This is a genomic window from Mesorhizobium sp. WSM4983, assembly GCF_029625765.1.
Taxonomy (GTDB): domain Bacteria; phylum Pseudomonadota; class Alphaproteobacteria; order Rhizobiales; family Rhizobiaceae; genus Mesorhizobium.
Map to the genome: position 1 here is coordinate 1 of NZ_JARTVM010000013.1, position 57,298 is coordinate 57,298.

Below are 57,298 nucleotides of genomic sequence, written 5' to 3' on the forward strand. Positions count from 1 at the left end.
CGGCAAGGTCGGGCTGATCACGCTGAACCGGCCGAAGGCGCTCAATGCCCTGAATTCGCAGGTGCTGGCCGAGATCGGGGCGGCGGTGAACACGTGCGGCGCCGATGCCGGCAGCGGCGTGGCGCTCGAACGGCGCGACCACCACCTCGTCGCGGCCTATCCTGACGATCTCGCCGCGGCGCGTGCCGGTCTTGCCGCGCTGCTCGACGATGTCGCCGAGCCTGGCAATCTCCGAAAGGCCGCGCACCTTGTAGTGAGTGGGCGAGATCTCGACGACGCGGCCGCCGCGGCTGAGCAGCGTTTCCGGGTTGTCGAACCGCCGCCAGATGCGTTCGAGCGCGGCCAGCCGATCCGTGGGACCGGCGTCTGCAAGCTTCTCAGGCGCGCGGAGCAGGGACGAGCCGTTCGCCATCCCGTTACTTGTCGCCGAGCGTCTTGATCGCATCGTCGGTGGACGAAGCACTCTGCCGGATCAGCGCAGCCGTATTCTCGAAGGCGCGCTGCACCTGGATCAGCCGGGTCATCTCCAGCACCGGATTGACGTTGGATTCCTCGAGAAACCCTTGAGCTACGCCGACATCGGAGCGGTCGGTGACCGGTTCCGGGGTCCGCGCGGGAACGATGCCCGAATTGCCGTAGCGGACGAAATTGGCGCCGGGGTCGAAATCGTAGAGGCCGATGGCGCCGACGAGCTGGTCGTTTTGGCGTAGCGAGCCATCGGCGCCGGCCTTGGGCGGACCGTTGCGCGGATCGAGCTGGATCGGCGCGCCGCCGCTGTCCAGCACCGGATAGCCTTCGATCGACATCAGCTCGCCGTTCTCGTTCATGGAGAAACGGCCGTCGCGGGTCATCACCGTGCCGGCCGGCGTCTCGATGGCGAACCAGGCGTCGCCTTGGATGGCGAAATCGAAAGGATTGCCGGTTTCGGTCAGCGAGCCGTGCGCGCTGGAAAGATAGGTCTTGCCGGAGGATGCGAAGGATACCGACTTCGGCCCGGTGCCGGAGACCACGTCCTCGAATTTCACGCCGGTGGCGCGAAAGCCGATGGTCGAAGCGTTGGCGACATTGTCGGCGATGGTGTCGAGACGGCGTTCGAGCGCAATCTGCGAAGATAGGGCGACGTAGAGACTGTCCTGCATGGTGTTCTCAGAACTTCAGCTTCTGCATGGCCATCATCAGATCGGTCGAGATGCCGACCGTGGTCGGCTGCGCGAACAGCACGCTGACCGAGGTCACGGCAGTGGTCGTCGGGTTGTTGATCTCCCACAGGCTGGTGAAGCGGGTAAGGAAGGTGTTCAGCTTGTCGGGATCCTTGAAGTCGGCGATATCGAGCTTCTGCTCGAACATCTGCGCCTGCTTGTCGATGTCGGCCGACGCGATGGAGTCGGGCAGGCCGAGAGCCGTGCGCACCACGCTCGAAAGGGCCGTGTCGGCGAGCACGTCATACCAGCTGTTGATGTCAGGCGCCTTACGCTGGAAATAGAGCGCCAGCCGCACGCCCTGATTGGTCTCGCCGGCATTCTCCTCCAGCGTCTGGCGCATGTATTTGTCGACCGCGCCTTGCTGGGCGGAAGGATAGAGCGTGGCGGTCGAGCCGTAAGCCGCAAAGTTGAACGCTTTGACGAAGTCGGCGTAACGTTTGTCGCTCAGCTTGTTGGCGAAGCTGTCGGAGTCGGACACGCCTTCCTTGAGCGCCTTGACCATGAAGGCCTTGGCATAGGCCATGTCTTCCAGCCCGTACGCCTTCATCGCGTAGTTGAACAGCCGAGTGTTGTTGACGAAATCGTCGATGCTTTTGACGTTGCCGATATTGGCCAAATAGTAGTCGGTGTCACGCTTCACGACGGGCTGCAACTCGACCTGGTCGATTGCCTTTGGGATGTCCTTGGCGATGAGCTGATAGCTCGTATAGGTGTTCAACATCTGCGCCTCCGGCCGAAGCTTTCCGGTGACGATAGCGATGCTTCCTTGTGCGAGGCTGAATCGGTTCCGCATCGCGATTCAAGCCTCACACAAGGCACGAGGACTATCCCTGATCCCCGACGTGACATGCGGAAGGACCTGTCGTGGGTATTCTGATCGGACTTGTGGTGACGCTTGGCTGCGTGCTCGGTGGCTTCATGGCCATGGGTGGGCATCTGCATGTGCTGATCCAGCCTTGGGAAGCGGTGGTCATCTGCGGCGCAGCGCTCGGCACTTTCCTTGTCGCCAACCCGATGAAGACGGTCAAGGACACCGGCAAGGGCATTCTCGAGGCCTTCAAGCAGGCCGTGCCGAAGGAGCGCGACTATCTCGAAACGCTTGGCGTCCTGCACAGCCTGATGCGCGAGTTGCGATCGAAGTCGCGCAGCGAGGTCGAGGCGCATATCGACAATCCGGAAGAGTCGGCGATCTTCCAGGCGTTCCCGACGGTGCTCAAGAACCACGACCTGACGCATTTCATCTGCGACTATTGCCGCATCATCATCATCGGCAATGCGCGCTCGCACGAGATCGAGGCGCTGATGGATGAGGAGATCCAGACGATCCGCACCGACAAGCTGAAGGCCTATCACGCGATGGTCGCGGTCGGCGACGGCCTGCCGGCGCTCGGCATCGTCGCGGCCGTGCTCGGCGTGGTGAAGGCGATGGGCGCGCTCGACCAATCGCCGGAAATTCTCGGCGGGCTGATTGGTGCTGCGCTCGTCGGAACCTTCCTCGGCATCTTCCTGTCCTATGCCGTGGTCGGTCCGGTCGCCACCAAGATCAAGACGGTGCGCGAGAAGAAGAACCGCCTGTACATCATCGTCAAGCAGACGCTGCTCGCTTACATGAACGGCGCCTTGCCGCAGGTCGCGATCGAGTTCGGCCGCAAGACCATTTCGTCCTATGAGCGTCCTACTATCGATGCGGTCGAGCAGAGCACGATGAATACCGGCACCGCCGAGAAGAAGGCGGCCTGAGCATGCAGAACTTCAGCCGGGGCCGTTTGGCGTCATGACCAGTCCGGCAAGTCCGTCGCAAACCCGGGCTCTCATCATCGAGCGTCTCGTCGGCGACAGCGGCGAGGCCGCGCAGGTGATCGGCGTCGGCCGCGGCATGGCCGAGCGCTCGCTGCCGCTGCTGCAGAAAGCACTTTCCGCAGAGCTGGGCGCGCCGGTCACCGTCGACCTGCAGGCGGTCGAAGTGGGACGTGTCCCCGATGCGCGTATGCGCGCCGGCGAAACCTTCGCCATGACTATCGTTCCTTCGCCGACCTCGGCCGACGCCATGACGCTCGTCATGGACGCGCCGGCGATCGCCGTCATGGTCCAGGCGCTGTTCGGCGGCGATCCGGACCAGCCGGTGGCGCCGATCGAGCGCGACCTGTCACAGATCGAGACCGACGTCGCCACCACCGTCTTCCAAGAGGTCGCGATGGCGCTGAACGGATCGGGCCGGCGTTCTCTCGAGCTGCGCCAGCCTGTCCCGAGGGCGATGTCCGGCAACGAGGCGAAACGGCGCGTGCTACGCGACGGGGCGGCGGTTCGCATCATCTATGGCATCTCGACGCCGACCGACACCGGCACGGTGACGGTGATGATCCCGCAGCGAATCCTTTTGGCGACCCGCGGCGCCACCGCCGATCACGGCGGCGACCAGACGACGGAATTCGACTGGCGAGCCCGCTTTTCGGAGGAAGTGATGCGCTCGGCCGTGCGGCTCGAGGCCACCATGCCGCTCGCCCGGCTGTCGCTTGGCGATCTCGCCGCCTTCCAGCCCGGACAGGTGATCGAGTTCGAGGAAGATGCGCAGCTGCAGGCAAAGCTCAGCGCGCGCGACAAGACGCTGTTTGTCTGCGAGTTCGGCAAGCTCGGACAGAACTACACGGTCCGCATCCGGCATCCTCACGATGGCGGGCAGGATTTCGTCGACGGATTGGTGCCGGGCTGAGGCCTGGCTTGGGATTATTGGAGACGAGGCATGGCGAAGACCAAGGTGGAAGCCGAACCCGAAGCCGACCAGCCGGACGAGCAGCTCGACCGCGCCATCGAGGAATTGCGCGGCGTGCTGCGGGAGGAGGAGAACCGCCCCGACGCTGCCCTGCAGGCCGGCGCCAATTCCTCGATCATCATGACGATTCCGGTCGATGTGCAGATCATTCTGGGCAGCACCGAAATGTCGGTGTCGGAGCTGATGGCGCTGCAGAAGGGCTCGACGGTAGCGCTCAACCGCCGCATAGGCGAGCCGGTCGACGTGGTGGTCAACGGCCGCAGAATCGCGCGTGGCGAGATCACGGTGCTGGAACACGATCCGACGCGCTTCGGCATCAGGCTTACCGAAATCAACGCTGCTACCAAGAGCGCCTGAGCATGGACGGCGAGAGCATTCACCGGCAGCGGAGCCATGCCCAATGACGTCGTTGACGCTGACGCGCCCGCAAAAGGCCGCCGCCATCCTGGTGGCGATGGGCAAGCCCTCGGCCAGCCGGCTGCTCAAATTCTTCAAGCAGGAGGAGCTGAAGGCGTTGATCGAGGGCGCGCGGCTGCTGCGCACCATTCCGCAAACCGACCTGGAGCGCATCGTTGCGGAATTCGAGGCCGAGTTCACCGAGGGCGCAGGCCTGCTCGACTCGGCGGACCGGATGGACACGATCCTCAACGAATCGCTGTCGCCGGAGGAAATGAGCGCCATCATGGGCGAGAAGAAGTTCGAGCCCGCTCTTGAGGGGCCGCCGCCGATCTGGCCGGATCTGGAAAAGCTCGAGCCGACGCGCCTGGGCACCTTCCTCGCCGGCGAACACCCGCAAACGTCCGCCATGGTGCTGTCGAAGCTTGCGCCGCAGACCGCGGCCAATGTGCTGCTGACGATGGAAAAGCCGATACGCAGCCAGATCATCAAGCGTATGGTGACGATGGCCAACATTCCGGATGCGGCAGCCAGGATCGTCGAGAACCAGTTGCGCGCCAGCGTGCTTTCGCAAAAAGCGACCAGGGACACCTCGGTCGGCCAGGAGCGCGTCGCCAGCGTTCTCAACGAGATGGCCAAGCCCGAGCTCGACGAACTCATGCAGGACCTGGAGGACGCCGGCACGCCGGATCTGGCCGGGGTCAGGTCGCGGCTGTTTGCCTTCGACGACTTGCCGCTGCTCGCCCAGAAGGCGCGCGTGCTTCTGTTCGACGGACTGTCGACGGAGCTCGTCACACTGGCTTTGCGCGGCGCGCCGGCGGAGCTTACCGAATCCGTGCTGTCGGCGATCGGCGCTCGCTCGCGCCGCATGATCGAATCCGAGCTCGGACAGGGATCGGAAGGTATCGCGCTGGCCGACATCATGGCGGCGCGAAAGACGATCGCCGTGGCGACCATTCGTCTCTCGCGGCAGGGAGCGTTCGAGCTTCCCTCGATGCAGACCGCCGCCGAAGCCGCCTGACGATAGCGATGCGGTCAGGGCACCATGGCTGAGGCGGTCGACAAGGATTCCAAAACCGAGGAAGCCACAGAAAAGAAGATCCGCGACACGATCGAGCAGGGCAAGCTGCCTCACTCGCGCGAGACGGCGATCTTCGCTTCCTTCCTCGCCATACTGGTGTTCAGCGTCTTTTACGCCAAGGAGGCCATCGTCAATCTCGGCATGTTCCTCGCCATGTTCCTGGAAAAGCCGGAAGCCTGGCCGATGGACACCGAGACCGACGTCATCGAGCTCTACAAGACCGTGCTGTTCGAAATCGGCCGCGCTGTCGTCAGCCTGCTGGTGCTACTGGTGGTCGCCGGCGTCGGCGCTTCGGTGTTCCAGAACATCCCGCGATTCGTCGGCGAACGGATCCGGCCGCAGCTGTCGCGCATTTCGATCGCCAAGGGCTGGAGCCGCCTGTTCGGCGTGCAGGGCTTTGTCGAATTCGCCAAGTCGCTGGCCAAGCTTGCCTTCGCCATCGCCGTGCTCGCCTTCACGCTGTCGGAAGATCACCGCAGGCTGCTCGCCGGCATGATCACCAACCCGGTGTCGTTCGGTATGGTCATCCGCGGCATCTTCGTCGACATATTGGTGGCGATCGTCTTCGTCATGGGGGCGGTCGCGGTCGCCGACATCGTCTGGTCTCGCTTCCACTGGCGGCGTGACCTGCGCATGACCAAGCAGGAAGTGAAAGACGAGCTGAAGCAGTCGGAAGGCGATCCGATCGTGAAGTCGCGCCTGCGCTCGCTGGCGCGTGACCGGGCGCGGCGGCGCATGATGACGGCGGTGCCGCGCGCGACGCTCGTCATCGCCAATCCGACCCACTATTCCATCGCGCTGAAATATGTGCGCGAAGAGGACTCCGCTCCGCTGGTGCTCGCCAAGGGCCAGGATCTGGTGGCGCTGAAAATCCGCGAGATCGCGAGAGAGAACAACATCCCGATCTTCGAGGATGTGGCGCTTGCCCGCTCCATGTACAAGCAAGTTTCAGTTGATAGCGTGATCCCGTCGCAATTCTACCAGGCCGTCGCCGAATTGGTGCGGATCGTCTACTCGAAGAAGGCCGAGCGAAAAGTAACCCAATGATCGGACGCTGTTTCTATCCATGAACCGGCAACCACACGCCAATTCACGCGAGCAGATCGTCGCCAATGCCATCCAGGACGTGGTGGGCGAGCTGCGCCTGATCGAGGTCGTGGACTATATCGCCTTTATCCGGCTGGAGCATTTCGCCTGCCTGTCGGACCTGGTGGACTCGGCTGCGGAGCTCTATTTCCAGCCGGGCACGCTCAGGCTCGGTCATGGCGGCGAAGCGCATGTCGACTGGAGCGGCAGCCCGCGCATCGTGCTCGATCTCGAGCTTCGGCCGCGCGGCGTAACCGTCTATTTCCAGCTGATGCTGACCGGGCAGGGCACGTCCGTGATCGTCAATTACGTCTCTTTCGAGAAGCCGGGCGAGACGCCGGAGCACAACACCGCCCTGCTCGAGGACGCGATCGACGAGGCGCGCATCCGGAGGACCGAGCCGCTCGCTTTTCCCTGACGATGTTTCAGGTCTCGGCGCCTGGCCTGGGCGAGCTATTCGATCAGGCCAAGGCGCAGCGCCTTCGCGACCGCCTGGTTGCGGTTGACAGCGTTGAGCTTCTGCGTCGACTGGGTGAGATACTGGTTGGCGGTGTGCACCGACAGTTTCAGGAGCTTCGCGATCTCCTCGCTGGTGTTGCCGTTGGCGGTCAGCTTCAGGCATTCGAGTTCGCGCTTGGAAATGGCGCGCGTCCTGCCGGTTTCGCTTGGACGGATGCGGGCGACCGACGCGAACAGGGCAAAGCAGCGCGCGTGGATTTCACATAGCGTGTCGTCCGAAAGGGTCATATCCGGCCCCAGGAAGACGACCAGCCCGCACTGGCCGCGCTCCGCATGCACCGGAAAGGCGATGCCGTCGGTGCCGGGCGCGAGCGGCGCGGTCGGTTCGGACCATGCCAGGCTCTCCAACCTCTGCTGCGAAACGGCCATGCCGCTGTCGGCCCACCAGCGCGGCGTCGTCGAGATGCGGCTGTGGCGCACCATTTCCTCGCCGCTGGCGCCCGAGATGAATTTGGTGGTGAGGCCGGTCGACGGATAATCCGAATCGAAGCAGGCGACGAGGCGCGCTCGCTCCAGCGAGGGGCTGACGAAGAACAGTCCGAAACCAGAAGCGTTGATATCGACCGCGATCCAGCGGCAGCGGCGCACGGCGTCCGGAATGGTCACCGCGTGATGCGTCTCCGATCCGAGCGAGAAGGCGCCGAACGGATTGCGCTGCTCGTTGAAAAGGGCGGCAGCGGCCTCTTTGATCTGTGCGTGCTTCAAATGATGCCGCTCCTGATAGCGGTCGCAATCGCCATCGCGCGGTTCGAAGCCGCGAATTTCTGGATGGCATGCGTGATGTAGCTGTTGACGGTGTTCGACGAGACGCCAAGGATGAGGGCCACCTCGTCGGTGGTCTTGCCCTCCGATACCCAGAACAGGCATTCGCGCTCGCGGTCCGACAGCGGATCCTGCATGGATGCCGCGGCGATCAATTGCGGGATGCTGGATAACGCGTAGCAGCATTTCAGCTGCGCCTTCATCAAGGCCGTAAGGTCGATCTTGGCGGGCTCGGCGGCGGAAAACAGCACGAAAAGGCGCTGGCGGCCGACATTCAACCTCAGCGAATAGATCTCGGCGTGGCCGAGCACATCGAGCAGCCGCGCTTCCTCGCCGCTCAGTAGCGCGCCGGCGTCGGGCGCATGCGCCGCGACCAATGGCTTGGGGCGCACGCCCGGCGCTGCCGTCAGCGGGCCGAGCGCGAGATTGGCAATCAGCCGCTTGCCGATCAACTCGATGGCGTCGAAAATCCAGTTCGACGACACGATACGCGCGTCGTTTCGATCCTGATCGTGCACCATGGCGACCAACATATAGCTGTCGGCGCCGATATCGGCTGAAAGCTGCATGAAGAAACTGGTGAGATCGCCGCGCGACGCCAGGCGCGAGCCTGAAGCGTCGGAATGAAGAAGCGCGGCGGGACTGCTCATTTTGATATTCTGACCGGAATCGATCCTTGCGCCCGGTGCTGGCATTGGCCAGCGCTCGGACCCGAAACGCGTCACGTTTACGAAGACACACCCACGGGCGCGCACAGCGCCCAACCGAGCCGAATCCTTACAGGGAACGCGAAGCCGTCCGCGTCTGGTACCGGCAGGACGCCGGAACTTGAGACTTTGGGTGGTCGCCGCGCCCCCCGTGGACCGGCTGATTCGGGTCTAATCTACCCGCAGATGAATCCGACATCAAACGCGATTTGACAAAATCGAATCCGCTGGACTCGTGTTGCGACTCAGCTGCTGCTCATCGCGTTACTTGGGGGTGGCTTCAGAGCTGCATCGAGCCGATGATTTCCCGGTGAAATCGAAAAAATAACGCTCCGTTGCAGGCGGAAGCGCGTCCTTTCAATCAGATATGGCTCAGCGGTCCTCGAAGCCGGTCAGCACGCCGACGGCGTTGATGCCGATTTCCTCAACCGCGTAGCCGCCTTCCATGACGAACAGCGTCGGCAGGCCGAGCTTGGCGATGCGGCGGCCGATCTTGGGATAGTCTTCGCTCTTCAGCTTGAACTGGCTGATCGGATCCTTCTCGAAGGTGTCGACGCCGAGCGAGACCACGACCACGTCCGGCGCATAGGCGGCAAGCTTGGCACAGGCGTCTTCCAGCGCTGCGTTCCAGCCGTCCCAGTTGGTGCCGAAGGGCATCGGGTAGTTGACGTTGAAGCCTTCGCCTTCATCCTCGCCGCGCTCGTCGGCATGGCCGAGGAAGAAGGGGTACTCGACCATCGGATCGCCATGCAGGTTGAGCACCTGGACGTCGCCGCGGCGATAGAAAATCTCCTGCGTGCCATTGCCGTGGTGGTAATCGACATCGAGGACCGAGACACGGCTTGCGCCCTGGTCGCGGAACCATTGCGCGACGACGGCGGCGTTGTTGATGAAGCAGTAGCCGCCCATGAAGGCAGCGCCGGCGTGGTGGCCGGGCGGGCGGCAGAGCGCGAAGGCGGTCCGCTCGCCGCCCTTGACCAGGGCGGCCGCCGTCAGCGCGACGTCATAGGATGACTTGATCGCCTTCCATGTGCCTTCGACGAAAGTGGCGCCGGCATCGAAGGAATAGTAGCCGAGCAGGGCGTCGATGCGCTTCGGCGGGACATCGCCGCGCAGGCCGCGCGTCGGCCAGGTGAAGCCCATCGCCGAGCCCTTGAAGCCGGCGGCGACCCATTCCGGCCAAACCGTCGGCAGGAAATCGATGTAGTGCGCTTCATGCACGCGCTTGGCGGCGGCAAGGTCGTGCTCGACCGGCCCGATGATCGGCCCCAGCTTCTCGCTTTCCACCCTTGCCTTGATGAATTCGGCCCGCGAGGGCTTCTCGAAACCCGGCACGATCGCCGAGGTGACCAATTCCATCTGGCCGGCGTGACCGGCGTGAAGCGGTGAAAAAACTGTCTTCATTTTGGGAGTTGGCTCGCTGTTCGAGTTCTGGTTACGGGGCCTCAAACAGCTTTGTGGCAGAGAGTTCCGGCGCCGCCAAGGGGCATTTCAGTTTGTCGTTCGGGCCAGCATGGACGGCTTGCCAGACGCCAATACTCTGCTAGCCTAGGCACAAATGGGAGAAAATGATGCCGCAAACGGCCGATCTTATCGTCGAGAACGCCAGCATATTGACGATGGATCCGGATACCCCCGCCGCCCAGGCCATTGCCATCAAAGGTGATAAGATAATTGCGATCGCAGATCGCGATAGCGTCCGCGACTGCAAAGGCCCTGCCACTCGTGTCGTCGATGCTCAGGGCGGCTCCGTCCTGCCGGGCTTCATCGAAGCGCACATGCATTTGTTCGGCGGCGCGGCCGAGCTCGACAATCTGCATCTGGCAGGCGTGCAGGGCTTCGACGCGCTTCGCGACGCGATCCGGGGCTTTGCGGCGAAGCGTCCGAAAGCCGGGCTGCTGCTCGGCGCCGGTGTAGACTATGCGATCCTGCCCGAGCCGGTGACCCGCCATCACCTCGACCGTATCATTCCCGACCGGCCCTTCGCCATGTCGGCCTCCGACCACCACACGATGTGGGCAAACACCAAGGCGCTGGAAGAGGCCGGCGTGCTGCATGGCAAGCAGGTGGGACCAGGCAACGAAATCGTCATGGGCGCGGACGGACTTGCCGCCGGCGAGTTGCGCGAAGGCGAGGCGTTCGGTCCCGTGCTCGACCATTTCGGCGCGAACCGGACACGGCTCGGCCTCGAAGGTGCGGAGCCGGATCCCTATCCGTCGGCAGCGGAGCTTGCCGCCGACGGCGATCTCATGCACCGCGGGCTCGAGTGGTGCGCAAAGCACGGCATCACTTCGATCCAGAACATGGACGGCAACCTCTACCAGCTCGAGCTGCTCGCCGGGCTGCAAGAGGAAGGACGGCTCATCTGCCGCACCAAGATCCCGTTCCACTTCAAGAATTTCATGAAGCTGGACATGCTGGAAAAGGCCTCGCGCATGGCGGCGGCGTACAATTCCGAGTGGCTGTCGTCCGGCATGGTCAAGGTCTTCTACGACGGGGTGCTGGATTCCTGGACCGCGGTGATGGTCGACGATTATGCCGACCGTCCGGGCTGGCGCGGCGAGCCGCTTTTTTCCCCCGAGCATTTCGCCGAGGTTGCGGTCGAAGCCGACAGGCGCGGCCTGCAGATCGCCGTTCATTCGATCGGAGACGGAGCGGTGCGCGCCGTGCTCGACGGTTACCAGGCGGCAGCGAAGAAAAACGGCAGGCGCGACAGCCGGCACCGCATCGAGCACATCGAAGTGATCACCCCGTCCGATGTGCCGCGTTTCGCCGAGCTCGGCGTGCTCGCCTCGATGCAGCCGCCGCATCCGCCGGGCGCGATGAATTTCCCGCTGGAGCCGACGATCTCGCGCATTGGCCATGATAAGTGGCCGCTGAGCTATGCCTGGCGCACCTTGAAGAATGCCGGCGCGCGGGTCGTCTTCGCATCCGACTGGCCGGTCTCGCCGGTTGACCCGATCCTGGGCATCCAGGCGGCGGTCTTGCGCAAACCTTGGGCAGAAGGCCTGCCGGACCAGAGCTTCTCGCTGCATGAAGCGATTGCCGGCTACACGGTCGAAGGCGCCTATGCCGAGTTCATGGAACACCGCAAGGGGCGCCTGAAGCCCGGATACCTCGCCGATATCGTGGTTTTGTCGGCCGATATCGAGAAGACGGCGCCGGAGGCGCTGCACACCGTGCGGCCGGTCACCACCATCTGTGGCGGCAAGATCACTTTCCAAGCTTAGGATTGACTAGGCCTGAGGCTGGCATGGGTATTGCGTTAAAAAAACGAGTAGCAGCTCCGCAGTTGCCAAGCCGGTCGGCTTATGGTGACAATCAAACAGGAACGCACCTGCCGCCAAGAGCAGGCTCTCTCAATGGGGTAATCGTGCCGGAACAACCGGGTAAGAACGCGATCGAAGTTCGCGGCGTACGAAAAGTATTTGGAACCGGTGAAAACCAGGTAGCCGCTCTCGACACGGTGTCCGTCTCGATCCGCGAGAACGAGTTTTTCACGCTGCTCGGCCCGTCCGGATGCGGAAAGACGACGCTTTTGAGACTGATTGCCGGCTTCGATTTCCCAAGCGCCGGCGAAATCATGCTGCACGGCCAGGACATCGCGCCGCTGCCGCCGTTCAAGCGACCCGTCAACACCGTCTTCCAGAGCTACGCGCTCTTCCCGCACATGACGGTGGCGCAGAACATCGGCTTCGGTCTGGAGATGCTCGGCAAGCCCAAGGGCGAAATCGAGGCACGGGTCGCTCAGATGCTGAAACTGGTCAAGATGGAGGCGCTCAAGGCGCGCCGCACCAGCCAGATCTCGGGCGGCCAGCAGCAGCGCGTGGCGCTCGCCCGGGCGCTCGCGCCACAGCCGAAGGTGCTCTTGCTCGACGAGCCGCTCTCGGCGCTCGACTACAAGCTGCGCAAGGAGATGCAGATCGAACTGAAGCGGCTGCAGCACGAGACCGGCATCACCTTCATCTTCGTCACCCACGACCAGGAAGAAGCGCTGACCATGTCAGACCGGATCGCGGTGATGTCGGCCGGCAAGATCCTCCAGGTCGGCACGCCGCGCGACATCTACGACAAGCCGGCGGAACGCTTCGTCGCCGACTTCATCGGCGAGAGCAATTTCCTCAAGGGCGAAGTGAAAAGCGTGGTCGATGGGCGCGCCACCGTCAGGCTCTCGTCCGGCGCGGAAATCCCGGCATCGCTGCCGGAAGGTTTCACGCCGTCGGTTGGCGTTACGCTGGTGGTGCGGCCGGAGCACGCTCAGATCGGTCCGGCGGACGCCAACGCTTCGCTCAGGGGCACGGTCGAGAACGTCGTCTATCTCGGCACTGACACGCATTTCCATCTCAAGCTCGACGACGGCAGTGCCTTTATCGTGCGGCGGCAGAACAGCCGCGGAGGCGGCGAAGCGCTGGCGCCGGGCAGCCGCGCGGGCGTCGCGATTGGCGCGAATGCCGCTCAAGCGCTGAAGGACTAGGGACTTCCATTCATGGCCAACGCCGAGGAAATTGCTCGCGCCGCCGACGCTAGGGACATACGCGACCGCTGGCTGCTCTCGGCGCCGGCGCTCGTCATCATCCTCCTGGCCGCCATCGGGCCGCTTTTCGTCATGTTGGCCTATTCCTTCATGCTGAAGGGCGACTATGGCGACGTGCAGGTCGGCACGTTCTCGCTGGACGGATGGACATCGGTCCTGTTCCAGCGTGACATCTTCGACGACACGCTGGGTCTGGCGGACGCGCATCTGACCATCTTCTGGCGTTCGATAAGCCTTTCGTTCTACACCACCGTGCTGACGTTGCTCTTCGGCTTTCCTACGGCTTATTTCATCGCCACGCGACCGCCGAAGACGCGCGAGGTTTGGGTTTTCCTCGTCACCATTCCGTTCTGGACGAACCTCCTGATCCGCACCTTCGCCATGCAGCAGGTGATCCGCAACGAAGGGCTGGTCAACACGGCCTTGATGGCGCTCGGCATCATCAAGCAACCGCTGCAGATCATGAATACCGACGCCGCCATCCTGCTCGGCATGATCTATATCTACCTCCCTCTGATGGTGCTGCCGATCTACGCCTCGATGGAGAAGCTCGACTTCAGGCTGGTCGAGGCCGGATATGACCTCTACGCGGGTCGCTGGCAGGTCCTGCGCCGCATCATCTTCCCGCTGATCAAGCCCGGCGTCATCGCCGGCTCGATACTGGTCTTCATTCCCTCGCTCGGGGCCTATGTCATTCCGCGGGTGCTGGGCGGCGGCAAGAACATGATGCTCGGCAACCTGATCGAACTGCAGTTCGGCGCGGGTCGTAACTGGCCTCTGGGCGCGGCCATTTCGATTGCGCTCATGGTGCTGGTGATGATCGCGCTCCTGTTCTACGTGCGCAACGCATCCCGTTCGGAGGGTGTCCATGGCTAAGCGTCCGTTCGACATCCAGGCGCAGCCCGGCTTCGGCTTCATGGCGCTTCTGACCTTCTTCGCGCTCTATCTGCCGATCGCGGCGCTCGTCGCCTATTCGTTCAACGCGGCGGATTCGCTTTCGCGCTGGGATGGCGTCTCACTACGCTGGTTTATTTCGGCCTGGCACAATTCGGCCGTGCAGGATGCCTCCGTCCGCTCGCTCGTGCTGGCGGTCTCGGCCGCCGCGCTGTCGACGATCGCCGCCACCATGGCTGCGCTGGCCACGACCCGCACGCGGCCCTATCCCGGCCTCACCTTCAAGTACGCCTTCATCAACCAGCCGCTGATGGTGCCGGAGATAGTCACCGGCGTCGCGCTCCTGATCGTGTTCTCGCGCATCAAGGTCTGGACCGGTTACTCAGGGCTCGGCTACCTGATCGCCGCGCACACCGCCTTCTGCATCCCGTTCGCCTACCTGCCGATCCGGGCGCGGCTGGAGAGCATGGACCTGACGCTAGAGCGCGCAGCCGCTGACCTATACGCCACGCCTTGGAAAGCCTTCCGCTTTGTGACGCTGCCGCTCTTGAGGCCGGCCATCATCGCGGGCTTCATGCTCGCCTTCGTCATTTCGCTGGACGACGTGGTCATCACCGAATTCGTAAAGTCCGGCGGGCAGGATACGCTGCCCACCTACATGCTCGGCCAGTTGCGGCGCGAAACGAGCCCGGAAATCAATGCGATCGCGACGCTATTCCTGGCGCTGTCGGTGGTGCTCGTAACTGCGTTCTACTTCGTCAATCGGCGCAAGCCATGACTAACGATTGCCAAACGGGAGAATAGCAATGAAAAGGAAGATAACGGCCGCTACGGCGGTATTCGCATTGTTCGCTTTTGCGGGCAGTGCGTATGCGGAAGGCGAACTCAACATCTTCAATTGGGGCGACTACACCAGCCCCGAGATGATCAAGAAGTTCGAGGATGCCTACAAGGTCAAGGTGACGATCACCGACTACGACTCCAACGACACCGCGCTAGCAAAGGTACGCGCCGGTGGTCACGGCTTCGACATTGTGGTGCCGTCGGCCAACTACGTGCCGATCTGGGTGAAGGAAGGGCTTCTGCTCGAGGCCCGGCCCGACCAGATGGAGAACTTCAAGAATGTCGACGAGCGCTGGGTGAACGTTCCCTGGGACCCGGGCCGTCACTATACGGTTCCGTGGCAGTGGGGCCTGACCGGTATCGGCGTCAACACAAAGGTCTATAGCGGCGACATCAACACCTCGGCCATCTTCCTCGACCCGCCGAAGGAATTGGTCGGCAAGATCAACGTCGCGCCGGAAATGAACGACGTTCTGTTCGCCACCATCAAGTATCTGGGCGGCGACTGGTGCACGGACGACAAGGAACTGCTCAAGAAAGTGCGCGACAAGCTAGTGGAGGCCAAGCCGAAATGGCTGGCCATGGATTACAGCGTGACCGAGAAGCTACCGGCCGGCGACTACTCGGCCGTGTACTACTGGAACGGCGCCATCATGCGCTCGCGCATCAAGAACCCCGACATCAAGTTCGGCTACCCGAAGGAGGGCTTCCCCTTTTTCATGGATAGTGTTGCCATCCTGAAGGATGCAAAGAATGTCGAGAACGCCAAGTTGTTCATGAACTTCATCATGGATCCCGAGAACGCCGCCATGATCTCCGCCTTCGCCAAATATGCCAATGGTATCAAGGGTTCGAAGGCGTTCATGCCAGCCGACATGAAGGATGCGCCCGAACTGGTGGTACCGCCGGAACTGGAGAAAGCGGGCGAGTTCCTCACCCCCTGCTCGCCCGAGGTGCAGCAAATCTACACGCGCATCTGGACGGACGTTCAGAAATAGCGGCACTCCGCCTTCTTCCCGCGCGAACGGGAAGAAGGCGGAGCCACGCGAAAGGCCCATTCGGGGGCTTATCGCCCGCCGTGCTGACCGCTCCTCATCCAAGTGAGTGGAAGACGGCACGCGGCGATAGGGAAATTCTCATGACATCTTACCGCAACTCCGATCCGCGGCCGCCGATCATGCAGGGCTCGCCGCCGGCCATGGCTCTGCCGAAGCTCGACTGGGATCGGCCACCGTGGAACCGCTGGGCCTTCCAGCACGTGCGTGAGTTTTTGCCGACCGTCGAGGTCTGGCGCGGCCAAGGTCATCGCCGTCGGCTCGATCGCGCCGAGGTCGATCTCGATGACCTGGCGGTGGCGGATAGCGAGGGCCGTCCGACAACGCTCGCAGGCCTGCTCGATGAGACCTACACGGACGGTTTGCTGGTGTTGAAGGACGGCAGGGTCGCCTATGAGCGCTACTTCAACGGCATGGACGAACGCACGCTGCATCTGTCGCAGTCGATGGCAAAGTCGGTCACCGGATCGGTGTTCGGCATCCTGGTCGGGCGCGGCCTGATCGACCCGGCCAGGCTGGTGACGGATTATCTTCCGGAGCTCGGCGAGACCGCCTGGACCGGGGCCACCGTGCAGCAAGTGCTCGACATGACGACCGGCGTGCGCTTCTCGGAAGAGTACACGGATCGCTATTCCGAGATCGGCCAGGTCGATGTCGCCACCGGCTGGAAGCCGATCCCGCCGGGCAGCGATCCTGATTTCCGGTGGCCCGCGCATCTGTTCGAGCTGATCCTGCGGCTGAAGGACAAGGTGCGCGAACATGGCGAGGCCTTCGAGTACCGCTCGATCGAGACCGATGTGCTTGCCTTCATCATGGAGCGGGTGAGCGGCAAGCGCCTGGCGCAGCTGGTCTCGGAAGAACTCTGGCAAAAGCTCGGCGTCGACGAGAGCGCCTGTTTCACAGTCGACAGCGCCGGCTATGCGCTGGCCGATGGCGGCTTCAACGCGACGCTGCGCGATTATGGCCGCTTCGGCCAGCTCATCCTCGACAATGGCGGCGGGGTCATCCCTGCCGAGTGGATCGAGGCGACGCGCAGCGGCAAGCACGGACCGGACTTCAGCCCGAGCCTTCCGGACGGCAGCTACCGCAACCAGTTCTGGATCGAGGATCCATGCTCTCGCGCACTGATGTGCAAGGGCGTGTTCGGCCAGATGATCCATATCAGCTGGGAGCACAGGATGGTCGTCGTGAAGCTTTCGACCTATCCGGATTTCCTCAACGCCGCCTATTCGGTGGCGACGCTTAAGGCCGTGCACGCCATAGCCGCCGCGCTAGGCTGAAAGTGAGAGATAGACGACCGGGAGACAATCGTGACCGGCAATACCGCGTTCGAGACCAGATACGGCTTTGCCCGCAAGGATGTGCGGCTCGACAATTGGCGGCTGAGGCCGTTCAGCCAATGGTCGTTCCAGAATGTCGGCGAACTGGTGCCGAGCGTCCACGTTGCCGCCGCGCCCGGCGGCGAGGAAGAGGTGAAATCGCTCGGCGCGCTGCTCGAGGAGAAAGTGACCTTGGCCGGCGGCGCCGAAACAGTCGAAGCATTCCTGAAGCGCTCCGACACTGACGGGCTGACGATCCTGAAGGGCGGCAGGCTGGTCGGCGATTGGTCGGCGCCGCATATGGCGTTCGGTCAGCGCCACATCATCTTTTCGATCAGCAAGTCGGTGACGGCGAGCCTCGCCGGCATCCTGCAAGGCGAGGGGGTGTTCGACCCGGAAGCGCCGGTGACAGAATACATCCCCGAAGCCAAGGGCTCGGCCTATGGCGATGCGAGCGTGCGCAATGTGCTCGACATGACGGTCAGCCTCGACTTCGAGGAGGCCTATCTCGATCCGGAAAGCGCCTTCGCCCGCTATCGCCGCGCGACACTGTGGAATCCGGGCGGCGGCTCGGAAAGCCTCGCTGCGTTTCTGTTGACGTTGCCGCGCCTCGCCGAGCCGCATGGGCAGACCTACCGTTATCGCTCACCCAATTCGGATATGCTGGGCATCCTGGTGGAGCGGGCATCCGGCAAACGCGTCAGCGACTTGCTCAGCGAGAAACTGTGGCTGCCGCTGGGCGCCGCGAGCGAGATGTCGGTGACGGTCGACATGGAAGGCACGGCGCGTACCGCCGGCGGCATGTCGATGACGCCGCGCGACCTTGCCCGCATCGGCGAGATGATGCGACAGGGCGGCACGGCCAATGGCCGCCGCATCGTGCCGGAGGCCTGGGTGCGCGACACGGTTGCCAGCGGCGGCAGCCATGAAGCGTGGCGGCGCGGTACGATGGTGTTCCTCTTCCCTAAGGGCCGCTACCGCAACAAATGGTACCAGATGGGCACGCCAAGCGGCGCCTTCTGCGGCATCGGCATTCACGGCCAGTGGATCTACGTCAACCCGAGCGACGAGGTGGTCATCGCCAAGATGTCGTCGCAGCCGGAACCGGTCGACGATCAGCTTGATCTCGATGTCGTCGCCTTCTTCGAGGCCCTGAGCCGGATGGTTTGAGCCGTTCGGCTGGTCGTTCCTCGCAGCTCTTTCCTGTGGAGCTTTCCTGTCGGGTGGAGACAGCGCGGTTGGCGCAGCCGTCGTCCCGGCCTATTGTCGCCGCTCTTTTCGGCAGGAACCAGCATGGCATCGGACATCAAGCGCATCGCAGCAATCATCGCGGCCGAGATCGGCTCGCGGCCGGAGCAGGCGGCAGCCGCAATCGGGCTGCTGGACGAGGGCGCAACGGTGCCTTTCGTGGCGCGCTACCGCAAGGAGGTCACCGGCGGCCTCGACGACACGCAGTTGCGCGACCTTTCCGAGCGGCTTGCCTATCTGCGCGAGCTCGATGCGCGCCGCGACACCATCCTCGGCTCGATCCGTGAGCAGGGCAAGCTGACCGAGGACCTCGAGGCAAAAATCGCGGCGGCGACCACCAAGGCCGAGCTCGAAGACATCTACCTGCCATACAAGCCGAAGCGCCGCACCAAGGCCGAGATCGCCAGGGAACGTGGACTGGTGCCGCTGGCCGAGGCGATCCTCGCCGACCGTTCGGCGGTGCCTGCCGAGCTCGCGCTAGCCTATCGCACAGAGGAGGTTCCCGACGCCAAGGCGGCGCTCGAAGGCGCGCGCGACATCCTGTCGGAGCAGTTGGCCGAGAATGCCGATCTGGTCGGCAGGCTGCGCGCCTATATGAAGGAGCGCGCTTTCCTGCGCGCCAGGGTCGTCGACGGCAAGCAGGAGGCGGGCGCGAAATTCTCCGACTATTTCGATCATGTCGAGCGCTGGGCGAACGTGCCCAGCCATCGCGCCTTGGCCATGCTGCGTGGCCGCAACGAAGAGGTGCTGTCGCTCGACCTCGAAATCGATGCCGACGATCAATCGCCGGTGAAACCGGTCGAGCGGATGATCGCCAACGCCTATGCGATTGGTAGCACCCTGCCGGGCGACCGCTGGCTGATGGAAGTGGCCGGCTGGACCTGGCGGATAAAACTATCGCTCCATCTGACGCTTGATTTGATGCGCGACCTGCGCGAGCGGGCCGAGGACGAGGCCATCCATGTCTTTGCCCGCAACCTCAAGGACCTGCTGCTCGCCGCGCCCGCCGGCTCCCGGCCCACGATGGGTCTCGATCCCGGCATCCGCACCGGCGTCAAGGTGGCTGTGGTCGACGGTACCGGCAAGCTGGTGGCGACGACCACCGTCTATCCGTTTCCGCCAAAGAACGATGTGCGCGGCACGCAGGCGGAACTTGCCAGGCTCATTCGCTTCCACAAGGTGGAGCTGATCTCGATCGGCAACGGCACCGGCAGCCGCGAGACCGAGAAGCTAGTGGCCGACATGCTCGCCAGCCTGCCGTCCGACGGCGGGCCGAAGCCGATCAAGGTGATCGTCAGCGAAGCCGGCGCGTCGGTCTATTCAGCCTCGGCGACGGCGGCCGCCGAGTTTCCCGACCTCGACGTGTCGCTGCGCGGCGCGGTGTCGATCGCGAGACGCCTGCAGGACCCGCTCGCCGAGCTGGTCAAGATCGAGCCGAAGTCGATCGGCGTCGGCCAGTATCAGCACGATGTCGACCAGTACCGGCTCGGCCGCTCGCTGGAGGCGGTGGTGGAGGATGCGGTCAATGCCGTCGGCGTCGACCTCAACACGGCATCGGCGCCGCTCTTGGCGCGCGTTTCGGGACTGGGGCCATCGCTTGCCGAAGCGATCGTCGCGCATCGCGACGTCGGCGGTCCGTTCGCTACGCGCCGCGATCTGCTGAACGTGGCGCGGCTTGGACCGCGCGCGTTCGAGCAGTGCGCAGGCTTCCTGCGCATCCCGAACGGCTCCGAGCCGCTCGACGCTTCATCCGTGCATCCGGAAGCCTATGGCGTGGCAAAGAAGATCGTCGCCGCCTGCGGCCGCGACGTGCGCGCGCTGATGGGCGACAGTGCCGCGCTCAAGGCACTCGACCCTCGTGTCTTCGTCGACGAGCGCTTCGGCCTGCCGACGGTACGCGACATCATCGCGGAACTGGAAAAGCCCGGACGCGACCCGCGGCCGGGCTTCAAGACGGCGACCTTTGCCGAAGGCGTCGACGACATCAAGGACCTGAAGCCCGGCATGCTGCTCGAAGGCACGGTCACCAATGTCGCCGCCTTCGGCGCCTTCGTGGACATCGGCGTGCACCAGGACGGGCTGGTGCATGTCTCGCAGCTGGCCGACCGCTTCATCAGGGACGCGCATGAGGTGGTAAAGGCCGGCGATGTCGTGAAAGTTCGGGTGGTCGATGTCGACATCAAGCGCAATCGCATCGGCCTCTCGATGCGCAAGGATGGCGGCCAGGGTGGGGCGCCTCGGGTCGGCCAGCGCGACAGCGGCGGCGGCAAGCCCGTACCGCGCTCGCCGGCGCCGCAGCGCCAGCCTGAAAAGCCGTCACAGGGTGCGTTCGGCGCGGCGCTCGCCGAGGCGATGAAGCGGAAATAGCTACCACGCCAGAACAGCCGGCTCCTTCTCAACCTGGCCCCGCAGCCAGTCGCGAAAGCTGGCAACCGGCGGATGGCCGCGCTTGGCGTGCGGCACGACGAGATAATAGGCACTGCGGCTCTGCATCGGCTTGCCCGGCGCCGGCACCAACTGGCCACGCTGCAATTCTCCGGCAATCAGGATCTGCGGCAGCAGCGCCACGCCGAGCCCCGCCATGCAGGCCTGCGCGACCGTACCGAACTGCTCGAACTGCATGCCGGGGCCGGTCGGCGCGTCGAGCTCCTGATGCTCGAACCATTCGCTCCAGGCGTCGGGACGCGTTGCCATGTGCAGCAACGGCAGGCGGCCGATATCGGCCGGCGTCGCGACCTTCCGCTGCGCCAGGAATTCGGGCGCGGCGACCGGCATCACGGTCTCGCGCATCAAAAGCGTGCAATCAGCGTCCGGCCAATCAGGCATGCCGTGGTGGATTGCGGCGTCGAGCCGCTCACGCGCGAAGTCGAAGCGGCCAATGCGCGTGGCGAAATTGATCGTGATGTCCGGATGACGGGCGACGAAATCTGGAATGAGCGGCATCAGCCAGCGCGTGCCGAAGGTCGGCAGGATGGCAAGGTTGAGAACACCGCTATGCCGATTGCTCATCAATCCAAGCGCCGCATCGCGCAATTGCGCAAGTGCTGAGCGCACCGCGCCGGCATAGATTTCGCCCGCCGTGGACAGCCTGACATTGCGGCTGTCGCGTTCGAAAAGCCGGCGCCCGAACTGCTCTTCCAGCAGATTGATCTGCCGGCTGACGGCACCTTGCGTGAGATCGAGCTCGCGGGCCGCGGCGGTGAAGGAGCCGAGACGCGCCACTGCCTCGAAGGCGGCAAGCGCGCTGATGTTTGGCAAGAGGCGACGCTGGACGTTCATGATCTATTACTATCGCTCATTGATGCTTGATGCAATTTCGTTTGATTTTTTCCAGATGGAGGCGGATAAGCCGGGCCATCCAAGATTTTACCGGGAGACCCACCTCATGGCCGCCGAGAAGAACGCCTTCGTCTGGAACGATCCCTTCCTGATCGAGGACCAGCTTTCCGAAGACGAGCGGATGGTGCGCGACGGCGCAGCGGCGTTCGCCGCCGACAAGCTGGCGCCCCGCATCGAGGAAGCCTATGCCGATGAGAAAACCGATCCCTCGATCTTCCGCGAGATGGGCGAGGCGGGCCTGCTCGGCATCACCATTCCAGAGGAATATGGCGGGCTCGGCGCCAACTACGTCACCTACGGGCTGGTGGCGCGCGAAGTCGAACGCATCGATTCCGGCTACCGCTCGATGATGAGCGTGCAGTCGTCGCTGGTCATGTATCCGATCCATGCCTACGGCTCGGAAGAGCAGCGCAAGAAGTACCTGCCGAAGCTCGCCTCCGGCGAATGGATCGGCTGCTTCGGCCTCACCGAGCCGGATGCCGGCTCCGATCCGGGCGGCATGAAGACACGGGCCGAGAAGACGGCGAACGGCTACAGGCTTTCCGGCTCCAAGATGTGGATTTCCAACGCGCCGATCGCCGACGTCTTCGTCGTCTGGGCAAAGTCGGCCGCGCATGACAACCAGATCCGCGGCTTCGTGCTGGAAAAGGGCCTGAAGGGGCTGTCGGCGCCGAAGATCGGCGGCAAGCTTTCGCTGCGAGCCTCAATCACCGGCGAGGTAGTGATGGAAGGCGTCGAGGTCGGCGAGGAGGCGCTGCTGCCCAATGTCTCGGGCCTGAAGGGACCCTTCGGCTGTCTCAATCGCGCGCGCTACGGCATCTCGTGGGGCGCCATGGGCGCGGCCGAGGATTGCTGGCACCGCGCGCGGCAGTACGGCCTCGACCGCAAGCAGTTCGGCAAGCCGCTCGCCGGCACACAGCTCTTCCAGAAGAAGCTCGCCGACATGCAGACCGAGATCGCGCTCGGCCTGCAGGGTTCGCTGCGCGTCGGCCGGCTGATGGACGAAGGCAAGATGGCGCCGGAGATGATTTCGATCGTCAAGCGCAACAATTGCGGCAAGGCGCTCGACATCGCCCGCCAGGCTCGCGACATGCATGGTGGCAACGGCATCCAGATCGGCTATCACGTGATGCGCCATGCCCAGAACCTGGAGACGGTCAACACCTATGAGGGCACGCATGACGTGCATGCGCTGATACTGGGTAGGGCGCAGACGGGGCTTCAGGCGTTTTTCTAAGCCGGCAACGCTGCTTAAATTAGGTGCAGCGCAACATCTCTGCTTGGAGAATGCCCAGCACTTATGTCAGGGTTCGGCGATTGAAACGCCGTTCCCCGGGGCACAATGGCAATTCTGGCAGCCGTCCACCACCTGACCCATTACAAATACGACCGGCCGGTCGTTCTCGGCCCTCAGGTGATCAGGCTGCAGCCGGCGCCGCATTCGCGCACCAAGGTGCTCAGCCATTCGCTGAAGGTCGAGCCGAAGAACCATTTCGTCAACCTGCAGCAGGACCCGTACGGCAACTTCCTCGCCCGCTTCGTCTTCCCGGAGCCGGTGACGGAACTGAAGATCCAAGTCGATCTCGTCGTAGATATGACGGTCTATAATCCGTTCGATTTCTTCGTCGAGGAATCGGCCGAGAATTTCCCGTTCGAGTACCCGGAAGAGATCAGCCAAGACCTCGCCATATACCGCACGCCCGAGCCGGCCGGCCCATTGCTGTCGGCCTTCCTGAAAACCATCGACCGCAGTCCGACAAACACAGTCAATTTCCTGGTCGGCCTCAACGCGCGGCTGCAGCGCGAGATCGCCTATATCGTGCGCATGGAGACCGGCGTCTATTCGCCGGAGGAGACGCTGGCCGCAGGCAAAGGCTCGTGCCGGGATTCAAGCTGGCTGCTGGTGCAGATGCTGCGCAACCTCGGCATCGCGGTGCGTTTTGTCTCCGGTTACCTGATCCAGTTGAAGCCGGACCTCGTCTCGTTGGACGGACCGCCTGGAACCTCGGTCGATTTCACCGACCTGCACGCCTGGTGCGAAGTCTATATTCCGGGCGCCGGCTGGATCGGTTTCGACCCGACTTCCGGTTTGCTCACCGGCGAAAGCCATGTGCCTCTGGCGGCGACGCCGCACTTCCGCAATGCCGCGCCGATCTCCGGCATGGCGAGCTTCGCCAATGTCGATTTCGGCTTCGACATGCGCGTCCAGCGCATCGCCGAGCATCCGCGCATCACCAAGCCGTTCTCGGATGAAAGCTGGGAGGCGCTCGACGCCTTGGGCAACAAGGTCGACGCGGTTTTGCGGGAACAGGATGTGCGGCTTACCATGGGCGGCGAGCCGACCTTCGTGTCGATCGATGATTTCGAGTCCGCAGAATGGAATACGGCGGCCGTCGGGCCGACCAAGCGCGACAAGGCGGATCAGCTGATCCGCCGGCTGCGCGAGCGCTTCGCGCCGGGCGGTTTCCTCCACTACGGGCAAGGCAAGTGGTATCCGGGCGAGAGCCTGCCGCGCTGGACCTTCTCGCTCTTTTGGCGCACCGATGGCGAGCCGGTCTGGCGCGACCCGTCGCTGATCGCGCGCGAAACGAGCACCGTCTCTGTCGGGCCTGAGCAGGCCGCAAGCTTGCTCACGGCGATCGCCGCCGAGCTCGGCATCGACAAGGCGATGGTCGGCGAGGCCTATGAGGATCCGGCCGAATGGCTGCTCAAGGAAGGCAAGCTGCCGGATAATGTCGACCCGTCCAACTCGAAGCTGGAGGATCCGGAAGAGCGCAGCCGCATGGCACGTGTGTTCGAGCGCGGCCTGACCAAGCCGTCAGGCTATGTGCTGCCGGTGCAGCGCTGGAACAGCCAGGCCGCCGGGCAGCGCTGGCGTTCGGAAAAGTGGAAGACGCGGCGCGGCCGGCTGTTCCTGGTGCCGGGCGATTCCCCGGTCGGTTATCGGCTGCCGCTCGGCGCGCTGCCTTACGTGCCGCCGGCGCAATACCCCTATATCGTGCCGGTCGATCCGTCGCTGCCGCGCGCTACGCTGCCGGCGCGCGACGCTCTCTTGCCGGAACCTGCCCCAGCAGAACTTGAGGGCCCCGACGAAATGGCGCGCCGCCAGCTGGCAGCGTCCTTCACCGCGACAACGGGCCAGCAGGACCGCATCGAGCAGGAGATCACCGAGATCGGCGGTGCGGTGCGCACGGCGCTCACCGTCGAGCCTCGTGACGGGCGGCTCTGCGTGTTCATGCCGCCGGTCGAGGCGCTTGAGGACTATCTTGAGCTGGTGGCGGCGGCCGAGAACGCGGCCAAGGCGATCGGCCTGCCGGTGCATATCGAGGGTTATGGGCCGCCGCACGACCCGCGCCTCAACGTCATCCGCGTGGCGCCCGATCCCGGCGTCATCGAGGTAAACATCCACCCGGCCGCCGACTGGCGGGAATGCGTCGCGACGACCACGGCGATCTATGAGGAAGCCAGGCAGTCGCGGCTCGGCACCGACAAGTTCATGATCGACGGCCGTCACACCGGCACGGGCGGCGGCAATCATGTCGTTGTCGGCGGCGCGACGCCCAACGATAGTCCGTTCCTGCGCCGGCCGGACCTGTTGAAGAGCCTGGTGCTGCAATGGCAGCGGCACCCATCGCTCTCCTATCTGTTTTCCGGCCTGTTCATCGGCCCCACCAGCCAGGCGCCGCGCATCGACGAGGCACGGCATGACTCCCTCTATGAACTCGAGATCGCGCTGGCCCAGGTGCCGCATCCCGACAAGGGCGAGGCGCCGTTGCCGTGGCTGGTCGACCGGCTGTTCCGCAATCTCTTGACCGACGTGACCGGCAACACGCACCGTTCGGAAATCTGCATCGACAAATTGTTCTCGCCGGACGGTCCGACGGGACGGCTCGGTTTGGTCGAGTTCCGCGGCTTCGAAATGCCACCCAATGCCCGGATGTCGCTCGCCCAGCAATTGCTGGTCCGCGCTATCATCGCGCGGGCTTGGAAGAACCCGCTCGACGGCCGCTTCGCGCGCTGGGGCACGTCGCTGCATGACCGTTTCATGCTGCCGCATTATGTCTGGGCGGATTTCCTCGACGTGCTGGAAGATCTGAAGCTCAACGGCTTCGACTTCCGCCCGGAATGGTTCGCAGCCCAACTCGAATTTCGCTTCCCGTTCTGCGGCCAGGTGCAGCATGGCGGCGTCAAGCTGGAGCTCAGGCAGGCGCTGGAGCCTTGGCATGTGATGGGCGAGCAAGGCGCGATCGGCGGCACGGTCCGCTTCGTCGATTCGTCCATCGAGCGGCTGCAGGTGAGGACGCAAGGCCTCAATCCGGAGCGTCACGCGGTCGTCTGCAACGGCCGCATCGTACCGATGAAGGCGACCGACAGCAGAGAGGTCGCGGTGGCAGGCGTGCGCTTCAAGGCTTGGCAGCCGGCCTCCGGCCTGCATCCGGCCCTTCCGGTCAACACGCCGTTGGTGTTCGACATCTACGACCGCTGGTCGGGCCGCTCGTTGGGAGGCTGCGTCTATCATGTCGCGCATCCGGGCGGCCGCAACTACGAGACCTTCCCGGTCAACGGCAACGAGGCGGAGGCGCGGCGGCTGGCCCGCTTCGAGCCGCGCGGCCATACGCCGGGTGCCTATGTGCTGCGTGAAGAACAAGGTTCTGAAGAGTTTCCCATGACCCTTGACCTCAGGCGACCGGCGAGATTCTGATCGAGCATGGCCAAGGGGAATCAGAAACGGGCGGGCGGCAGGCCGCGGGCGCAGAGCCTGTTGGAGCATTACCGGCCGATTGAAGGCGTCGTCGACGAGATGGTCGACGCGTCGGGCAATCCGCGCCCGGCCTGGCAGTCCTTCATCGGAGCGCTGGACGATCTGGGGGCTGAGGCGCTCGGACAGCGCTTTGCCCGCGCCGACCAATATCTGCGCGATGCCGGCGTGTACTACCGCGTCTACGACAAAGCCGGCGCCAACGAGCGCGAATGGCCGCTGGCGCATGTCCCGCTGCTGATCAACGAGAAGGAATGGGCCGAGATCGGCGCCGGCCTCGTCCAGCGCGCCGACCTGTTCGAGACGATGCTGGCCGACATTTACGGGCCGAACCGGCTGATCGAGAAGGGAATCCTGCGGGCGGGGCTGATCGCGGCGAGCCCGGAATATCTGCGCCCGGTGGTCGGCGTCCGTCCGGCCAGCGGCCATTTCCTGCACATGGTCGCCTTCGAGCTCGGCCGCGGCCCCGACGGCCGCTGGTGGGTTCTGGGCGACCGCACGCAAGCGCCGTCGGGCGCCGGCTTTGCGCTGGAGAACCGCGTTGCCACCACGCGCGCCTTGTCTGACATCTATGGCGAGCTGCATGTGCATCGCCTGGCCGGCTTCTTCCGCCGCTTCCGTGATGCGCTGAACGGCATGGCGAAGGATTCCGGCGGCCGCGTCGCCATCCTGACGCCCGGACCGCTCAACGAGACCTATTACGAGCACGCCTATATCGCGCGTTATCTCGGCATTATGCTGCTCGAAGGCGAGGACCTGACGGTGTCCGGCGGCCGGCTGATGGTGCGCACGGTTTCGGGCCTGATGCCGATCGGCGTTTTGTGGCGGCGGCTCGATGCCGCTTTCGCCGATCCGCTGGAGCTCAAACCGGACTCGCAGATCGGCACGCCGGGGCTGGTCGAGGCGATCCGGCGGGGCACCGTCTCGGCCGTCAACGGGCTCGGTTCCGGCTTGGCGGAAACGCGGGCGCTGCTTTCTTTCCTGCCGCGGATCGCGCGGGAATTGCATGGCGAGGAACTCAAGCTGCCGAACATTGCCACCTGGTGGTGCGGACAGCAGGCCGAACGCGACCATGTGCTGGCCAATATCGACCGCATGGTGGTTGGCCCGGCGCTGTCGACACGGCTTGCCTTCGAGGACGATGGCGCGACCAGGCTCGGTTCGGCGCTTTCGGCCGGCGAGCGGGCGGAGCTTATCGCGCGGATCGAAGCCGACGGGGTTGGCTTCGTCGGCCAGGAGGCGGTCACGCTCTCGACTACGCCGGTCTTTGCCGGCGGCCGCTTGGAGCCGCGGCCCGCCAGCCTGCGCGTCTACCTGGCGCGAACACACGAAGGCTGGACGGTGATGCCCGGCGGCTTTGCACGCGTCGGCTTCTCGCTCGACCCGACCGCGATGGCCATGCAGCGCGGCGGTCAGGCGGCGGATGTCTGGGTGGTCAGCGACAGGCCTGTCGAGCGGGAGACGCTGCTGCCGCAGGAGACCGACGGCTTCACCCGCACCATGCCCGGCAGCCTGCCGAGCCGCGCCGCGGAAAACCTGACCTGGCTTGGCCGCTATATCGAGCGCTCGGAAGACACGGTGCGGGTGCTGCGCGCTTATCACGTCAGGCTGGCGGAGACATCCGATCCCGAGATGCCGCTGCTCGCCGACATCAGAGACTATCTCGAACCGTTCGGCATCGAGGTCGAAACCGCGATCCCGCTTGGATTGATCGGCACATTGGACAGCGCCGTCTACAGCGCCGGCCAGATCCGCGACCGCTTCTCGCCGGATGGCTGGCTGGCGCTGAAGGATCTGTCGAAGACCATCCACAAATTCGCGGAGACGGTCGCTCCGGGCGACGACGCGACGCGGGCGATGACCGTGATGCTGCGAAAGCTTGCGGGCTTCTCGGGGCTGCTGCACGAGAACATGTACCGCTTCACCGGTTGGCGCTTCCTGGAGATCGGCCGCCGACTGGAACGTGGCATCCAGATCGCGCGCACGCTAGCCAGGCTGACAAAGGCAGACGCGCCCGACGGCGCACTCGACATGATGCTGGAGATCGGCGACAGCGTCATGACCCACCGCCGGCAATATCCGGTTCAGTCAGGCCGGCGCACGGTTATAGACCTCTTGGCGCTCGATCCGCTCAACCCGCGCTCGATCCTGTTCCAGCTCGAGCGGCTCAAGGCCGAGATCGGCATGCTGCCTTCCGTCGGGGGCGAGGGACATATGTCGCCCGCGGCGAAAGAAATCCTGCAGCTCAACACGGCGCTCGCCGTGATGGAGCCTCAGGACATGACCGCGAAGGTGCTGGACGATCTCGCCATTCAGATCGGCGATCTCTACAACAGTCTCGCCAGGGCCTATTTCGGATAAATGCTCTACGACATCAGGCTCCATCTTCATTACGGCTATGCGGCCGCAGCCGGCGGCGGCAGGCACCAGGTGCGCGTGCTGCCACAGACGATCGCCGGCGTGCAGCGGGTTATCGCCGCCTCGCTGTCGTTCCAGCCGAATCCGGCCGAGCGCGCGGATTTTTCCGATTTCTTCGGCAACAACGTCACTGCGATCGCCGTTCGCGACGCGCATGAGGAGCTCCACGTCAGGATGAGCGCCCGTGTGTCGGTATCGCGGCCGGAAGCCGGCCTCGACGTCTCGCCCGACATTCACGGCTTGAGGGCGGAACTCGACGCGGTGCGTTCGCTGTCCCCCGACGCGCCGCATCACTTCCTCGCCGCCAGCGACCACGCCAGCATCGATCCGGTAATCACGGACTATGCGCGGGAAAGCCTCGCCGGTTCGGCGATCGCCACGGCGGTCGATCTCTGCAATCGGATCCACCGCGATTTCACCTATGACGGCAAGGCAACTACCGTGCAGACGCGCGCCAGCGATGCCTTTGCGCTTCAGCGTGGAGTTTGCCAGGATTTCTCGCACATCATGATCGCCGGGCTGCGCGGGCTTGGCATCCCCGCCGGCTATGTCAGCGGCTTCCTGCGCACGATCCCGCCCAAGGGTAAGCCGAGGCTCGAAGGCGCCGACGCCATGCATGCCTGGGTCAAGGCCTGGTGCGGGCGCGATGCCGGCTGGCAGGAATTCGATCCGACCAACGGCATGCGGGCGAGCAACGACCATATCACGGTGGGATACGGCCGCGACTATTCCGACGTGGCGCCGATTGTCGGCGTCCTGAAAACCACCGGCGAGCAGATCGGCGAGCAGGCGGTCGATGTCATCCCGGTCGCTGCCTGAAGGCGCACGATCGGTGATGCGGCTGCTTCTCAAATCGCGATCCCGCCGCTATCTTGCCGCCGGACCGTGGACCGGCCTGCCGGGCACTTGCGCGGAGTTCAATTGTTGACATCGGTCAGCATCATCATTCCAGCACACAACGCGTCGGCAACCGTTGCAGACACGTTAGCAACCTTGCGCTCGGAAGCCGAGATCATCGGCGAAGTGATACTGGTCGACGATTCCTCGACGGACAACACGGCGGCCGTGGCCGCGGACGCAGCCTCGCGGCTGGCGCTGCCGTTCCGGATCATCCGGTCCAATTGTCGAGACGCGGGCGGCTCCCGCAATCTTGCGCTGGCCGAGGCGCGCTTCCCCTGGATTTACATGATCGACGCCGACGATCTGCATATCGAGGGTGGGTTGCGGACGCTGCTGTCCAAGACCAGGACCAAGCCAGGCGCCGACATGGTGGTCGGCGCCTACCGCCGGCGGACCGATGGCCGGGACCGACAGTTCAAAACGCCGGCCGGCTACATGACTGCCGGGCTCGCCAATGCCTCCGCCTATGTGGAAGGCAGGATACGGTCGATTGCCGTCGGCAGCGCGCTGGTGTCGCGGCATACGGTCGGCGACACGCGCTTCCCGACCGGTCTTGCCTACGACGAGGACACATTGTTCTGGGCGCGGGTTATGAGCAAGGCATCGCTCGCGGTCGTGAGGCAACCGATCATGGTCTACTTCGTATCGTCGGACCGTTCGGATGACCGCTTCGCGATAAAGCCTGCGCGACGCTTCCTCGAATGGCGCCTGGCGTTGCGCGAACTCGCCGACTGCGGCATTGCGAAATCGTCGTTGAAAGCGAGGGAAGGGCTTGTGGCGCTCAAGATCGCCCGCGTACACTACGCTCGCGGCGATCTCGAAACGGCGGCAAAATTCCTGGCGGTTGCCGAAGCGGCGCCCAAGGTTTCCACCGACATCTGGCGCTGCATGCGCTACCGGCTCAAAATCGCGGCGCGGCGCCGGTTCCCGGCCCATCGCGTCCAACTGCAAAGTGCCTGATGGCCGACGGGCCGGAACTTGCAGTCGTGGTGATAGGTTTTCGGGCTCCGACCGATCTGGTCGCGGCGGTCAGGTCGGTGCTCGGCCAGAACATCCCGCTCGAGGTGGTGGTCGTGAATTCCGGCGGCGGGAATGCCCAGGCGCTTCTGGCCAATGCCGGACTCGACGTGCCAGTCATCGAGTGCGAAGAAAGGCTCTTTGCCGGGGCCGCGAGAAATCGCGGCATAGCGGCGACGAAAGCTCCTTTCATCGCCTTTCTCGCGGATGATTGCCTGGCATGCCCGCGATGGGCAGAGGTCCGGCTGCGCCATCACCGGGAAGGCGTCGCGGCCGTGGCAAGCGCCATCGCCAACAGTCATCCGCGCAATCTGGTCGCGTGCGCGGCCCATCTCGTTACCTATATGCGGCGCCTGCCAGGTCTTCCCGCTCATAAGGCACTTCGCTACGGCGTTTCTTTCGACCGAAAATTGTTCGATCGGTATGGCCTGTTCGACGAACAAATGGCGACGGGAGAAGACACGGAATTCCTGGAAAGGCTGCCGAAGGCGGTCGTGCCGCTATGGGAGCCGGCGGTGCTTACCGTCCATCGCAACGAGACACGGCTGATCCGAGTGATTGTCGACCAGTATCTGCGCGGATACCGATATGGGACCTACCTCAAATCCGTTGGACACCGAAAGCCATTGCGGATTTTCAAAGGGGTGTTTCGGGACCGGCGCAATGTCGGCAAGTTCGCAAAAGAAGGCCTGGCCGAAGAGGATAGACGTTTCGCGATGTTATCGCTGCCGATCGTATGGGCGGCATTGTTCGCAAAATCGCTGGGGGCAGCCGTCGGCGTAACGCATGGCGATAGGACAGGCACGCGGCCATGATCACCATGGAGATGAAGCAGCCGCGCCGGCGGCGCGGTCGATGGCTTTGGTCGCGGCAAAGGATCGTCGCCATTTTCAGCTATCGCTACGATGCGCATCTGGTGCCAGACCTCCTCGCCAATCTCGACGCAATCGTCGATGGCTGGATCGCCTATGACGATCGCTCGGCGGATGCGGTCTTCAGCAATGAACCGCAGAGGCGGCGCGCGCTTATTGCCGCGGCCTATGAGGCCGGTGCCGATTGGCTTCTGGCAATCGATCCGGACGAAAGGCTGGAAGATGCCGTGGCAAGCCGGATAGGCCAACTGACCAGCGGGTCCAGGCGCAATGCCTGGGGATTTCGCCTAAGGGAGATGTATACGCCGGCAAGCTATCGCATCGACGGCGTCTGGGGCCAAAAGATGCAGCACAGGCTTTTCCCCGCCTATCACCCGGATCTGAGCCGGTCGCAAGGGCTGCATGAGGCCTGGTTCCCCGAAGATCTGCGCTTCAAGCTTCGGGACAGCGGCCTTAACCTTTATCATTTGAAGATGATCGAGCCGAAACGGCGCGTGGCACGTCGCGACCTCTACAATCATCTCGATCCGGAGCAACGTTTGCAGCAGATCGGCTACGACTATCTGACGGACGAGTCGGGAGCGGTTCTGGAAGCGATACCGGCCGGGCGAGACTACTTTCCCACCCATGTCGACGACGGCAGGCTTTGGATGGCTGAGGTGTCCGCCGACCGGCGGAGCTGAAGGACGCCCTCTGGGGACGGCGGAACCAGCCGCTGTCGCGCGGCTTATCTACGGACCAGTTCCGTGGAGTTACCATGCTGCAACGAGCACAATCGTCCTTCGGCCGCCTGGCGGGTGGTCTGGAAATACAAGGGAACGGCGCGCAGAGTTCCGCCGAGCGCGCCGCGCTCAGCTATGTCAGCGATGCCGATCCGGGCATCCGGCGCCTGAGAAAAGGCAAGGGATTTTCCTATGTCGGCCCGAACGGGAGTGCGGTCACCGCGGCCACCCTTGACCGTATCAAGGCGATCGTCATTCCGCCCGCGTGGACGGATGTATGGATCTCGCCCGACCCGAACGGCCATATCCAGGCGACCGGCCGGGATCAGCGCGGACGCAAGCAGTACCGCTATCATCCGCAGTGGACCGAGGAACGGGACGGCGTCAAATACTCCAGCCTCGTTGCTTTCGCGCAAAGCCTGCCCTCCTTGAGGCGCCAGGTCGATGCCGACCTGCGCCGTCATGGACTTCCGCTGGAGCGCGTTGTCGCCTCTGTCGTCTGGCTGCTCGACAACACCATGATCCGTGTCGGCAATGCCGCCTATGCCCGCGACAACAAGAGTTTCGGCCTGACCACGCTGCGCGACCGCCATGTCGAAATCACCGGTTCCAGCCTGCGCTTCTCCTTCATGGGCAAGTCCGGCAAGGAATGGAAGCTGAAGCTCGTCGACCGACGCATCGCCAAGATCGTGCGCGGCGCGCAGGACCTGCCTGGCCAGAAGCTGTTTCAGTATCTTGATGACGAGGGAACACGCCGGCCGCTGCGGTCGGAGGACGTCAACCGCTATATTCGCGAGGCATCTGGCCCGGAGTTCAGCTCCAAGCATTTTCGCACCTGGGGCGGCACCATCCATGCGGCATCCCTGTTCGCGCAGGCGGAGTTGCCCGAGAGCATCACCCAGAAAAACCGCGTGATGAACAGTGTCGTCGACAAGGTCGCCGAACGACTCGGCAATACGCGAGCCGTCTGCCGCCGGTGCTATATCCATCCGCTCGTATTCGAGGCGTGGGCCGAAGGGAAGCTGCTCGGCGAAATAGCCGAAGCCAACAAACGAAAGCGCCTTATACCGGGCCTCGACGAGGAGGAGACACTGGTGCTGAGATGGCTGCAGGCGCGCGAAGCCTGACCACCAGGAGGATAGCGTAAACCCTCGATAGCCCTACAACTTTTTTGTCGACCTTGTGTCGGGAAGGGTCCTACTGTTGCGTCCTTTGATACGGAAAGGACGCGCCATGCTTTATGCCATCCTCTGCTATGCCTCCGAAGACGTCGTCTGCTCCTGGAGCAAGGAACAGGACGAGGAGGTCATGGCAAAGCTCCTCAACGTACAGGACAAATACGCCAGGGCAGGCCGGCTGGGGCCGGTGGCGCGCCTGCTGCCGACCACAGCCGCGACGACGCTTCGCAAGGTCAAGGGCGAATCGGTGGTGCTCGACGGCCCGTTCGCCGAGACCAAGGAGCAGTTCCTCGGCTTCTACACGCTCGAATGCAATCACCTGGACGAAGCCGTCGAGTTCGCTCGCGAACTCTCCGAGGTCAATCCGAGCGGTGGTTCCTACGAGATCAGGCCGATCTCGGTCTTCAATCCGACAAAGGTTCCCGCATGACCGAGCTTGCCTGGATCAGCAACGCGATCAGCACCGCCCGTCCGCAGGCGATGGGCGCGCTGCTGCGCTATTTCCGCGACCTCGACGCCGCGGAAGAAGCTTTCCAGGATGCATGCCTGAGGGCGCTGAAGAACTGGCCGAAAAACGGGCCGCCGCGCGATCCGGCGGCCTGGCTGATCTTCGTCGGCCGCAACAGCGGCATCGACGCGGTGCGCAAGCGCGCCAAGCAGGCGCCGATGCCGGAAGAGGACCAGATCTCCGATCTCGAGGATGCCGAAGGCGATATGGCCGAGCGGCTGGACGGCGCGCATTATCGCGACGATATCCTGCGGCTCCTGTTCATCTGCTGCCATCCGGACCTGCCGGCGACGCAGCAGATCGCGGTCGCGCTGCGCATCGTCTCCGGCCTGACCGTCAAGCAGATCGCGCGCGCCTTTCTCGTCGGCGAGAGCGCCATGGAGCAGCGCATCACCCGGGCCAAGGCGCGCATCGCCGATGCCGGCGTGCCGTTCGAGACGCCAGGCGCGGTCGAGCGTTCCGAGCGCTTGGCGGCGGTCGCGGCCATGATCTATCTGATCTTCAACGAGGGCTATTCGACCAATGGCGGCGAGGCGCCGGCCCGCGCGCCGCTTTGCGAGGAGGCGATCCGGCTCGCCCGGCTGCTGCTCAGGCTGTTTCAGCAGGAACCGGAGATCATGGGGCTGACGGCGCTGCTGCTTCTCCAGCATGCACGCGCGCCGGCGCGCTTCGACGCGCATGGCGAGATCGTGCTGCTCGAGGATCAGGACCGGTCGCTCTGGAGCCGCAAGATGATCGACGAGGGCCTGGCGCTGGTCGACAAGGCGCTGCGTCATCGCAAGCCTGGCCCATACCAGGTGCAAGCGGCGATCGCGGCATTGCATGCGCGGGCGGCAACACCCGAGGATACGGACTGGACCGAGATCGACCTGCTCTACGGCTTGCTCGAGCAGATGCAGCCGTCGCCGGTAGTGACGCTGAACCGCGCGGTTGCGGTGAGCAAGGTGCGCGGCCCCGAAGCGGCGCTGGCGATGATCGAGCCGCTGGAGGATCGGCTGGCAGGCTATTTCCACTTCTTCGGCCTGAAGGGCGGCCTGCTGATGCAGCTTGGCCGCAGCGAGGAGGCGCGCGTGGCCTTCGACCGCGCGATCGCTTTAGCCAACACCGCCGCCGAAGCCGCTCATATCCGCATGCATATCGACCGGCTGATCAAGGAAAGCACCGAGACGTCGCAGGCCAAGAAGGCGCGCTGATCCCACTTTCACTGCTGGCCCAATTTTGCGCGCCGGGGTTGGACCATCCCGGGGTGGCGGTTTTTCCCTGAAACGAGTAATGCCACGCCATGAAAGCGCCGTCGTGCCTCAGGGCGGCGACAAGACGTGGCGCAAGGCTTCGACGCTCGCCATATCCAAGGCGAGATCTGAAAAGGAACAAACATGACGATTGCGAAGGAAACGGCCTCACTTCTGGAGAAACTTGGCGTCGCCAAGGATACGCTTTCCGGCGGCGACCTCATCGTGCGCAGCCCGGTGACGGGCGAGCAGATCGCGGCACTGAAGTCGATCTCGGCGATCGATGCCGGCAAGGCTATCGATGCCGCGCACAATGCCTTCCAGGCCTGGCGGCTGGTGCCGGGGCCGAAGCGGGGCGAACTGGTGCGCCTGCTCGGCGAGGAGTTGCGTGCTCACAAGGCGGAGCTCGGCCGGCTGGTGTCGATCGAGGTCGGCAAGATCCCGTCCGAGGGTCTCGGCGAAGTACAGGAGATGATCGACATCTGCGATTTCGCGGTCGGTCTTTCCCGCCAGCTCTACGGCCTGACCATCGCCACCGAGCGCCCTGGACACCGCATGATGGAAACCTGGCATCCGCTCGGCGTCGTCGGCGTGATCTCGGCCTTCAACTTCCCCGTCGCGGTGTGGTCGTGGAACGCGGCACTTGCACTCGTGTGCGGTGACGCGGTGGTGTGGAAGCCGTCGGAAAAGACGCCGCTGACGGCGTTTGCCTGCGGGGCGATCTTCGAGCGCGCCGCCAGGCGTTTCGGCGCCGATGCGCCGGAAGGCCTGCTCCAGGTGCTGATCGGCGACCGCGCCGTCGGCGAGGTGCTGGTCGACCATCCGAAGGTGCCGCTGGTCTCGGCCACGGGCTCGACCCGCATGGGCCGCGAGGTCGGTCCGCGGCTGGCCAAGCGTTTTGCACGCGCGGTGCTCGAGCTCGGCGGCAACAATGCCGGCATCGTCTGCCCGAGCGCCGATCTCGACATGGCGCTGCGCGCCATTGCGTTCGGCGCCATGGGCACCGCCGGCCAGCGCTGCACGACGCTCAGGCGTTTGTTCGTGCATGAGAGTGTCTATGACGCGCTGCTGCCGCGCCTGAAGAAGGCCTATCAGAGCGTTTCGGTCGGCAATCCGCTGGAGACCTCGGCGCTGGTCGGTCCGCTGATCGACAAGGCCGCCTTCGACAATATGCAGAAGGCATTGAAAGAAGCGGAAGCACATGGCGGCAAGGTGACCGGGGGCAAGCGGTTCGAGAACGGCCATCCCGATGCTTACTATGTGCATCCGGCGCTCGTCGAAATGCCGAAGCAGGTTTCGCCGGTGACGGAAGAAACCTTCGCGCCGATCCTCTATGTGATGAAATATGCCGATTTCGACGAGGCGCTCGACCTGCACAACGCGGTCGGCGCCGGCCTGTCGTCCTCGATCTTCACCCGCGACCTGCAGGAATCGGAGCGCTTTCTCGGCGTCGACGGTTCGGACTGCGGCATCGCCAATGTCAATATCGGCACGTCGGGCGCCGAGATCGGCGGCGCATTCGGCGGCGAGAAGGAAACCGGCGGCGGCCGCGAGAGCGGCTCGGACGCCTGGAAGGCCTATATGAGGCGCGCCACCAACACGGTGAACTTCTCGAAGGCCCTGCCCTTGGCGCAAGGCGTATCCTTCGACATCGACTGAGGACATAGAGCGGTTCACCGTTTCACGGAAACGGCAAACCGCCCTATCTCTTTGATTTGACAATTCCGGACGGAAAACCGTTTCGCAATATCCTGGAATTGCTCTGAGCGCCGCGTCATCGTCGAAGCGGCTCAACGGCGCGTCTCTTTGCGCGCCGTCACGGCAAGCTCGGAGCAGGCGCCGCGGCGCTCAGCCTTCGCCCGCTCCGGAAAAACACGCCTCGAAGGCTGCGTCGACGATCGCGAGCTTGGCTGCCTGAACGGCCATATACTCGTCGAAGAACTGCCGCGACACCCACATGACGGAATGTCCGCGCTGCCCGACCCAGCCGATGCTGCCGAGCGCCTCGGCGTCGCGGAGCTTGCGCGCCAGATGCGTGCGCGACAGTTTCAGCCAATGCGCGAATTCGCTGATCGAAATGACGCCGGTCGGAATCTTCTCGAGGCTGGCGTCCTCCGGATCGATACCCGACATCAGCCAGTCCATGACGATGCCGCCGTTGTTGAGCCAGATGAACAACGAGAAGGTTTGCTGGGGTTCCCGCACCGGAATGGATGCGAGCAATCCGTCGCAGATCAATGGCTGCAGCTTGGCCAGCATATCGGGGTGTTCGAGGAAAGTCGTCAGCCGGGCTCCGCCATCGATGCGGTCGAGCGTTCGCAAATGGGCATGGATCCAGCCGGTAAAGGTCTCGATGGTGGCCGCGGTCACCCGCAAGGGATGAGCTCGGCCATCGCCACGCGACGAAATGTATTCGGCGACGTTGTAATGGAGCATTTCCTTGACGAACGCTTCGGCGGTGTTGCGGCTGGCAACTGAATTGCGGCGCACGACCTCGATGAAACGCGCTACGGTCATTTCGGTGCGGCGGTCATCGGGGTCGCGCCTGAAATGCAGCGCAAGTCCGACATGGCCGAGTAGCCAGCGCTGCTGGGTGGCAAAAACGGCGGCAAGGCGCGGGCTGGTTTCGTAGATATGGATGAGCGCGCGCGACTGCTCCTTGACACCGCGCAGAGCTGCCGGATGACTGGCGATTTCTTCGGCGCTCAAGGGCATTTCCTGCGGCACTCCATTCAATTCGAAGCAACGACCAAAGAAGATTCCCCGCCTTCCACGGTCGTGTCCAGTTACCCATTGGAACAACAGCTGATGTTTCGGCGCGTTCTTGCTAACCCTTTGCATCGATTCGAAAAACCCGGATAATAATCCGCTCGACGGTCTAGCGTTCAATGGGCGGCCTCTTCGCCGAATCGGCGAAGTAGCATCGACGCCTGGGCTTCGTGAGTGGACAGGTCGGCAACGTCCAAAACCGGTCTTTGCAACCTGCTGGCGGCGACCTATCCTGGAGGCTTGAAATCCGTTGCCTCTAGGCCGCCGCCGAGTGAAGCCATGCCGAGAACGATCCGGACGCTGACCGCCAGCGAGGTGGAAACGCTCGTCGAGTGGGCGGCGGGGGAGGGATGGAATCCGGGCATCGGCGATGCCGCCGCGCTCAGGGCCGCCGATCCGGAAGGATTTGTCGGTGCCATCGTCGGCGGCGAGATGGTGGCCGGCATCTCGGCCGTCGCCTATGGCGCGGAGTTCGGTTTCATCGGCCTCTATATCTGCCGGCCCGATCGGCGCGGTGAAGGCCATGGCAAGGCGGTCTGGGATGCCGGCATGGCTCGGCTCGGCGACCGCATTGTCGGCCTCGACGGCGTAGCCGAGCAGCGGGCCAACTACCAACACAAAGGGTTCGTGCCGGCTTATGAGACCGTCCGCTTCAGCGGTCGTCCGGCGGGACTGACCGGGGGGCGGGAAATCCGGTCCGTTGAGGCCGCCGAGACAGCCGAGATCCTGGCCTATGACCGCCAGTGCTTTCCGGCGCCTCGGGAGGCCTTCCTGCGGGAATGGCTGCGGCCGCCCCGGATCGCGATGATGTCCACTGGCTCGACCGGCCTTGCCGGCTACGGCGTGGCGCGCCGATGCCGCGAAGGTTTCAAGATCGGTCCGCTGTTCGCGGACGACATGGAGACAGCCCTGGCTTTGATGGCGGAACTGACGGGAAGGACGGCAGGCGAGGCGCTGCATATCGACGTGCCGGCCACCCAGATCGGCTTCACCGCCGTGCTTCAGGCTGTCGGCATGGTCCCCGGATTCACGACGACCCGCATGTATCGGGGCGGCAAACCAGGCAATGTGCCGTCGAAGGTTTTCGGCATCACGACGCTGGAGCTGGGGTGATCGCGAAGCGAATGGCTTCGGTGCTGTGATCATTGTTTGTCCGGCGTGGCGCATGCGAGATGTCTCTCCGACGTGGTTCGGATGCCGGACTGTGTCTCGCCGCAACGCTCATCGCACAGCGGAGGTTATCGAATGGCTGCAAGAACCGTCCTGATCGCGGGCGGCGCCGGGGGAATGGGTCTTGCGACGGGACTGCGCCTTGCGGCTGACGGTGAGCGGATCGTGCTCGCCGACCTTCCCGGCGCGAAACTCGACGAGGCCGTGTCAAGGATTGCCGCGACCGGTACGAACGCGATCGGTCTGCCGCTCGACATCCGTTCCGTCGCTGCCTGCCGAGAGGTTGTGAACAAGGCCCGCGAATGGGGAGGCGGCCTGGACATTCTCGTCAACGCCGCCGGCGTCTGGCTCGAGGGAGCGGCAAGCGAGGTCCGCGAAGAGCAATGGGACCTGGTGCTGGACGTCAATCTCAAAGGCGCCTTCTTCCTGATCTCGGCCGCCATTCCGCACCTGTCGGCGGTGCAGGGCGTTATCATCAACATCGCCTCCGACGCAGGCATCGTCGGCAACAACGGCGCGGCGGTCTATTGCGCCTCCAAAGGCGGGCTGGTGCTGCTGACCAAGGCTCTCGCCCTGGAGCTTGCGCCGCACGGCATCAGAGTCAACGCCGTCTGTCCTGGCGACACGGCGACGCCGATGATCGAGTATCAGGCAAGGACCTATGGCGGAGATGACCCGGACGGCTACAAGCGCCGGCTCCTTGGGCACTACCCGCAAGGGGAAAGAGCACGGTTCATCGGCGTGGAAGAGATCGCCTCCTTCATCCATTATCTTTGCCAGCCCGGCGCGGCGCCGATCACCGGGGCCGCGCTTTCGATCGATTTCGGCATCAGCGCCGGCTACTGACTCGCGGCATTGGCGTCATCGCCTGGGAGGCTTCATGACCATGTTTCGCAAATCCCGCACGGCGCTGGTGACCGGCGCGGGCGCCGCCGACGGCATCGGCGCCGCGGTGGCGCGTGCGCTCGGAGACGCCGGGCTTGCGGTCGCGATCACCGCCTCGTCGCATCGCGTCGAGCAGCGCGCTGAAGAGCTGCGGGCGGAGGGGCTCGACGTTCGTGCGGTGGTGACCGATCTGACGCGTGCAGCGGATGTCGAGCGGCTCTGCTCGGAGGTCGGCGAAATCGATATCCTCGTCAACAATGCCGGGATGGGAACAGTCGCCCAGCCGGCGCTGCAGCGGCGATTTCTCGATCTCAGCGAGAGCGACTGGGACCGCGGCATCGATGTCAGCCTGAAGACCACATTCCTTGCCACACGCGCATTTCTGGCCGGCATGGTCCGACGCGGTCATGGACGCGTGGTGAACATGGCCTCGGTCACCGGCCCTTACGTCTCCAACGAAGGCGAGGCCGCTTATTCCGCCGCCAAGGCAGGCATGGTCGGGCTGACGCATGCGCTTGCGCTGGAGGTCGGCCGCAGCGGCGTCACCGTTAACGCCGTAGCGCCGGGCTGGATCGCGACGGGCGCCTCGACGCCGGAAGAGCTCCTCGCGGCGCAAAACACGCCGCTTGGACGCGCCGGCACTCCGGAGGAGGTCGCTGCGGCTGTGCTGTTCCTGGCGTCCGACGGCGCCAGCTATGTCAACGGGGCCGTCCTCGTCGTGGATGGCGGCAACATCCTTCAGGAGCGCAAGGGCTGACCGCGAAGGTCAACTAACGGCCGCCGCCATCGGCCGTTACTTGTTCGTGTCGGCAATCGCGTCCGGCACCACCACCAGCTTGCCGACGAAGTCCTTGGCCATGAAGTCGGTCTGGGCGCGGTGGAAGTCCGACAGCTTGTAGACGCCGCCGACCAGCGGGCGGATCTTCTTCTCCTCGATGTAGCGCACGATGCGGCGGAAATCGGCCCTGGTGCCCTGGCTCGAGCCGTGCAGCTGAAGCTGCTTGAGATACATGGTGCGCAGGTCCAACTGCACCACCGGCCCCGCGATGGCGCCTGCGGTGGTGTAGCGTCCCTCGGGCCGCAGGATGCGCAGCAGATCATTGAAGATGGCGCCGCCGACAAGATCGGCGACCACGTCGATGGGTTGGCCAGCGGTCGCTTCGTTGACGGCGGCAGGCAGGTCGGCCACGCCGCGCGTGATCACTTTCTCGGCGCCGATGTCGAGCACCGCTTGCTCCTTGCCCTTGCCGACCACGGCATAGGGAATGGCGCCCCGCGCCCGCGCCAGCTGCACGATGCCGGAGCCGACACCGCCGGAGGCGCCGGTGACCAGCACCCGTTCGCCGGCCTTCAGGCCTGCACGTTCCAGCATCTGCTCGCCGGTGAGATAGGCGCAGCAGAAGGTGGCGAGCTCGACATCGCTCAAATCGGTATCGACGACATGCGCGTTCTCGGCCGGCAGCGCCTGGTATTCGGCATAGCCGCCGTCACGGCCGTGGCCCATATAGTCGATGTCGGCAAGCGAATCGTCGTCACGGTTGTAGATGGAGAAGTCGACCATGACGCGTTCGCCGATGCGCTCGGCGGGTACGCCGTCACCGACGGCGACGATGGTGCCGACCGTATCGGTGCCCTGGATGCGAGGAAAGGTCAGCGTGTTGCCTTGCCGGCGCCAGGTCGATACCGCGGCCGCATCTTCTTCCGTGCCATAGGCGCCCTGGCGCACCCACACGTCGGTGTTGTTCATGCCGCAGGCGCTGACCTTGACCAGCACCTCGCCGGCAGCCGGCGACGGCACCTTCACATCGGTGCGGTAGACGAGTTTTTCCAGGCCGCCGTGGCCGGTGAGCTGCACGGCGGCCATCGTGGCCGGGACGGTTCTGGTCATGGCATTCATGTCAATCTGTTCCTTTGCCTTCGCGCAATTCCCCACGGAAAACCGTTTCACACCTTTCCTGGATTGCCTCAGAGGCTGGCAAACACGCTGTTCACGGCGTCGGCGGTCTTGGCGACGATGGTGTCGGCCTCCTCGCGCGTCAGGCAAAGCGGCGGCGCGAAGCCGAGGATGTCGCCCTGCGGCATGGCGCGGCCGATGACGCCGCTTGCCGCGAGCGTCGTGGCGATCTGCGGGCCCACTTTGAGCGCCGGATCGAAGAAGACGCGATCGTCGCGATCCCTGACGAACTCGACCGCAGCCAGCATGCCGTCGCCGCGGACCTCGCCGACGTTTCTGTGGCCGCCGACGGCCTTGGCCAGCTCGGCGAGGAAATAAGCGCCGGTCTCGCCGGCATTCCTCACCAGATCCATCTCGTCGATCAGTTCGAGATTGGCGACGCCCGCGGCGACGCAGATGGGATGCGCCGAATAGGTCCAGCCGTGGCCCAGCGAGCCCAGCTTGTCGGAACCCCTGACCAGCACCTGCCAGACCTTGTCGGAGACGATGACGCCGGAAAGCGGCGCATAGGCAGACGTCAGGCCCTTCGCGATGGTGATCAGGTCCGGCTTGATGCCGTAATGGTCGGAGCCGAACATGGTGCCGAGACGGCCGAAGCCGGTCACCACCTCGTCGGCGACAAGCAGCACGTCGTATTTGTTCAGCACTGCCTGGATCTTTTCCCAATAGCCGGCGGGCGGCGGCACGATGCCGCCGGTGCCGAGGATCGGCTCGCCGATAAAGGCCGCGACGGTGTCCGGGCCCTCGGCAAGGATCATCTCCTCGAGCTTGTCGGCGCAATATTGCGAAAACTGCTCCTCGCTCATCGAGCGGTCGGCGCGGCGGAAATAATAGGGGGCCTCGGTGTGCATGATCGGCGCGCGCGGCAGGTCGAAGGCGTTGTGGAACAGCTCGAGCCCGGTCAGCGATCCTGTCATGACGCCGGAGCCGTGGTAGCCGCGCCAGCGCGAGATGATCTTCTTCTTCTCCGGCCGACCGAGAACGTTGTTGTAATACCAGATCAGCTTGATGTTGGTCTCGTTGGCGTCGGAGCCGGAGAGGCCGAAATAGACCCTCGACATGCCCTTCGGCGCGCGGTCGATGATCATCTTGGCGAGCGTAATCGAGGCCTCGGTGCCGTGCCCGACATAGGCGTGATAATAAGCGAGGTTCTTGGCCTGATCGGCAATGGCATCGGCGATCTTGTGGCGGCCATAGCCGACATTGACGCAATAGAGGCCGGCAAAGGCATCGATGCTCTTCTTGCCGGTGTTGTCCCAGACGGTGACGCCTTCGCCGCCGGCCATGATGCGTGCCGGGGACTCGCCCCGCGCATGCGTGCCCATATGCGTCGAGGGATGGAAGAAGTGGTCGCGATCCCAGGCCGAAAGTTCGTTGGACTGTTCGAGCATCTTTTTTCTCCTTGCAGGGAATTCTTCCGGCGTGCGCTAGGCGACGTCCAGACAAAGGTATTTCAGATCGGTGAAGGCTTCGAGGCCATGGCGCGAGCCTTCGCGGCCGATGCCGGACTGCTTGACTCCGCCGAACGGGATCGGCGCGCCGGTGATCTTCACCCGGTTGATCGCGACCATACCGTATTCAAGCGCGCGACCCATGCGCGCCTGGCGCGCGCCGTTCTCGGTCACGACATAGGCGACAAGGCCATATTCGGTAGCATTGGCGCGGGCGACGACTTCCGCTTCCTCGTCGAACGGGGTGACGGCGGCGACCGGGCCGAAGGTTTCCTCATGCATGATCAGCGCCTCGTCCGGCACATCGACGAGCAGCGTTGGCTGATAGAACAGCGGCCCGGCCGCATGGCGCTTGCCGCCGATGAGGCAGCGCGCGCCGCGAGCCAGCGCGTCTGCGACCTGCTCCTCCACCTTCTTGACGGCGCGCTCATGCATCAGCGGGCCGATATCGGCGTCGGGTGAAAGCCCGTTGCCGGTGCGCAGACGCTCGATGCGACGGGCGAGGGCGGCGCAGAAGCGGTCATAGATCTGGCGCTGCACATAGATGCGGTTGGCGGCAAGACAATCCTGGCCGGAGGTGGCGAATTTGGCGTCGAGGGCGATCGTCACCGCCTTTTCGATATCGGCATCACCGAAGACGATCAGCGGCGCATGGCCGCCGAGCTCCATGACCAGTCGCTTCATCGTCGGCGCGCTCTGCGCGGCAATCAGCCGGCCGACGTCGGTCGAACCGGTGAAGCTCATGGCGCGCACCCGGGCGTCAGCGCACATCGCGCCGACGATGGTGCGCGCATCCCCGGTGACAACGTTGAAGACGCCGGCGGGCAGGCCGGCACGCTCGCCGAGCTCGGCCAGCGCCAGCGCCGAAAGCGGCGTTTCCGAGGACGGATGCGCCACCACGGTGCAGCCGGCGGCAAGCGCCGCAGCGGCCTTGCGGGTGAGCATGGCCGACGGAAAGTTCCATGGGGTGACGACGCCGACGACGCCGAGCGGCTCGCGGCGAACGGTCATCTGAGCATTCGGCAAATGGCTGGTGACGCTTTCGGCATTGAGGCGCTTTGCTTCCTCGGCATACCACTCGACGAAGGAGGCGGCGTAGTCTATCTCGCCCAGCGATTCCTTTAGCGGCTTGCCCTGTTCAAGCGTCATCAGCAGCGCCAGGTCGTCCTTGGCGGCGACGATCAGCTCGAACCATTTTCGCAAGATTCCGGAGCGCTCCTGCGGCAGCGCGGAGCGCCAGGCCGGCAGGGCACGCGCTGCCGCGTCGACAGCCTCCGCCGTTTGGCTTGCGCCGAGGGCGGCAACGAAGGCGACTGTGGCGCCGGTGGCCGGATCGGTGACTGCGAAGCTCGCAGCCGAGTCGCCGGCGGTCCAATGGCCCCCGATATAGCCGAGATCGCGCAGCAGCCGGCGATCGGCGAGACGATCCAGTGCTTCGTGGCGGTGTGGGCGTGCAAAATGCGCGGACATCGTTTGTCTCCCGGTGCCAAGGCGATGCGGAGAGATTAGCCGCGCGACCGAGACAGAGAGGCTTTTTCGGCAGCCGCCAGGAGAGAGATTGTCTCCCATGGCCCGCCGGGCCAGACGATCTCTCCGGCTTCAGCCTGGCAACAGGTCGGCGACAGGCACCACGGACTCCTCCTTCACCGTCTTGGTGACGATGTAGGTGAAGTAGCGGTCGATGCCGATCTCGCGTTCCAGAAGGGCGTCGACAAGCCGCTGATAGGCGTGGATGTCCCGCGCCATCACTTTAAGCACATAGTCGACGCCGCCGCCGACCGACCAGCAGGCGACGATCTCGGGTACGTCGCGGATGACCCGCTCGAAACGGTCGAAATCGGCCTGCCGGTGGCTGGCCAGTGTCACCTCCATCAGCACGGTCGCCACCGGCGCGATCGCGCGCATGGTGATTGCGGCGTGGTAGCCGGAGACAATGCCGGCCTTCTCCAGCTTGCGCAGCCGCATCCAGCAAGGCGTCGGCGACAGGCCGACCTTCTCGGCCAGCGCCAGCTTGGTGATGCGCCCGTCGCGCTGGATGGCGTCAAGGATCTTGAGGTCGATCGGATCGAGTTTTGCTGCCGCCATGCCGGCTCCAGTTTTTGTTCCGGACACCATGACGATGCATTATTTCGATTGTCAATTGCACTGATTTCGATCTCTAATAAAGTCATGACATTATGGCAGCCAGATCCTGCGCTCATCCGCCGCCCGGCCTACCTCTCGCTGGCCGATCAGTTCGCGCGCGCCATCCATGACGGAAAGCTCGCCAATGGCGCGCGACTGCCGACGCACCGGCGGCTTGCCGACGACCTGAAACTTTCGGTCCAGACGGTCAGCCGCGCCTATGAGGAACTGATCCGCCGCGGTCTGATTGCCGGCGAGGTCGGGCGCGGCAGCTTCGTGCAGACGCAGCGCCGCGAGCCGGAGCCGCCCTACCTCCCGGAACGGTTGGGCGAGGTCATCGACCTCTCGATCCTGAAGCCGGTCTGCGAGCCGATGCATCTGGAGAAGCTGAAGCAGGCGTTGGGGTGGCTGGCCGAGAACCTGCCGTCGAGTTCGGCGCTGTCGTTCCGGCCGAACATGGTGTTCCCGCGTCATCGCACGGTGGCGGTCGAATGGCTGAAGCTCTGCGGCCTCGACGCCTCACCGCAGAACATCAGCCTCACCAACGGCGCCACCGCCGGCATGACGGTAGCGCTGATGAGCGTCGCACCGCCCGGTTCGACGGTCGCCACCGAGGCGATCGGCCACCACACGCTGGTGCCGCTCGCCCGCTATCTCGGCTTCAACCTCGAAGGCCTGCCGATCGACGGCAACGGCCTGATCCCGGAAGCGTTGGACGAGGCCTGCCGTCTCTCCGACATTCGCGCTGTTTTCGTCCAGCCTTCGGTCATCAACCCGACGGCGAGCTTGATGGACGACAGCCGGCGCGAGCAGATCGCCGCGGTCGCGCGCAAACATGACATCGCCATCATCGAGAACGACGTGCTCGGGCCGCTCGTCGAAGGCCGGCCTCCGGCGGTTGCCGCCTTCGCGCCCGAGCGGACGCTCTACGTCACCTCCTTCACCAAGATAACCGTGCCCGGCCTGCGGATCGGCTATCTCGCCGTGCCCGACCGCTATGTCGCGGCGGTCGCCAACCGCCATCTCGTCTCGAACTGGATGGCGACGCCGATAGTGGCGGAAATCGCGACGCGGTGGGTGAATGACGGCACGGCTTTTGAGTTGGTCGACTGGCAACGCGGGGCGTTGAGACGCCGGCAGGAAATCGCAGCCGAAATGCTGGCCGGCGTCGACTATCGCTCCCATCGCGACGGGCTGCATCTGTGGCTCGAATTGCCGGGCGACCGCGCCGAGGAGAGCTTCGTTGCGCAGGCGCGCCTGCGCGGCGTGGCGATTGCCCCGGGCACGTCGTTCCGCATCGCCGACACGCCGTGGCATCCGGCCGTGCGCATCTCGCTCGGCTCGACCACCGAAGGGGAACTGCGCTCGGGCTTGAGCGTTGTCGCCAAGCTCCTGCTGGGCGATCCGGAGCATCTTCTGCTCGCCATCTGATGCAAAAGCGGATCGCCAATTGCCCTGAAATTGTGCAGCGCTCGAAAAATTGTCATGATATTATTTTCCTAATTGACATGATTTAGCGCGTTTCGCATCGTTAGGAGCATAGGCCGCTTCAGAACGGGGAAATGGATTGCCCGCGCCCATCATCAAGGTCGACGCCATTTCGAAGAGCTTCGGCGCCTTCAAGGTGCTGGACGGCTTGTCGATGCAGGTCATGCCAGGCGAGAAGCTGGCGCTGATCGGCCCATCCGGATCGGGCAAGACGACGATCCTGCGCATCCTGATGACGCTGGAAAAGATCGACGGCGGCCATATCCAGATCGACGGCGAGCAGCTCTATCACATGGAGCGCAACGGGCAGCTGGTGCCGGCCGACGAGCGGCACCTGGCCAAGATGCGCCAGAAGATCGGCATGGTCTTCCAGCTCTTCAATCTGTTCCCGCACAAATGCGTCATGGACAACGTCACGCTGGCGCCGATGCTGACCAAGGGCGTGGCGCGAGCCGCCGCCGAAAAACGGGCGATGGAGCTGCTCGACATGGTGGGCCTCGCCGATAAGGCGAAGAGCATGCCGGCACAGCTTTCCGGCGGCCAGAAGCAGCGCGTCGCGATCGCCCGCGCGCTGGCGCTGTCGCCCAAGATCATGCTGTTCGACGAGGTCACGTCGGCGCTCGACCCTGAGCTTGTCGAGGAGGTGCTCAACGTCATGCGCAAGCTCGCCGCCGAAACCGACATGACGATGCTGCTCGTCACTCATGAGATGGGCTTTGCCCACGACTTTGCCGATCGCGTGCTGTTCTTCGATCGCGGCAGGATCGTCGAGGAGGGCAAGCCCGATGAGATTTTCCGCCATCCCAAGCAGGAACGAACGCAGGGCTTCCTGAAGAAGATCATCGCGGCCGGCCATCGCGTCTGACCGTCATGCCAGGGCGGCGAAGCCGTCCCGAAAGCCAGAAACGGGTGGCAAGGACGCCATCCGAACCGAGCGAACCAAGAAGAGAAACAAGGAGTTGGGAACGATGAAGAAACTTGGCATCCTGGCTGGCGTCGCCGGTCTCGCCGTAAGCACCATGCTGCTCGCCTCCGGCGCGCGTTCGGCAGACGACGCAAAGCTCGAGCAGCTCAAGCAGCAGGGCTTCGCCCGCGTCGCCATTGCCAACGAGCCGCCTTACACGGCGGTCGCCGCGGACGGCAAGGTCTCGGGCGCTGCACCCGACGTAGCGCGCGAGATCTTCAAGCGCCTCGGCGTCAACGATATCGTCGCCTCCATCTCCGAATACGGCGCCATGATCCCCGGCCTGCAGGCCGGCCGCTTCGACGTCGTCACCGCCGGCCTGTTCATGAAGCCCGAGCGCTGCGCGGCGGTCGCCTATTCCGAGCCGGTGCTGTGCGATGCGGAAGCGATGCTGGTGAAGAAGGGCAACCCCAAGGGTTTCAAGAGCTATGAGGACGTCGCCAAGGACACGTCGGCCACTATCGGCGCGCCGGGCGGCGGCACCGAGGAGAAGCTGGCGCTCAATGCCGGCGTGCCGCGCGACCGCGTCATCGTCGTGCCGGACGGCCAGAGCGGTCTGAAGATGGTGCAGGATGGCCGCATCGATGCCTATTCGCTGCCCGTTCTGTCGATCAACGACCTCATCAAGAAGGCCAATGATCCGAACCTCGAAGTGATCGCGCCGGTGCAGGGCGCGCCGGTCTATTGCGACGGCGCCGCCTTCAAGAAGGGCGACGAGGCGCTGCGCGATGCCTATGACGTCGAGCTCGCCAAGATGAAGAAATCCGGCGAGTTCGCCAAGATCATCGAGCCTTACGGCTTCTCGGCCAAGGCGGCGATGTCGACGACGCGCGAGAAGCTCTGCGCGGCGAAGTAATCTCCCTTCTTCCCGCTTGCGGCGAGAAGGTCACTCGAAGAGCCGGATGAGGGGGCGGCGCGCCAGCATTTCAAGGTCAGCGCTGCCCCTCATCTGCCTGCCGGCATCTTCTCCCCGTGAACGGGGAGAAGGGGCTGTCGCAGCCGTCTCGCAACAACTGCAAAACGTTAGGAAAATTTGAGACTCAATGACCCAGTGGTCCGGCTATCTCGGCCTGATATTGCAGGGAGCGCTTGTCACCATCGAGCTGACGCTGATGGGGTCGGTGCTCGCGCTCGTCATGGCCTTTCTCGCCGGCATGGGACGCGTATCGCGCTTCTTCATCGTGCGCGCGATTGCCACGACCTATATCGAGTTCTTCCGCGGCACCTCGATCTTCGTGCAGCTGTTCTGGGCCTATTTCGTGCTGCCCTTCGCCGGTCTGTCGCTGACGCCTTTGCAGGCCGGCGTGCTGGCGCTGGGGCTCAATGTCGGGGCCTATGCGGCGGAAGTTGTGCGCGGCGCCATCCTGTCGATCGGCCGTGAGCAATATGAGGCCTGCACCGCGCTTAATCTCGGCCGCTGGCAAGGCATGCGCCACGTCATCCTGCCGCAGGCGCTGCTCATCATGCTGCCAACCTTCGGCAACAACGCGATCGAGCTGCTCAAGGCGACCTCGGTCGTATCGCTGATCTCGCTTGCCGATCTCACCTTCCAGGCGCAGGTGGTTCGCTCGCAGACCGGCAGCACGCTGATGCCCTTCGTCTCCGTTCTCGTCATCTATTTCGCGCTCGCGCTGATCATCTCCTGGGGCGTGCGCTCGCTGGAGCGCCGCATGGCGCGCGGTCTCGACGGAGTGCGTGTCTGATGGAATGGGCCCGCTAATGGAATGGGATTGGAACTTTGTCTGGGAGATCATGCCGACCCTGATCCAGGGGGTGAAGATCACGATCCTGGCGACCGTGCTCGGCTCGATCTTGGCCGGGATCGTCGGTCTGGCGATCGCGCTGGCGCGGCGCTCGCCTAACCGCACGGTGTCGCGCAGCGTCGGCTGGTTCGCCGAATTCATCCGCGGCACGCCGCTTCTGGTGCAGCTCTATTTCATCTTCTACGTGCTGCCCGATATCGGCATCCTGCTGCCGCCCTTGGTGGCGGGCGTCATCGGGCTTGGACTGCACTACGGCACCTATACGGCCGAGGTCTATCGCGCCGGAATCGACAATGTGCCGCGCGGCCAGTGGGAGGCTGCCAAGGCCTGCAATCTTAACGGCCGCCACACCTGGACGCATGTCATCCTGCCGCAGGCGATCCCGCCGATGATCCCGGCCTTGGCCAACTACTTCATCGCCATGTTCAAGGAGACGCCGCTGCTTTCGGCGATCACCGTGCTGGAGCTGATGAACCAAGCCAAGAGCGTCGCCAATACCTATTACCGCTACATCGAGCCGATGACGCTGGTTGGCGCCTTCTTCCTCGTCATCAGCCTCTGCTCCGTCGTGCTGTTGCGCTGGCTGGAGCGTCGTTACGGCAGGATCGAGAGATGAAAGTCATGAAACTGTTGCCCGAAATCGAGCTGGCATCGACCCGGCCCGCACTCGATGCGCGTCCGCTCGAAAAGCGCGTCGGGCTGATTGCTTTGGCCACCGATCATACCAGCGAGGTCGACTTCCGCCGCATGGTGGCGAGCGAGCGGATCGGCGTCTATGTCGCGCGCATCCCCTACGCCAATCCGACGACGCCGGACAATCTGCGCAAGATGCAGCCCTCGCTTTCGGCGGGCGCGGCACTGATCCTGCCGGACGAGACGCTCGATGCCGTCTGCTATTCCTGCACGTCTGCTTCCGTGGTGATCGGCGACGCCGAGATCGAGCAGGCGATCCAGGCGGCCAAGCCGAATGTTCCCGTGGTCACGCCGCCCATGGCCGGCGTGCGCGGCCTCAACGCTTTTGGCGTGAAGCGGATCAGCATTCTCACCCCTTACACTGTCGAGACCAGCCGGCCGATGGCCGCCTATTTCGCCGCGCACGGCTTCGACATCGAGAGCGTCACCTGCCTCGGCTTCGAGGACGATCGGGAGATGGCACGCATCGAGCCTACCTCGCTCGTCGATCTGGCGCGCAAGGTGACGCATGCGCAGGCGGATGCGCTGTTCGTTTCATGCACCGCGCTACGCGCGGCGCTCGCCGTTCCAGGCATGGAGGAGGCAATCGGCCGCCCGGTCGTCACCAGCAACCAGGCGAGCGCCTGGAACTGCCTGCGGCTTTGCGGCGACGACACGGCGCGGCCGCAGTTCGGCCGGCTGATGACGAAGCCATTGGCCCGGTGAGCGGGCATGCCAATGACCAAAACGGAAGTCACGCTTCAGCATATCCGCGCTGCGCGCGAACGCATTGCCGGAAAGGTCGAGCGGACGCCGACTGTGTTGTCGCAAAGCCTCTCGGATCGGGCGGGCCATCCCGTTCACCTCAAGCTGGAACATCACCAGACGACCGGCGCGTTCAAGCTGCGCGGCGCGTCCAACGCGATCGCCGCGTTGAGTCCGCGAGAAAGATTGCGCGGGGTGGTCGCGGCATCGACCGGCAATCACGGCCGCGCGCTGGCCCATGCGGCGAAGCTCGAGGGCATGCGCGCGGTGATCTGCATGTCGAAGCTGGTGCCCGAAAACAAGCTCGATGCAATCCGCCGCCTTGGCGCGGATATTCGCATCGTCGGCAACAGCCAGGACGATGCCCAGCAGGAGGTGGACAGGCTGGTTGCGGAGGAGGGGCTGGTCATGCTGCCGCCCTTCGACCATCCGGACATCGTCGCCGGGCAGGGCACGCTGGGGCTGGAGATCTTGGAGCAGGTTCCGGAAGCAGCAAGTGTGCTGGTGCCGCTCTCCGGCGGCGGCCTGGCGGCCGGCGTTGCCGCGGCGGTCAAGGGGGTGAGCCCGGCCACCAAAGTCGTCGGCGTCTCGATGGCGCGCGGTGCCGCGATGAAGGCGAGTCTCGATGCCGGCCGCCCCGTGCAGGTCGAGGAATTGCCGACGCTTGCGGACTCACTCGGCGGCGGCATCGGCCTCGATAACCGGCTGACCTTTGCCATGTGCCGTGAGCTGCTCGACGACGTCATCCTGCTTTCCGAGGACGAGATCGCCGCCGGCATCCGGCATGCCTATGAGGAAGAGCGCGAGATCGTCGAAGGCGCAGGCGCGGTCGGCATCGGCGCGCTGCTTGCTGGGAAGGTCACTGCGAAAGGACCGGTGGTGGCCATCCTGTCTGGCCGCAACATCGACATGAGCCTGCATCGCCGCATCGTCTGCGGCGACGCTGCACTGACGGAGCGCCCCAGATGAGCCGCATGACCATCCTCACCGAAACAGACCTGCGCAAGGTCGTGACGCTCGATCTGGATGCGGTCGCCTGCGTCGAGAACGCCTTTCGGGCTTTGGCGACAATGCCGGTGGCGATGCCGCCAATCTTGAGGCTCGACATTCACGAGCATCGCGGCGAGGTCGACGTGAAGTCCGCCTACGTGCCCGGCATAGATGGCTTCGCCGTCAAGATAAGCTCCGGCTTCTTCGACAATCCGAAGCTCGGCCTGCCGAGCGGCGGCGGCATGATGGTGCTGCTTTCGGCCAAGACCGGTGTGGTCGAGGCGCTGCTGCTCGACAATGGCTATCTGACCGATGTGCGCACCGCCGCAGCCGGCGCAGTCGCGGCCAAGCATCTGTCGCGCGAAGACTCCAGCATAGCGGCGATCTTCGGCGCCGGTTTGCAGGCCGGCCTGCAATTGGAAGCGCTGCGTCTCGTCAGGCCGATCGCGGAGGCGCGCGTCTGGGCGCGCGATGCGGCCAAGGCCGAGGCGACCGCGGCCCGCTTGCGCGAGAGACTGGGCATCATGGTGCGTGCCGAGCCGGATGCGGCGAGGACGGCAGCGGGCGCCGACATCATCGTCACCACCACGCCTTCGACCGAGCCGCTGATCAAGGCCGGGTTCGTCTCGGCCGGCCAGCACATCACCGCGATGGGCTCGGATGCCGAGCACAAGAACGAGATCGCGCCGGCGATCCTTCGCCTGGCAGATCTCTATGTCGCAGACAGCGCGAAGCAGACGCGGCGCTTGGGCGAGCTTCACCACGCCATCGAGGCAGGGGCGATGGCGGCCGACGCGGAAGTCACCGAGCTCGGCCAGATCATCGCCGGGAAAAAGCACGGACGACGATCGGCCGGTGACATCACCCTCGCCGATCTCACTGGCACCGGCGTGCAGGACACCGCGATCGCCACTTTAGCCCGCGACCGCGCGCGGGCAGCGAAGGCGGGAACGATTTTCGAAAGCTGAATATGGCCGCGAGGCCCAACAAACGAGGACCAACAAAATGCAGCCAAACCTGAAATTCTCGCGAAGCGAATTTGCCGATCGCCTTGCCAAGACGCGGAAAGCCATGGAGGCCAAGCGGGTCGATCTGCTGATCGTCAGCGATCCCTCCAACATGGCCTGGCTGACCGGCTATGACGGCTGGTCCTTCTATGTGCATCAGGCGGTCATCGTGCCGCCTTCGGGCGAGCCGGTCTGGTATGGCCGCGGCCAGGATGCCAACGGCGCCAAGCGCACCGCCTATCTCGCGCATGACAACATCATTGGCTACGCCGATCACTATGTGCAGTCGACCGAGCGGCACCCGATGGACCATCTCGCCAGCGTGCTTGCCGATCGCCGCTGGGACAAGCTGACCATCGGCGTCGAGATGGACAATTATTGGTTCTCGGCGGCTGCCTTCGCCTCGCTGCAGAAGCATCTGCCCAACGCCCGCTTCGTCGACGCCACCGCGCTGGTCAACTGGCAGCGCGCCGTGAAGAGCCCGACCGAGATCGACTATATGCGCAAGGCCGCCCGCATCGTCGAGGCCATGCATCAGCGTATCGTCGACAAGATCGAGGTCGGCATGCGCAAATGCGATCTGGTCGCCGAGATCTATGATGCCGGCACGCGCGGCGTTGAGGGCATCGGCGGCGACTATCCGGCGATCGTGCCGCTCTTGCCATCGGGCGCCGACGCCTCGGCGCCGCATCTCACCTGGGACGACCAGCCGATGAAGGCGGGCGAGGGCAGCTTCTTCGAGATCGCCGGCTGCTACAACCGCTACCACTGCCCGCTGTCGCGCACCGTCTTCCTTGGCAAGCCGACGCAAGCCTTCCTCGACGCCGAGAAGGCGACGCTCGAGGGCATGGAGGCGGGCCTTGCCGCCGCCAAGCCGGGCAATGCCTGCGAGGACATCGCCAATGCCTTCTTCGCCGTGCTGAAGAAGTACGGCATCGTCAAGGACAACCGCACCGGCTACTCGATCGGTCTTTCCTATCCGCCGGATTGGGGCGAGCGCACGATGAGCCTGCGCCCCGGCGATCGCACCGAGCTCAAGCCCGGCATGACCTTCCATTTCATGACGGGTCTGTGGCTCGAGACAATGGGACTTGAAATCACCGAATCGATCCTGATCACCGAGACCGGCGTCGAGTGCCTGGCCAATGTGCCGCGCAAGCTGTTCGTCAAGGATTGAGCCCGATGTCAGCTCTGCCTCCATCGCCGATCACGCCGACGGTCGATTTCGAGCGCGACGGTGTCCAGCACGGCTTCCTGCGCCTGCCCTACAGCCGCGACGATTCCGCCTGGGGGTCGGTGATGATTCCGATCTGTGTCGTCCGTAACGGCAAGGGGCAGACGGCGCTGCTCACCGGGGGAAATCACGGCGACGAATATGAAGGCCCGCTGGCGCTCTACGAGCTCGCCCGCACGCTCGACCCGAAGGATGTCACCGGTACCGTCATCATCGTGCCGGCGATGAACTATCCGGCGTTCCGCGCCGGCAGCCGCACCTCGCCGATCGACAAGGGCAACATGAACCGCAGCTTTCCTGGCCGGCCGGACGGTAGCGTGACGGAAAAGATCGCCGACTATTTCCAGCGCGAATTGTTGCCGCGGGCGGACATCGTGTTCGACTTCCACTCCGGCGGAAAGACGCTGGACTTCGTGCCGTTCTGCGCCGCGCATACGCTGCTGGACAAGGAGCAGGAGGAAAAGGCCTTCGCCGCGGTCGAGGCCTTCGCGGCTCCGTTCTCGATGCGCATGACCGAGATCGATACCGTTGGCATGTATGACACCGCGGCCGAGCAGATGGGCAAGGTCTTCGTCACTACCGAGCTCGGCGGTGGCGGCACGGCCCGGGCCGAGACGGTGCGCATCGCTCGCCGTGGCATCCTCAATGTGCTTCGCCATGCCGGCATCGTTGATGGTGCTATCGAGAAAAATCGAACTCAATGGCTCGACATGCCCTCGGGGGACTGCTTTGCGTTTGCCGAGGACGAGGGCATGATCGAGACCATGATCGATCTCGGCGAGAAGGTGGAGGAAGGCCAGGTCGTGGCGCGCATCCATTCGACCGGTCGCACCGGCACCGCGCCCCAGGAGATCAAGGCCAGGATGTCAGGGCTCCTGGCCGCGCGCCATTTCCCCGGCCTGGTCAAGGCCGGCGATTGTGTTGCGGTGCTTGCCGTCGAGGTTGACTGAAGCGCGCCAGGTAGAAGCGACGCCGTAACGCCGCCAAGGCCACCTGCGTTACGGCTCGCATTCAACTGTGGAATAGGTAGGCGGCAATCGAGTCCGGCTTCATCTCGATCGAGAAGCCCGGCGCCGTCGGCGGCATGTAGGCCGCATTCTCAATGACACAGGGCTCGAGGAAATGCTCGTGCAGGTGATCGACATACTCGATCACCCGTCCATCCTTGGTGCCCGACACCGCGATATAGTCGATCATCGACAGATGCTGGACATATTCGCACAGGCCGACGCCGCCGGCATGCGGCCAGACCGGCAAGCCGAACTTGGCGGCGATCAAAAGCACGGCCAGCACCTCGTTCAGGCCGCCCATGCGGCAGGAATCGATCTGCACGACGTCGATCGCGCCGCCGGCGATGAACTGCTTGAACATGATGCGGTTCTGGCACATCTCGCCGGTCGCAACCTTGATCGGCGCCACCGCCTTGCGGATCTTGGCATGGCCGGCGACATCGTCCGGGCTGGTCGGCTCCTCAATGAAGAAGGGCTTGGCGAAGGCAAGATGGCGCAGCCAGTCGATCGCCTGGTCGACCTCCCAGACCTGATTGGCGTCGATCATCAGGTAACGGTCCGGACCGATCACCTCGCGGGCGATCCTGAGGCGGCGGATGTCGTCGGCGCGATCGCGGCCGACCTTCAGCTTGATGTGATTGAACCCCTCGTCGACTGCTTCCTGGCAGAGGCGCCTCAGCTTGTCGTCGGGATAGCCGAGCCAGCCGGCCGATGTGGTATAGCAGGCATAGCCTTCGCGCTCGAGGCTGGCGATGCGCTCGGCCTTGCCGGCCTCGGCCTTCCTCACGATCTCCAGCGCTTCGGCCGGCGTGATCGCATCGGTGAGATAGCGGAAGTCGACGATGCGCACGATCTCTTCCGGGCTCATCTCGGCGACAAGGCGCCAGACCGGCTTGCCGGCTTCCTTGGCCCAAAGATCCCAGACCGCATTGACAACCGCGCCGACGGCGAGGTGCATGGCGCCCTTGTCCGGGCCGATCCAACGCAATTGGCTGTCGCCGGTCACGTGGTGCCAGAAGCGGCCGGGATCGTGCTTCACCCAGTCGAGGTCGATCCCGACGACGAGATGGCGCAGTGCCTCGATCGCCGCGCAGCAGATCTCGTTGCCGCGGCCGATGGTGAAGGTGAGCCCGTGGCCGCTAAGCCCCTCGCTATCGGTGTCGAGGATGACATAGGCGGCCGAATAATCGGGGTCCGGATTCATCGCGTCCGACCCGTCGAGGCTCTGCGACGTCGGGAAGCGCAGATCGAAGACGCGAAGATCGGTAATGCGGGTCATGCTCGGTGCCTCATCAGATCGACCAGCCGCCGTCGATATTATAGGCCTGCCCGGTGGTATAGGTGGCGCCGGCGAGATAGACGGCAAGATCGGCGATCTCCTCCGCCGTGCCCAGCCTTCCCATTGGCTGGCGGGAGATGAAGGCAGCACGGGCGGCCTCATAGTCGCCCTGCGCCCGCATGCGGCTTTCGAGCGAGGGGCTCTCCACCGTGCCGGGGCAGATCGCGTTGCAGCGAATGCCTTTGCTGACATACTCGGCGGCGATCGATTTGGTCAGCCCGATCACGGCCGCCTTGGTCACGCCATAGGCGAAGCGGTTCGGCACGCCTTTCGGGGCGCCGGCGACCGGTGCCATGTTGATGATCGAACCACCGCCGCGTTCCAGCATGCCGGGCAGCACGGCGCGGATAGT

Annotated in this window: 51 protein-coding genes and 1 pseudogene (1 of these 52 cut by a window edge); 38 read left to right on the top strand and 14 right to left on the bottom strand. The window is 64.3% G+C overall.

Translation table 11 applies throughout. From position 1 onward, the window contains the following. The 3 genes and pseudogenes from P9254_RS25985 to P9254_RS25995 form a co-directional block, all read right to left on the bottom strand. Window positions 1-412: pseudogene (locus P9254_RS25985) on the bottom strand (hypothetical protein); the annotation flags it as partial. A 4-nt stretch (window positions 413-416) separates the two neighbouring features. Beyond that, complete coding sequence (gene flgF, locus P9254_RS25990) at window positions 417-1,139, bottom strand: flagellar basal-body rod protein FlgF (RefSeq protein WP_067002386.1); 723 nt, start codon at window positions 1,137-1,139, stop codon at window positions 417-419. Window positions 1,140-1,146: 7 nt separating this feature from the next. Next, window positions 1,147-1,923, bottom strand: a complete 777-nt coding sequence (locus P9254_RS25995; RefSeq protein ID WP_278054668.1) for a DUF1217 domain-containing protein — start codon at window positions 1,921-1,923, stop codon at window positions 1,147-1,149. A 143-nt stretch (window positions 1,924-2,066) separates the two neighbouring features. On the opposite strand from P9254_RS25995, the gene motA reads away from it, so the two are divergent. Genes motA through P9254_RS26025 form a run of 6 tightly spaced genes read left to right on the top strand, consistent with a single transcriptional unit; the run spans window position 2,067 to window position 6,953 of the window. Further along, entirely contained in the window at window positions 2,067-2,942 is an 876-nt protein-coding gene (gene motA / locus P9254_RS26000) for a flagellar motor stator protein MotA (RefSeq protein ID WP_067002381.1), read from the top strand. A gap of 34 nt (window positions 2,943-2,976) precedes the next feature. Further along, window positions 2,977-3,912, top strand: a complete 936-nt coding sequence (locus P9254_RS26005) for a FliM/FliN family flagellar motor switch protein (RefSeq protein ID WP_278053809.1) — start codon at window positions 2,977-2,979, stop codon at window positions 3,910-3,912. Between the two features lie 30 nt (window positions 3,913-3,942). Then, window positions 3,943-4,329, top strand: a complete 387-nt coding sequence (gene fliN, locus P9254_RS26010; RefSeq protein WP_278054666.1) for a flagellar motor switch protein FliN — start codon at window positions 3,943-3,945, stop codon at window positions 4,327-4,329. Window positions 4,330-4,372: 43 nt separating this feature from the next. Further along, window positions 4,373-5,389: a flagellar motor switch protein FliG gene (locus tag P9254_RS26015; RefSeq protein WP_278054664.1), complete on the top strand. Its 1,017-nt coding sequence runs from the start codon at window positions 4,373-4,375 to the stop codon at window positions 5,387-5,389. A 24-nt stretch (window positions 5,390-5,413) separates the two neighbouring features. Further along, entirely contained in the window at window positions 5,414-6,496 is a 1,083-nt protein-coding gene (gene flhB / locus P9254_RS26020) for a flagellar biosynthesis protein FlhB (protein ID WP_278054662.1), read from the top strand. Window positions 6,497-6,515: 19 nt separating this feature from the next. Then, on the top strand, window positions 6,516-6,953 hold the full coding sequence (locus tag P9254_RS26025) for a hypothetical protein (RefSeq protein ID WP_278054661.1): 438 nt from the start codon (window positions 6,516-6,518) through the stop codon (window positions 6,951-6,953). Window positions 6,954-6,988: 35 nt separating this feature from the next. On the opposite strand, the gene P9254_RS26030 is transcribed toward P9254_RS26025, so the two are convergent. The 3 genes from P9254_RS26030 to P9254_RS26040 form a co-directional block, all read right to left on the bottom strand. Continuing rightward, window positions 6,989-7,759 carry a helix-turn-helix transcriptional regulator gene (locus P9254_RS26030; RefSeq protein ID WP_067326107.1) on the bottom strand — a complete coding sequence of 257 codons (771 nt, stop codon included), beginning with the start codon at window positions 7,757-7,759 and terminating at the stop codon, window positions 6,989-6,991. Next, window positions 7,756-8,466, bottom strand: coding sequence for a helix-turn-helix transcriptional regulator (locus tag P9254_RS26035; protein WP_095777177.1), 711 nt, complete (start codon window positions 8,464-8,466; stop codon window positions 7,756-7,758). The genes P9254_RS26030 and P9254_RS26035 overlap by 4 nt, the downstream gene beginning before the upstream one ends. Before the next feature lie 429 nt (window positions 8,467-8,895). Further along, window positions 8,896-9,927 (bottom strand): histone deacetylase family protein, encoded by a 1,032-nt coding sequence (locus tag P9254_RS26040; protein ID WP_127239542.1) that lies wholly within the window; start codon window positions 9,925-9,927, stop codon window positions 8,896-8,898. 167 nt (window positions 9,928-10,094) lie between these two features. Here P9254_RS26040 and P9254_RS26045 point away from each other — a divergent pair, with 167 nt between their 5' ends. The 8 genes from P9254_RS26045 to P9254_RS26080 all read left to right on the top strand — a co-directional run bounded on the left by P9254_RS26045 (window position 10,095) and on the right by P9254_RS26080 (window position 20,783). Then, window positions 10,095-11,753: an amidohydrolase gene (locus tag P9254_RS26045; RefSeq protein ID WP_278054731.1), complete on the top strand. Its 1,659-nt coding sequence runs from the start codon at window positions 10,095-10,097 to the stop codon at window positions 11,751-11,753. A gap of 143 nt (window positions 11,754-11,896) precedes the next feature. Then, a complete protein-coding gene (locus tag P9254_RS26050; protein WP_278054659.1) occupies window positions 11,897-12,997 on the top strand; it encodes an ABC transporter ATP-binding protein in 1,101 nt (366 codons plus the stop codon). A 12-nt stretch (window positions 12,998-13,009) separates the two neighbouring features. Next, window positions 13,010-13,933, top strand: a complete 924-nt coding sequence (locus tag P9254_RS26055) for an ABC transporter permease (RefSeq protein ID WP_278054657.1) — start codon at window positions 13,010-13,012, stop codon at window positions 13,931-13,933. Next, a complete protein-coding gene (locus P9254_RS26060; RefSeq protein ID WP_095823377.1) occupies window positions 13,926-14,729 on the top strand; it encodes an ABC transporter permease in 804 nt (267 codons plus the stop codon). Before P9254_RS26055 ends, P9254_RS26060 begins: the two co-directional genes overlap by 8 nt. A 28-nt stretch (window positions 14,730-14,757) precedes the next feature. After that, window positions 14,758-15,792: an ABC transporter substrate-binding protein gene (locus P9254_RS26065; RefSeq protein WP_278054655.1), complete on the top strand. Its 1,035-nt coding sequence runs from the start codon at window positions 14,758-14,760 to the stop codon at window positions 15,790-15,792. Between the two features lie 140 nt (window positions 15,793-15,932). After that, window positions 15,933-17,129: a serine hydrolase domain-containing protein gene (locus P9254_RS26070; protein ID WP_278054653.1), complete on the top strand. Its 1,197-nt coding sequence runs from the start codon at window positions 15,933-15,935 to the stop codon at window positions 17,127-17,129. Window positions 17,130-17,159: 30 nt separating this feature from the next. After that, window positions 17,160-18,338, top strand: coding sequence for a serine hydrolase domain-containing protein (locus P9254_RS26075; protein ID WP_278054651.1), 1,179 nt, complete (start codon window positions 17,160-17,162; stop codon window positions 18,336-18,338). A gap of 123 nt (window positions 18,339-18,461) precedes the next feature. Then, the gene (locus P9254_RS26080) at window positions 18,462-20,783 is read left to right on the top strand and encodes a Tex family protein (RefSeq protein WP_278054650.1); all 2,322 of its coding nucleotides are present in this window, start codon (window positions 18,462-18,464) and stop codon (window positions 20,781-20,783) included. Here P9254_RS26080 and P9254_RS26085 read toward each other — a convergent pair whose 3' ends face one another. Beyond that, window positions 20,784-21,695 carry a LysR family transcriptional regulator gene (locus P9254_RS26085; protein WP_278053793.1) on the bottom strand — a complete coding sequence of 304 codons (912 nt, stop codon included), beginning with the start codon at window positions 21,693-21,695 and terminating at the stop codon, window positions 20,784-20,786. A 106-nt stretch (window positions 21,696-21,801) separates the two neighbouring features. Between P9254_RS26085 and P9254_RS26090 the strand changes: the two genes are divergently transcribed. The 11 genes from P9254_RS26090 (at window position 21,802) to amaB (ending at window position 37,020) form a co-directional block, all read left to right on the top strand. Continuing rightward, window positions 21,802-22,992, top strand: coding sequence for an acyl-CoA dehydrogenase (locus P9254_RS26090; RefSeq protein WP_067002729.1), 1,191 nt, complete (start codon window positions 21,802-21,804; stop codon window positions 22,990-22,992). Window positions 22,993-23,097: 105 nt separating this feature from the next. Beyond that, on the top strand, window positions 23,098-26,457 hold the full coding sequence (locus tag P9254_RS26095) for a transglutaminase family protein (RefSeq protein WP_278054648.1): 3,360 nt from the start codon (window positions 23,098-23,100) through the stop codon (window positions 26,455-26,457). Between the two features lie 6 nt (window positions 26,458-26,463). Beyond that, complete coding sequence (locus P9254_RS26100; protein WP_278054646.1) at window positions 26,464-28,875, top strand: circularly permuted type 2 ATP-grasp protein; 2,412 nt, start codon at window positions 26,464-26,466, stop codon at window positions 28,873-28,875. Next, window positions 28,876-29,751: a transglutaminase family protein gene (locus P9254_RS26105; RefSeq protein ID WP_067326134.1), complete on the top strand. Its 876-nt coding sequence runs from the start codon at window positions 28,876-28,878 to the stop codon at window positions 29,749-29,751. A gap of 105 nt (window positions 29,752-29,856) precedes the next feature. Next, window positions 29,857-30,792, top strand: coding sequence for a glycosyltransferase family 2 protein (locus P9254_RS26110; protein WP_095823369.1), 936 nt, complete (start codon window positions 29,857-29,859; stop codon window positions 30,790-30,792). Then, window positions 30,792-31,664: a glycosyltransferase family 2 protein gene (locus P9254_RS26115; protein ID WP_067326139.1), complete on the top strand. Its 873-nt coding sequence runs from the start codon at window positions 30,792-30,794 to the stop codon at window positions 31,662-31,664. The genes P9254_RS26110 and P9254_RS26115 overlap by 1 nt, the downstream gene beginning before the upstream one ends. Then, window positions 31,661-32,404 carry a hypothetical protein gene (locus P9254_RS26120; protein ID WP_095823368.1) on the top strand — a complete coding sequence of 248 codons (744 nt, stop codon included), beginning with the start codon at window positions 31,661-31,663 and terminating at the stop codon, window positions 32,402-32,404. The genes P9254_RS26115 and P9254_RS26120 overlap by 4 nt, the downstream gene beginning before the upstream one ends. 74 nt (window positions 32,405-32,478) lie before the next feature. Continuing rightward, window positions 32,479-33,570 carry a DNA topoisomerase IB gene (locus tag P9254_RS26125; protein ID WP_278054643.1) on the top strand — a complete coding sequence of 364 codons (1,092 nt, stop codon included), beginning with the start codon at window positions 32,479-32,481 and terminating at the stop codon, window positions 33,568-33,570. Between the two features lie 106 nt (window positions 33,571-33,676). Continuing rightward, complete coding sequence (locus P9254_RS26130) at window positions 33,677-34,051, top strand: YciI family protein (protein WP_067002334.1); 375 nt, start codon at window positions 33,677-33,679, stop codon at window positions 34,049-34,051. Beyond that, complete coding sequence (locus P9254_RS26135; RefSeq protein WP_278053780.1) at window positions 34,048-35,322, top strand: RNA polymerase sigma factor; 1,275 nt, start codon at window positions 34,048-34,050, stop codon at window positions 35,320-35,322. The genes P9254_RS26130 and P9254_RS26135 overlap by 4 nt, the downstream gene beginning before the upstream one ends. 183 nt (window positions 35,323-35,505) lie before the next feature. After that, on the top strand, window positions 35,506-37,020 hold the full coding sequence (gene amaB, locus P9254_RS26140) for an L-piperidine-6-carboxylate dehydrogenase (protein ID WP_278054642.1): 1,515 nt from the start codon (window positions 35,506-35,508) through the stop codon (window positions 37,018-37,020). A gap of 189 nt (window positions 37,021-37,209) precedes the next feature. Here amaB and P9254_RS26145 read toward each other — a convergent pair whose 3' ends face one another. Further along, window positions 37,210-38,076, bottom strand: a complete 867-nt coding sequence (locus P9254_RS26145; protein ID WP_095777194.1) for a hypothetical protein — start codon at window positions 38,074-38,076, stop codon at window positions 37,210-37,212. Between the two features lie 333 nt (window positions 38,077-38,409). Between P9254_RS26145 and P9254_RS26150 the strand changes: the two genes are divergently transcribed. From P9254_RS26150 to P9254_RS26160, 3 genes are all read left to right on the top strand, one after another. Then, window positions 38,410-39,243 (top strand): GNAT family N-acetyltransferase, encoded by an 834-nt coding sequence (locus tag P9254_RS26150; RefSeq protein WP_278054639.1) that lies wholly within the window; start codon window positions 38,410-38,412, stop codon window positions 39,241-39,243. Between the two features lie 132 nt (window positions 39,244-39,375). Further along, window positions 39,376-40,146: an SDR family NAD(P)-dependent oxidoreductase gene (locus P9254_RS26155; protein WP_278054637.1), complete on the top strand. Its 771-nt coding sequence runs from the start codon at window positions 39,376-39,378 to the stop codon at window positions 40,144-40,146. Between the two features lie 34 nt (window positions 40,147-40,180). Then, window positions 40,181-40,942, top strand: coding sequence for an SDR family NAD(P)-dependent oxidoreductase (locus P9254_RS26160; RefSeq protein ID WP_127239526.1), 762 nt, complete (start codon window positions 40,181-40,183; stop codon window positions 40,940-40,942). 36 nt (window positions 40,943-40,978) lie between these two features. Here P9254_RS26160 and P9254_RS26165 read toward each other — a convergent pair whose 3' ends face one another. The 4 genes from P9254_RS26165 to P9254_RS26180 all read right to left on the bottom strand — a co-directional run bounded on the left by P9254_RS26165 (window position 40,979) and on the right by P9254_RS26180 (window position 45,675). Then, window positions 40,979-42,082 carry an alcohol dehydrogenase family protein gene (locus P9254_RS26165; protein WP_278054635.1) on the bottom strand — a complete coding sequence of 368 codons (1,104 nt, stop codon included), beginning with the start codon at window positions 42,080-42,082 and terminating at the stop codon, window positions 40,979-40,981. A gap of 68 nt (window positions 42,083-42,150) precedes the next feature. After that, on the bottom strand, window positions 42,151-43,530 hold the full coding sequence (locus tag P9254_RS26170) for an aspartate aminotransferase family protein (RefSeq protein WP_127246042.1): 1,380 nt from the start codon (window positions 43,528-43,530) through the stop codon (window positions 42,151-42,153). Between the two features lie 36 nt (window positions 43,531-43,566). After that, the gene (locus P9254_RS26175; RefSeq protein WP_278054634.1) at window positions 43,567-45,060 is read right to left on the bottom strand and encodes an NAD-dependent succinate-semialdehyde dehydrogenase; all 1,494 of its coding nucleotides are present in this window, start codon (window positions 45,058-45,060) and stop codon (window positions 43,567-43,569) included. Between the two features lie 129 nt (window positions 45,061-45,189). After that, on the bottom strand, window positions 45,190-45,675 hold the full coding sequence (locus P9254_RS26180) for an Lrp/AsnC family transcriptional regulator (protein ID WP_278054632.1): 486 nt from the start codon (window positions 45,673-45,675) through the stop codon (window positions 45,190-45,192). 84 nt (window positions 45,676-45,759) lie between these two features. Here P9254_RS26180 and ehuR point away from each other — a divergent pair, with 84 nt between their 5' ends. The 10 genes from ehuR to doeB all read left to right on the top strand — a co-directional run bounded on the left by ehuR (window position 45,760) and on the right by doeB (window position 55,547). Next, entirely contained in the window at window positions 45,760-47,145 is a 1,386-nt protein-coding gene (ehuR, locus tag P9254_RS26185) for a MocR-like ectoine utilization transcription factor EhuR (RefSeq protein WP_127246040.1), read from the top strand. 136 nt (window positions 47,146-47,281) lie between these two features. Next, the gene (gene ehuA, locus P9254_RS26190; RefSeq protein ID WP_067326178.1) at window positions 47,282-48,067 is read left to right on the top strand and encodes an ectoine/hydroxyectoine ABC transporter ATP-binding protein EhuA; all 786 of its coding nucleotides are present in this window, start codon (window positions 47,282-47,284) and stop codon (window positions 48,065-48,067) included. 154 nt (window positions 48,068-48,221) lie between these two features. Beyond that, window positions 48,222-49,022, top strand: coding sequence for an ectoine/hydroxyectoine ABC transporter substrate-binding protein EhuB (ehuB, locus tag P9254_RS26195; protein ID WP_245307596.1), 801 nt, complete (start codon window positions 48,222-48,224; stop codon window positions 49,020-49,022). 187 nt (window positions 49,023-49,209) lie between these two features. Then, on the top strand, window positions 49,210-49,869 hold the full coding sequence (gene ehuC, locus P9254_RS26200) for an ectoine/hydroxyectoine ABC transporter permease subunit EhuC (RefSeq protein WP_095781183.1): 660 nt from the start codon (window positions 49,210-49,212) through the stop codon (window positions 49,867-49,869). A gap of 16 nt (window positions 49,870-49,885) precedes the next feature. Beyond that, window positions 49,886-50,545, top strand: coding sequence for an ectoine/hydroxyectoine ABC transporter permease subunit EhuD (ehuD, locus tag P9254_RS26205; protein ID WP_067002307.1), 660 nt, complete (start codon window positions 49,886-49,888; stop codon window positions 50,543-50,545). Window positions 50,546-50,550: 5 nt separating this feature from the next. Then, window positions 50,551-51,327 (top strand): ectoine utilization protein EutA, encoded by a 777-nt coding sequence (gene eutA / locus P9254_RS26210; protein WP_278054729.1) that lies wholly within the window; start codon window positions 50,551-50,553, stop codon window positions 51,325-51,327. Between the two features lie 12 nt (window positions 51,328-51,339). Beyond that, complete coding sequence (gene eutB / locus P9254_RS26215; RefSeq protein WP_067326187.1) at window positions 51,340-52,335, top strand: hydroxyectoine utilization dehydratase EutB; 996 nt, start codon at window positions 51,340-51,342, stop codon at window positions 52,333-52,335. Further along, window positions 52,332-53,324: a cyclodeaminase gene (locus P9254_RS26220; RefSeq protein ID WP_127324003.1), complete on the top strand. Its 993-nt coding sequence runs from the start codon at window positions 52,332-52,334 to the stop codon at window positions 53,322-53,324. Before eutB ends, P9254_RS26220 begins: the two co-directional genes overlap by 4 nt. A gap of 37 nt (window positions 53,325-53,361) precedes the next feature. Beyond that, window positions 53,362-54,540 carry an ectoine hydrolase DoeA gene (doeA, locus tag P9254_RS26225; protein WP_095800408.1) on the top strand — a complete coding sequence of 393 codons (1,179 nt, stop codon included), beginning with the start codon at window positions 53,362-53,364 and terminating at the stop codon, window positions 54,538-54,540. Between the two features lie 5 nt (window positions 54,541-54,545). After that, window positions 54,546-55,547 carry a N(2)-acetyl-L-2,4-diaminobutanoate deacetylase DoeB gene (doeB, locus tag P9254_RS26230; protein ID WP_127215511.1) on the top strand — a complete coding sequence of 334 codons (1,002 nt, stop codon included), beginning with the start codon at window positions 54,546-54,548 and terminating at the stop codon, window positions 55,545-55,547. 61 nt (window positions 55,548-55,608) lie between these two features. Here the strand turns inward: doeB and P9254_RS26235 are convergent, their stop codons facing one another. Together P9254_RS26235 and P9254_RS26240 are read right to left on the bottom strand one after the other, a co-directional pair. Then, the gene (locus P9254_RS26235; protein WP_278054627.1) at window positions 55,609-56,886 is read right to left on the bottom strand and encodes an L-fuconate dehydratase; all 1,278 of its coding nucleotides are present in this window, start codon (window positions 56,884-56,886) and stop codon (window positions 55,609-55,611) included. A gap of 13 nt (window positions 56,887-56,899) precedes the next feature. After that, a protein-coding gene (locus tag P9254_RS26240; protein ID WP_278054626.1) for an SDR family oxidoreductase crosses the window boundary here: on the bottom strand, window positions 56,900-57,298 show its 3' portion. The gene runs 333 nt beyond the window's last position; only the last 399 of its 732 coding nucleotides appear in the window; its start codon lies beyond the right edge, outside the window; the stop codon is at window positions 56,900-56,902.

Bases quoted from the DNA above. Each gene is read 5' to 3' on its own strand.
- flgF (WP_067002386.1), bottom strand. From the start codon at position 1,139: ATGCAGGACAGTCTCTACGTCGCCCTATCTTCGCAGATTGCGCTCGAA.
- P9254_RS25995 (WP_278054668.1), bottom strand. From the start codon at position 1,923: ATGTTGAACACCTATACGAGCTATCAGCTCATCGCCAAGGACATCCCA.
- P9254_RS26005 (WP_278053809.1), top strand. From the start codon at position 2,977: ATGACCAGTCCGGCAAGTCCGTCGCAAACCCGGGCTCTCATCATCGAG.
- fliN (WP_278054666.1), top strand. From the start codon at position 3,943: ATGGCGAAGACCAAGGTGGAAGCCGAACCCGAAGCCGACCAGCCGGAC.
- P9254_RS26015 (WP_278054664.1), top strand. From the start codon at position 4,373: ATGACGTCGTTGACGCTGACGCGCCCGCAAAAGGCCGCCGCCATCCTG.
- flhB (WP_278054662.1), top strand. From the start codon at position 5,414: ATGGCTGAGGCGGTCGACAAGGATTCCAAAACCGAGGAAGCCACAGAA.
- P9254_RS26025 (WP_278054661.1), top strand. From the start codon at position 6,516: ATGAACCGGCAACCACACGCCAATTCACGCGAGCAGATCGTCGCCAAT.
- P9254_RS26035 (WP_095777177.1), bottom strand. From the start codon at position 8,466: ATGAGCAGTCCCGCCGCGCTTCTTCATTCCGACGCTTCAGGCTCGCGC.
- P9254_RS26040 (WP_127239542.1), bottom strand. From the start codon at position 9,927: ATGAAGACAGTTTTTTCACCGCTTCACGCCGGTCACGCCGGCCAGATG.
- P9254_RS26045 (WP_278054731.1), top strand. From the start codon at position 10,095: ATGCCGCAAACGGCCGATCTTATCGTCGAGAACGCCAGCATATTGACG.
- P9254_RS26055 (WP_278054657.1), top strand. From the start codon at position 13,010: ATGGCCAACGCCGAGGAAATTGCTCGCGCCGCCGACGCTAGGGACATA.
- P9254_RS26060 (WP_095823377.1), top strand. From the start codon at position 13,926: ATGGCTAAGCGTCCGTTCGACATCCAGGCGCAGCCCGGCTTCGGCTTC.
- P9254_RS26065 (WP_278054655.1), top strand. From the start codon at position 14,758: ATGAAAAGGAAGATAACGGCCGCTACGGCGGTATTCGCATTGTTCGCT.
- P9254_RS26070 (WP_278054653.1), top strand. From the start codon at position 15,933: ATGACATCTTACCGCAACTCCGATCCGCGGCCGCCGATCATGCAGGGC.
- P9254_RS26080 (WP_278054650.1), top strand. From the start codon at position 18,462: ATGGCATCGGACATCAAGCGCATCGCAGCAATCATCGCGGCCGAGATC.
- P9254_RS26085 (WP_278053793.1), bottom strand. From the start codon at position 21,695: ATGAACGTCCAGCGTCGCCTCTTGCCAAACATCAGCGCGCTTGCCGCC.
- P9254_RS26090 (WP_067002729.1), top strand. From the start codon at position 21,802: ATGGCCGCCGAGAAGAACGCCTTCGTCTGGAACGATCCCTTCCTGATC.
- P9254_RS26095 (WP_278054648.1), top strand. From the start codon at position 23,098: ATGGCAATTCTGGCAGCCGTCCACCACCTGACCCATTACAAATACGAC.
- P9254_RS26100 (WP_278054646.1), top strand. From the start codon at position 26,464: ATGGCCAAGGGGAATCAGAAACGGGCGGGCGGCAGGCCGCGGGCGCAG.
- P9254_RS26105 (WP_067326134.1), top strand. From the start codon at position 28,876: ATGCTCTACGACATCAGGCTCCATCTTCATTACGGCTATGCGGCCGCA.
- P9254_RS26115 (WP_067326139.1), top strand. From the start codon at position 30,792: ATGGCCGACGGGCCGGAACTTGCAGTCGTGGTGATAGGTTTTCGGGCT.
- P9254_RS26120 (WP_095823368.1), top strand. From the start codon at position 31,661: ATGATCACCATGGAGATGAAGCAGCCGCGCCGGCGGCGCGGTCGATGG.
- P9254_RS26125 (WP_278054643.1), top strand. From the start codon at position 32,479: ATGCTGCAACGAGCACAATCGTCCTTCGGCCGCCTGGCGGGTGGTCTG.
- P9254_RS26130 (WP_067002334.1), top strand. From the start codon at position 33,677: ATGCTTTATGCCATCCTCTGCTATGCCTCCGAAGACGTCGTCTGCTCC.
- P9254_RS26135 (WP_278053780.1), top strand. From the start codon at position 34,048: ATGACCGAGCTTGCCTGGATCAGCAACGCGATCAGCACCGCCCGTCCG.
- amaB (WP_278054642.1), top strand. From the start codon at position 35,506: ATGACGATTGCGAAGGAAACGGCCTCACTTCTGGAGAAACTTGGCGTC.
- P9254_RS26145 (WP_095777194.1), bottom strand. From the start codon at position 38,076: ATGCCCTTGAGCGCCGAAGAAATCGCCAGTCATCCGGCAGCTCTGCGC.
- P9254_RS26150 (WP_278054639.1), top strand. From the start codon at position 38,410: ATGCCGAGAACGATCCGGACGCTGACCGCCAGCGAGGTGGAAACGCTC.
- P9254_RS26155 (WP_278054637.1), top strand. From the start codon at position 39,376: ATGGCTGCAAGAACCGTCCTGATCGCGGGCGGCGCCGGGGGAATGGGT.
- P9254_RS26160 (WP_127239526.1), top strand. From the start codon at position 40,181: ATGACCATGTTTCGCAAATCCCGCACGGCGCTGGTGACCGGCGCGGGC.
- P9254_RS26165 (WP_278054635.1), bottom strand. From the start codon at position 42,082: ATGAATGCCATGACCAGAACCGTCCCGGCCACGATGGCCGCCGTGCAG.
- P9254_RS26170 (WP_127246042.1), bottom strand. From the start codon at position 43,530: ATGCTCGAACAGTCCAACGAACTTTCGGCCTGGGATCGCGACCACTTC.
- P9254_RS26175 (WP_278054634.1), bottom strand. From the start codon at position 45,060: ATGTCCGCGCATTTTGCACGCCCACACCGCCACGAAGCACTGGATCGT.
- P9254_RS26180 (WP_278054632.1), bottom strand. From the start codon at position 45,675: ATGGCGGCAGCAAAACTCGATCCGATCGACCTCAAGATCCTTGACGCC.
- ehuR (WP_127246040.1), top strand. From the start codon at position 45,760: ATGACATTATGGCAGCCAGATCCTGCGCTCATCCGCCGCCCGGCCTAC.
- ehuB (WP_245307596.1), top strand. From the start codon at position 48,222: ATGCTGCTCGCCTCCGGCGCGCGTTCGGCAGACGACGCAAAGCTCGAG.
- ehuC (WP_095781183.1), top strand. From the start codon at position 49,210: ATGACCCAGTGGTCCGGCTATCTCGGCCTGATATTGCAGGGAGCGCTT.
- ehuD (WP_067002307.1), top strand. From the start codon at position 49,886: ATGGAATGGGATTGGAACTTTGTCTGGGAGATCATGCCGACCCTGATC.
- eutA (WP_278054729.1), top strand. From the start codon at position 50,551: ATGAAACTGTTGCCCGAAATCGAGCTGGCATCGACCCGGCCCGCACTC.
- eutB (WP_067326187.1), top strand. From the start codon at position 51,340: ATGACCAAAACGGAAGTCACGCTTCAGCATATCCGCGCTGCGCGCGAA.
- P9254_RS26220 (WP_127324003.1), top strand. From the start codon at position 52,332: ATGAGCCGCATGACCATCCTCACCGAAACAGACCTGCGCAAGGTCGTG.
- doeA (WP_095800408.1), top strand. From the start codon at position 53,362: ATGCAGCCAAACCTGAAATTCTCGCGAAGCGAATTTGCCGATCGCCTT.
- doeB (WP_127215511.1), top strand. From the start codon at position 54,546: ATGTCAGCTCTGCCTCCATCGCCGATCACGCCGACGGTCGATTTCGAG.
- P9254_RS26235 (WP_278054627.1), bottom strand. From the start codon at position 56,886: ATGACCCGCATTACCGATCTTCGCGTCTTCGATCTGCGCTTCCCGACG.